This is a genomic window from Peribacillus sp. B65 (genome assembly GCF_058513295.1).
Genome location: NZ_CP195840.1, coordinates 4,694,011 through 4,747,916, shown reverse-complemented (window position 1 = coordinate 4,747,916; position 53,906 = coordinate 4,694,011). Strand labels below are relative to the sequence as shown.

At 39.8% G+C, this 53,906-nt stretch carries 57 protein-coding genes and 1 pseudogene (1 of these 58 running past the window's edge); 52 read left to right on the top strand and 6 right to left on the bottom strand.

Translation table 11 applies throughout. The features are described 5' to 3' along the window. Nucleotides 1-220 precede the first annotated feature (220 nt). The 3 genes from ACSR9O_RS23220 to ACSR9O_RS23210 all read left to right on the top strand — a co-directional run bounded on the left by ACSR9O_RS23220 (nucleotide 221) and on the right by ACSR9O_RS23210 (nucleotide 2,263). The gene (locus ACSR9O_RS23220) at nucleotides 221-589 is read left to right on the top strand and encodes a DUF2750 domain-containing protein (protein ID WP_170974058.1); all 369 of its coding nucleotides are present in this window, start codon (nucleotides 221-223) and stop codon (nucleotides 587-589) included. Between the two features lie 279 nt (nucleotides 590-868). After that, on the top strand, nucleotides 869-1,231 hold the full coding sequence (locus ACSR9O_RS23215) for a hypothetical protein (RefSeq protein WP_260358068.1): 363 nt from the start codon (nucleotides 869-871) through the stop codon (nucleotides 1,229-1,231). 630 nt (nucleotides 1,232-1,861) lie between these two features. Next, complete coding sequence (locus ACSR9O_RS23210) at nucleotides 1,862-2,263, top strand: NUDIX hydrolase (protein WP_491725504.1); 402 nt, start codon at nucleotides 1,862-1,864, stop codon at nucleotides 2,261-2,263. Between the two features lie 550 nt (nucleotides 2,264-2,813). Here the strand turns inward: ACSR9O_RS23210 and ACSR9O_RS23205 are convergent. Then, on the bottom strand, nucleotides 2,814-3,329 hold the full coding sequence (locus tag ACSR9O_RS23205; protein ID WP_491725177.1) for a ParB N-terminal domain-containing protein: 516 nt from the start codon (nucleotides 3,327-3,329) through the stop codon (nucleotides 2,814-2,816). A 253-nt stretch (nucleotides 3,330-3,582) separates the two neighbouring features. Between ACSR9O_RS23205 and ACSR9O_RS23200 the strand changes: the two genes are divergently transcribed. From ACSR9O_RS23200 to ACSR9O_RS23185, 4 genes are all read left to right on the top strand, one after another. Beyond that, entirely contained in the window at nucleotides 3,583-5,754 is a 2,172-nt protein-coding gene (locus ACSR9O_RS23200; RefSeq protein ID WP_101225305.1) for a DNA topoisomerase III, read from the top strand. A 102-nt stretch (nucleotides 5,755-5,856) separates the two neighbouring features. Further along, the gene (gene mntR, locus ACSR9O_RS23195) at nucleotides 5,857-6,285 is read left to right on the top strand and encodes a transcriptional regulator MntR (protein WP_048687667.1); all 429 of its coding nucleotides are present in this window, start codon (nucleotides 5,857-5,859) and stop codon (nucleotides 6,283-6,285) included. Nucleotides 6,286-6,426: 141 nt separating this feature from the next. Beyond that, on the top strand, nucleotides 6,427-7,122 hold the full coding sequence (locus ACSR9O_RS23190; RefSeq protein ID WP_101225304.1) for a class I SAM-dependent methyltransferase: 696 nt from the start codon (nucleotides 6,427-6,429) through the stop codon (nucleotides 7,120-7,122). Next, nucleotides 7,122-7,817, top strand: coding sequence for an AIM24 family protein (locus tag ACSR9O_RS23185; protein ID WP_101225303.1), 696 nt, complete (start codon nucleotides 7,122-7,124; stop codon nucleotides 7,815-7,817). The genes ACSR9O_RS23190 and ACSR9O_RS23185 overlap by 1 nt, the downstream gene beginning before the upstream one ends. Nucleotides 7,818-7,917: 100 nt before the next feature. Here the strand turns inward: ACSR9O_RS23185 and metA are convergent, their stop codons facing one another. Then, the gene (gene metA / locus ACSR9O_RS23180; protein ID WP_101225302.1) at nucleotides 7,918-8,826 is read right to left on the bottom strand and encodes a homoserine O-acetyltransferase MetA; all 909 of its coding nucleotides are present in this window, start codon (nucleotides 8,824-8,826) and stop codon (nucleotides 7,918-7,920) included. A 168-nt stretch (nucleotides 8,827-8,994) separates the two neighbouring features. Here metA and ACSR9O_RS23175 point away from each other — a divergent pair, with 168 nt between their 5' ends. The 9 genes from ACSR9O_RS23175 (at nucleotide 8,995) to ACSR9O_RS23135 (ending at nucleotide 18,317) form a co-directional block, all read left to right on the top strand. Next, nucleotides 8,995-9,528, top strand: coding sequence for a hypothetical protein (locus ACSR9O_RS23175; protein WP_101225301.1), 534 nt, complete (start codon nucleotides 8,995-8,997; stop codon nucleotides 9,526-9,528). A 78-nt stretch (nucleotides 9,529-9,606) separates the two neighbouring features. Next, nucleotides 9,607-10,083 (top strand): glutathione peroxidase, encoded by a 477-nt coding sequence (locus ACSR9O_RS23170; RefSeq protein WP_101225300.1) that lies wholly within the window; start codon nucleotides 9,607-9,609, stop codon nucleotides 10,081-10,083. 139 nt (nucleotides 10,084-10,222) lie between these two features. Further along, entirely contained in the window at nucleotides 10,223-11,068 is an 846-nt protein-coding gene (locus ACSR9O_RS23165) for a DegV family protein (protein ID WP_491725176.1), read from the top strand. 53 nt (nucleotides 11,069-11,121) lie between these two features. Then, a complete protein-coding gene (locus ACSR9O_RS23160) occupies nucleotides 11,122-11,766 on the top strand; it encodes an HD domain-containing protein (protein ID WP_491725175.1) in 645 nt (214 codons plus the stop codon). Continuing rightward, nucleotides 11,763-13,640, top strand: coding sequence for an ABC-F family ATP-binding cassette domain-containing protein (locus ACSR9O_RS23155; protein WP_491725174.1), 1,878 nt, complete (start codon nucleotides 11,763-11,765; stop codon nucleotides 13,638-13,640). The genes ACSR9O_RS23160 and ACSR9O_RS23155 overlap by 4 nt, the downstream gene beginning before the upstream one ends. A gap of 130 nt (nucleotides 13,641-13,770) precedes the next feature. Then, nucleotides 13,771-14,907: a conserved virulence factor C family protein gene (locus ACSR9O_RS23150; RefSeq protein ID WP_491725173.1), complete on the top strand. Its 1,137-nt coding sequence runs from the start codon at nucleotides 13,771-13,773 to the stop codon at nucleotides 14,905-14,907. 282 nt (nucleotides 14,908-15,189) lie between these two features. Next, nucleotides 15,190-16,860: a dihydroxy-acid dehydratase gene (gene ilvD / locus ACSR9O_RS23145; protein ID WP_034311212.1), complete on the top strand. Its 1,671-nt coding sequence runs from the start codon at nucleotides 15,190-15,192 to the stop codon at nucleotides 16,858-16,860. A gap of 170 nt (nucleotides 16,861-17,030) precedes the next feature. Next, nucleotides 17,031-17,465 carry a BrxA/BrxB family bacilliredoxin gene (locus ACSR9O_RS23140; RefSeq protein WP_452445263.1) on the top strand — a complete coding sequence of 145 codons (435 nt, stop codon included), beginning with the start codon at nucleotides 17,031-17,033 and terminating at the stop codon, nucleotides 17,463-17,465. A 72-nt stretch (nucleotides 17,466-17,537) separates the two neighbouring features. Beyond that, a complete protein-coding gene (locus tag ACSR9O_RS23135) occupies nucleotides 17,538-18,317 on the top strand; it encodes a class I SAM-dependent methyltransferase (protein WP_491725172.1) in 780 nt (259 codons plus the stop codon). Here ACSR9O_RS23135 and ggt read toward each other — a convergent pair whose 3' ends face one another. Continuing rightward, nucleotides 18,318-20,006, bottom strand: a complete 1,689-nt coding sequence (ggt, locus tag ACSR9O_RS23130; protein WP_491725171.1) for a gamma-glutamyltransferase — start codon at nucleotides 20,004-20,006, stop codon at nucleotides 18,318-18,320. Nucleotides 20,007-20,442: 436 nt separating this feature from the next. Between ggt and ACSR9O_RS23125 the strand changes: the two genes are divergently transcribed. The 5 genes and pseudogenes from ACSR9O_RS23125 (at nucleotide 20,443) to ACSR9O_RS23105 (ending at nucleotide 23,963) form a co-directional block, all read left to right on the top strand. Continuing rightward, the gene (locus ACSR9O_RS23125; RefSeq protein WP_101225293.1) at nucleotides 20,443-21,060 is read left to right on the top strand and encodes a YpjP family protein; all 618 of its coding nucleotides are present in this window, start codon (nucleotides 20,443-20,445) and stop codon (nucleotides 21,058-21,060) included. Between the two features lie 210 nt (nucleotides 21,061-21,270). Further along, a complete protein-coding gene (locus ACSR9O_RS23120; RefSeq protein WP_101225292.1) occupies nucleotides 21,271-22,035 on the top strand; it encodes a TerC family protein in 765 nt (254 codons plus the stop codon). A gap of 346 nt (nucleotides 22,036-22,381) precedes the next feature. Continuing rightward, on the top strand, nucleotides 22,382-22,909 hold the full coding sequence (locus tag ACSR9O_RS23115) for a dihydrofolate reductase family protein (protein ID WP_491725503.1): 528 nt from the start codon (nucleotides 22,382-22,384) through the stop codon (nucleotides 22,907-22,909). Next, nucleotides 22,902-23,330 (top strand): annotated as a pseudogene (locus tag ACSR9O_RS23110) (IS1595 family transposase); the annotation flags it as partial. The gene ACSR9O_RS23115 and the pseudogene ACSR9O_RS23110, both read left to right, overlap by 8 nt. A 27-nt stretch (nucleotides 23,331-23,357) precedes the next feature. Continuing rightward, nucleotides 23,358-23,963 carry a hypothetical protein gene (locus ACSR9O_RS23105; RefSeq protein WP_491725170.1) on the top strand — a complete coding sequence of 202 codons (606 nt, stop codon included), beginning with the start codon at nucleotides 23,358-23,360 and terminating at the stop codon, nucleotides 23,961-23,963. A gap of 324 nt (nucleotides 23,964-24,287) precedes the next feature. Here the strand turns inward: ACSR9O_RS23105 and ACSR9O_RS23100 are convergent, their stop codons facing one another. Next, complete coding sequence (locus tag ACSR9O_RS23100) at nucleotides 24,288-24,530, bottom strand: hypothetical protein (protein WP_101225290.1); 243 nt, start codon at nucleotides 24,528-24,530, stop codon at nucleotides 24,288-24,290. A 223-nt stretch (nucleotides 24,531-24,753) separates the two neighbouring features. Here ACSR9O_RS23100 and ACSR9O_RS23095 point away from each other — a divergent pair, with 223 nt between their 5' ends. The 11 genes from ACSR9O_RS23095 to ACSR9O_RS23045 all read left to right on the top strand — a co-directional run bounded on the left by ACSR9O_RS23095 (nucleotide 24,754) and on the right by ACSR9O_RS23045 (nucleotide 33,361). Further along, nucleotides 24,754-25,464: an anthrax toxin lethal factor-related metalloendopeptidase gene (locus ACSR9O_RS23095; protein WP_491725169.1), complete on the top strand. Its 711-nt coding sequence runs from the start codon at nucleotides 24,754-24,756 to the stop codon at nucleotides 25,462-25,464. A 57-nt stretch (nucleotides 25,465-25,521) separates the two neighbouring features. Further along, nucleotides 25,522-26,316 (top strand): thymidylate synthase, encoded by a 795-nt coding sequence (locus ACSR9O_RS23090; protein WP_048686772.1) that lies wholly within the window; start codon nucleotides 25,522-25,524, stop codon nucleotides 26,314-26,316. Then, nucleotides 26,313-26,798 carry a dihydrofolate reductase gene (locus ACSR9O_RS23085; RefSeq protein ID WP_101225288.1) on the top strand — a complete coding sequence of 162 codons (486 nt, stop codon included), beginning with the start codon at nucleotides 26,313-26,315 and terminating at the stop codon, nucleotides 26,796-26,798. Before ACSR9O_RS23090 ends, ACSR9O_RS23085 begins: the two co-directional genes overlap by 4 nt. 151 nt (nucleotides 26,799-26,949) lie before the next feature. Further along, nucleotides 26,950-28,218 (top strand): threonine ammonia-lyase IlvA, encoded by a 1,269-nt coding sequence (gene ilvA, locus ACSR9O_RS23080; protein WP_101225287.1) that lies wholly within the window; start codon nucleotides 26,950-26,952, stop codon nucleotides 28,216-28,218. Nucleotides 28,219-28,412: 194 nt separating this feature from the next. After that, complete coding sequence (tatA, locus tag ACSR9O_RS23075; RefSeq protein WP_034307557.1) at nucleotides 28,413-28,604, top strand: twin-arginine translocase TatA/TatE family subunit; 192 nt, start codon at nucleotides 28,413-28,415, stop codon at nucleotides 28,602-28,604. Nucleotides 28,605-28,689: 85 nt separating this feature from the next. Next, nucleotides 28,690-29,436 carry a twin-arginine translocase subunit TatC gene (gene tatC / locus ACSR9O_RS23070; protein ID WP_101225286.1) on the top strand — a complete coding sequence of 249 codons (747 nt, stop codon included), beginning with the start codon at nucleotides 28,690-28,692 and terminating at the stop codon, nucleotides 29,434-29,436. Nucleotides 29,437-29,573: 137 nt separating this feature from the next. Beyond that, on the top strand, nucleotides 29,574-29,837 hold the full coding sequence (locus tag ACSR9O_RS23065) for a DUF2535 family protein (protein ID WP_306804680.1): 264 nt from the start codon (nucleotides 29,574-29,576) through the stop codon (nucleotides 29,835-29,837). Nucleotides 29,838-30,065: 228 nt separating this feature from the next. After that, nucleotides 30,066-30,908: a DegV family protein gene (locus tag ACSR9O_RS23060; protein ID WP_101225285.1), complete on the top strand. Its 843-nt coding sequence runs from the start codon at nucleotides 30,066-30,068 to the stop codon at nucleotides 30,906-30,908. 153 nt (nucleotides 30,909-31,061) lie between these two features. After that, nucleotides 31,062-31,652, top strand: a complete 591-nt coding sequence (locus ACSR9O_RS23055) for an SCO family protein (RefSeq protein WP_491725168.1) — start codon at nucleotides 31,062-31,064, stop codon at nucleotides 31,650-31,652. A 285-nt stretch (nucleotides 31,653-31,937) separates the two neighbouring features. Further along, entirely contained in the window at nucleotides 31,938-32,780 is an 843-nt protein-coding gene (locus ACSR9O_RS23050; RefSeq protein ID WP_101225283.1) for an SGNH/GDSL hydrolase family protein, read from the top strand. Further along, a complete protein-coding gene (locus tag ACSR9O_RS23045; RefSeq protein WP_101225282.1) occupies nucleotides 32,777-33,361 on the top strand; it encodes a YpmS family protein in 585 nt (194 codons plus the stop codon). The genes ACSR9O_RS23050 and ACSR9O_RS23045 overlap by 4 nt, the downstream gene beginning before the upstream one ends. Before the next feature lie 54 nt (nucleotides 33,362-33,415). Here ACSR9O_RS23045 and ACSR9O_RS23040 read toward each other — a convergent pair whose 3' ends face one another. Then, nucleotides 33,416-34,165 (bottom strand): DUF4397 domain-containing protein, encoded by a 750-nt coding sequence (locus ACSR9O_RS23040; protein ID WP_491725167.1) that lies wholly within the window; start codon nucleotides 34,163-34,165, stop codon nucleotides 33,416-33,418. A 239-nt stretch (nucleotides 34,166-34,404) separates the two neighbouring features. Between ACSR9O_RS23040 and msrA the strand changes: the two genes are divergently transcribed. Together msrA and msrB are read left to right on the top strand one after the other, a co-directional pair. Continuing rightward, nucleotides 34,405-34,896: a peptide-methionine (S)-S-oxide reductase MsrA gene (gene msrA / locus ACSR9O_RS23035; RefSeq protein ID WP_491725502.1), complete on the top strand. Its 492-nt coding sequence runs from the start codon at nucleotides 34,405-34,407 to the stop codon at nucleotides 34,894-34,896. Next, the gene (gene msrB / locus ACSR9O_RS23030; protein WP_101225279.1) at nucleotides 34,886-35,314 is read left to right on the top strand and encodes a peptide-methionine (R)-S-oxide reductase MsrB; all 429 of its coding nucleotides are present in this window, start codon (nucleotides 34,886-34,888) and stop codon (nucleotides 35,312-35,314) included. Before msrA ends, msrB begins: the two co-directional genes overlap by 11 nt. 51 nt (nucleotides 35,315-35,365) lie before the next feature. On the opposite strand, the gene ACSR9O_RS23025 is transcribed toward msrB, so the two are convergent. Next, nucleotides 35,366-36,454 (bottom strand): SGNH/GDSL hydrolase family protein, encoded by a 1,089-nt coding sequence (locus tag ACSR9O_RS23025; protein ID WP_491725166.1) that lies wholly within the window; start codon nucleotides 36,452-36,454, stop codon nucleotides 35,366-35,368. Nucleotides 36,455-36,759: 305 nt separating this feature from the next. Here ACSR9O_RS23025 and ACSR9O_RS23020 point away from each other — a divergent pair, with 305 nt between their 5' ends. The 18 genes from ACSR9O_RS23020 to ACSR9O_RS22935 all read left to right on the top strand — a co-directional run. Beyond that, complete coding sequence (locus tag ACSR9O_RS23020; protein WP_101225277.1) at nucleotides 36,760-36,918, top strand: YjcZ family sporulation protein; 159 nt, start codon at nucleotides 36,760-36,762, stop codon at nucleotides 36,916-36,918. Nucleotides 36,919-37,199: 281 nt separating this feature from the next. Further along, nucleotides 37,200-38,174 (top strand): S66 peptidase family protein, encoded by a 975-nt coding sequence (locus ACSR9O_RS23015; RefSeq protein ID WP_101225276.1) that lies wholly within the window; start codon nucleotides 37,200-37,202, stop codon nucleotides 38,172-38,174. A 222-nt stretch (nucleotides 38,175-38,396) separates the two neighbouring features. After that, nucleotides 38,397-38,726: a hypothetical protein gene (locus tag ACSR9O_RS23010; protein WP_101225275.1), complete on the top strand. Its 330-nt coding sequence runs from the start codon at nucleotides 38,397-38,399 to the stop codon at nucleotides 38,724-38,726. 180 nt (nucleotides 38,727-38,906) lie between these two features. After that, complete coding sequence (locus tag ACSR9O_RS23005) at nucleotides 38,907-40,271, top strand: aspartate aminotransferase family protein (RefSeq protein WP_101225274.1); 1,365 nt, start codon at nucleotides 38,907-38,909, stop codon at nucleotides 40,269-40,271. A 74-nt stretch (nucleotides 40,272-40,345) separates the two neighbouring features. Then, nucleotides 40,346-40,984 (top strand): CoA transferase subunit A, encoded by a 639-nt coding sequence (locus ACSR9O_RS23000; RefSeq protein WP_232783021.1) that lies wholly within the window; start codon nucleotides 40,346-40,348, stop codon nucleotides 40,982-40,984. After that, nucleotides 40,951-41,616, top strand: a complete 666-nt coding sequence (locus ACSR9O_RS22995; RefSeq protein WP_491725165.1) for a 3-oxoacid CoA-transferase subunit B — start codon at nucleotides 40,951-40,953, stop codon at nucleotides 41,614-41,616. Before ACSR9O_RS23000 ends, ACSR9O_RS22995 begins: the two co-directional genes overlap by 34 nt. A gap of 9 nt (nucleotides 41,617-41,625) precedes the next feature. After that, nucleotides 41,626-42,897 carry a peptidase gene (locus ACSR9O_RS22990; RefSeq protein WP_491725164.1) on the top strand — a complete coding sequence of 424 codons (1,272 nt, stop codon included), beginning with the start codon at nucleotides 41,626-41,628 and terminating at the stop codon, nucleotides 42,895-42,897. A 78-nt stretch (nucleotides 42,898-42,975) separates the two neighbouring features. Then, nucleotides 42,976-43,824, top strand: coding sequence for a putative beta-lysine N-acetyltransferase (ablB, locus tag ACSR9O_RS22985; protein ID WP_491725163.1), 849 nt, complete (start codon nucleotides 42,976-42,978; stop codon nucleotides 43,822-43,824). Nucleotides 43,825-43,906: 82 nt separating this feature from the next. Continuing rightward, the gene (locus ACSR9O_RS22980; protein ID WP_491725162.1) at nucleotides 43,907-45,286 is read left to right on the top strand and encodes a sigma-54 interaction domain-containing protein; all 1,380 of its coding nucleotides are present in this window, start codon (nucleotides 43,907-43,909) and stop codon (nucleotides 45,284-45,286) included. A gap of 119 nt (nucleotides 45,287-45,405) precedes the next feature. Next, nucleotides 45,406-46,809: a lysine 2,3-aminomutase gene (gene kamA / locus ACSR9O_RS22975; protein WP_101225269.1), complete on the top strand. Its 1,404-nt coding sequence runs from the start codon at nucleotides 45,406-45,408 to the stop codon at nucleotides 46,807-46,809. Between the two features lies 1 nt (nucleotide 46,810). Continuing rightward, the gene (locus ACSR9O_RS22970; protein ID WP_101225268.1) at nucleotides 46,811-47,086 is read left to right on the top strand and encodes a YokU family protein; all 276 of its coding nucleotides are present in this window, start codon (nucleotides 46,811-46,813) and stop codon (nucleotides 47,084-47,086) included. 428 nt (nucleotides 47,087-47,514) lie between these two features. Then, complete coding sequence (locus ACSR9O_RS22965; RefSeq protein ID WP_491725161.1) at nucleotides 47,515-47,757, top strand: YozE family protein; 243 nt, start codon at nucleotides 47,515-47,517, stop codon at nucleotides 47,755-47,757. 15 nt (nucleotides 47,758-47,772) lie between these two features. Continuing rightward, entirely contained in the window at nucleotides 47,773-49,539 is a 1,767-nt protein-coding gene (locus ACSR9O_RS22960) for an ATP-binding protein (protein WP_491725160.1), read from the top strand. 150 nt (nucleotides 49,540-49,689) lie between these two features. Beyond that, nucleotides 49,690-50,397 (top strand): germination protein YodN, encoded by a 708-nt coding sequence (gene yodN / locus ACSR9O_RS22955; protein ID WP_214750321.1) that lies wholly within the window; start codon nucleotides 49,690-49,692, stop codon nucleotides 50,395-50,397. Between the two features lie 179 nt (nucleotides 50,398-50,576). After that, nucleotides 50,577-50,747, top strand: a complete 171-nt coding sequence (locus ACSR9O_RS22950) for a YozD family protein (protein WP_064505166.1) — start codon at nucleotides 50,577-50,579, stop codon at nucleotides 50,745-50,747. A gap of 240 nt (nucleotides 50,748-50,987) precedes the next feature. After that, nucleotides 50,988-51,692 (top strand): purine-nucleoside phosphorylase, encoded by a 705-nt coding sequence (gene deoD, locus ACSR9O_RS22945; protein WP_230175687.1) that lies wholly within the window; start codon nucleotides 50,988-50,990, stop codon nucleotides 51,690-51,692. 263 nt (nucleotides 51,693-51,955) lie between these two features. Beyond that, nucleotides 51,956-53,443, top strand: coding sequence for a lmo1851 family serine protease (locus ACSR9O_RS22940; protein ID WP_491725159.1), 1,488 nt, complete (start codon nucleotides 51,956-51,958; stop codon nucleotides 53,441-53,443). A 114-nt stretch (nucleotides 53,444-53,557) separates the two neighbouring features. After that, nucleotides 53,558-53,906: the start of an LCP family protein gene (locus ACSR9O_RS22935; RefSeq protein ID WP_101225245.1), read on the top strand. 542 nt of this gene lie beyond the right edge of the window; the window shows 349 of its 891 coding nt (coding positions 1-349); the start codon lies at nucleotides 53,558-53,560; the stop codon falls past the right edge of the window.

Below are 53,906 nucleotides of genomic sequence, written 5' to 3'. Positions count from 1 at the left end.
CTAATCCAAAGGAAATTATGAACAGTTTAAATAAGCCCTGGAGTTGTTCAACTAAACGGTGCGTTAGCTGAAGATCGGAGCTGTCTTTAAGACAGCTTTTTCTTATGGGACTAAAGGGGCAGTTTATTTGAAGAAGTAATGGTATAATTATCCTTAAAAATATAATAACTTTCTATTTTACTTGGTATTTTTTAATAATTATCGTAAAGGAATGACATATATGAAATTAATTAAACGATTTATTTTAAACCGTCCTGCTGAAAAGCGACTTGCATATTTTTATGGAATGGTTGCAACAGATGAACAGGTGTGGTTACTACGCGACGAAAATGGCGACTTATTACTTTTGGATGATGATGATGGAGACTATCCATTTTTACTACCTGTTTGGCCAAGTCGAAGTTTTGCTGAAATGGAGTCTGCCAATATAGATAAGTCATACGAAGCGTTCAATATACCACTTTTGAATTTTTTCGATTTACTAGTTGATATTGAAAATGACGGTGGTGCCACAGCGATTTTCCCAAATAAAAACGATACAACGATTCAAAAACGTGATGAAATAAAGGAAATGATTCGCAATTTATAGCAAGTAAGATACTCCCTCACATTAATTTGGAAAATTGTAATATTTATAAAATAAATAAAACCGCAATTAGACTAATAAAAGAGAATCCTATCATTAGTATGTCCAATTCTTTAGTAGAAATTGATTTTGTTATTTTACTAACGGGTGCTTTACTTCATTATAAGGAGCTGATTAGCAGCTCCTTTTCTTAGGGGCAGTTTAGTTCAAGAAGGATTATCTTAAGATTATAGTGAATTACTTATTATAAAAACTTTGTATAACTCAATAGGAGAGAGAATATTGGATATTCCAGAAGAATTAGACCTAATTTCTGTATTTGGAACTATTCCTAAGAGGAAAGATGAGACAGATGCTTTTTATTACGACACATCAACTTTTGTTTTAGAAAATGAAAAAGAAAAATATGAGATTATCCTTTCTCCTTTTTATCACGAATTTAGTTTAAGTGTTAGGGAAAAGAAAACAAATAATGTATTGTCATATATTGAATTACTTTCTGTTAATAAAATTGAGATTGTGGAAGACAAAAAGGAGCATTCAAAAATTCGTTTGTTTCACGGTGATTCGGAAAGATATGTAAATATTATCGAAATAACTTTAAAGCCTAGATTCCATATGATTTTCAGAGAACAATATTGTTAATTTTTTTCACTAACGGGTGCTTTACTTCAATAAGGGAGGTTGCTGATGGCAGCCTTTTTTGTTTCCCAAAGTTATTTTCTTACAGCTACAATAATGGTGAAACACAATGAGAAATTGAGAAGGAGCTTATGCAGTTTGAATATTATTAAATATTTTGGAATCCAATTTATTCTTTTTACTGTAATAATCCTAACAGGGTTTTACTCAGATAGTTACATAAGCAAGCCATTTACTTACACTGATTTAATAGCAATAATTATTCATTTTGCTATAATAATCGTTGTGTTAAATGGATACTTTAAGCTTAAGAACGTCTAATGCCTATTCATTTATTTAATAGAGTTTTACTTTCTTTGTTAGCTTTTGTTTTTACCTTTATTTTTATAGAGATTTTAACAGGAGAATGAGATTTTATCCCCAATGAACGGTGCGTTAGCTGAAGATTGGAGCTGTCTTGCAGCTTTTTCTTTAATGCAACTATAGGGGCAGGTTAGTGGTAGAAGAAGGTAATCAGGTGTTAAGTAGAGAAAAAGGTAGCAATAAATATAAAATTAAATAACTGAGGCGAAAAGGATGGCTCATAATGGGATAGTTTTAGTAGTTAGTGTATCAATATTCTGAGATGATGAAATCTTAATAATTAGAGAAAATAAACCAACTGCTATTGATAAGTGGAACTTTCCGAGTGGACGCATTGAATATGGTGAAGACATTCTCTATTCAGCTCGTAGGGAGGTAAAAGAGGAAACTGGCTTTGATGTAAAACTTAATGGTACAACGGGTGTATATAATTTTATCAGTAGTACAAACAATCAAGTTATTCTATTTCATTTTACTGGTGAGGTTAATGGTGGTTCATTAAATCTTGAAGAAGATGAAATTTTAGACAGTAGATGGATTAAGGTAAATGACCTTGTGAAATTTGATAATGAAGAACTACGTGAACCAAGGGTACTAAAGCAAATAATAGATAACTTATTAAAAGAGAGGGTACATTCAATTAGTATTTATAATGAACAACTAGATAAATAATTTTTATTAAGCTAACAGGTTCTTTACTTCTTTATCAGGAGCTGATCAGCAGCTCCTTTTCTTATGGCACTAAAGGGGCAGCATTCCTGTAATAACTGGAATACTAAAAAGTTTGTGAAGAAATCTACTTAAACTAACGGGTCCGTTAGTTCTATAATGATCACTAAAAAATAATCAAACTATTTTATAAAAATTTTATACTAAATCACTAGAAATGAACCCTTATTGATCAATCTCTTTTCAAAATGGATTGTATTTATTTACGAATATGAGGGTTCAGGAGGACCTTTTGAACAATCTTTATTTCAAAGCTACAGTTGATGCTTTTTTTAACAGATGCTTTAACACAATACATACATGAACTGAGCTGGAAAGTTCCCCCCTAAGAATAAGAAATAAGAATGGCCGAAAATCAATTTGATTTTTCGGCCATTTTAATATTTGAAAATGGGGAATTCAAGTATTATTTTTCTACAGATGCAAGAATGTCTTCAGCTAAGAGTTTAGATCCACTAGCACCTTTTAGATATTTCAATGTTCCTTCACTAGACTAATCAAATATCTTTATACTGCTCATTCTTTTATTTACTTCTTTAATGTTTAACTGGTTGGAAACAAAATTATAATTTGAAGGAATAATTATATTGCCGGCTATAGCAAAAGCATTTAAACAGACTATATGAGTTAGTCTATATTGCTTATAATCACTCCATTCAACAGGTAACAACTCTTTTATACAATTAAAATAAGTAAGAGTTATATTAAGTATTTTTTCCTTAGGTAATTCGGCTATCTTTGTATTTATAATTAATAACAAAAGAAAGTTATATACATTTTGTAAAGTAATATGCTTTTCTTTAGTTCTTTTGCCAATTAACGTTCCTTTATTATACAAGGGGCTGTTAGGGTCAATAATTAGCTGTGTTGCAATCCAACTAAGATTATCACTTTCTCTTTTTAAAAATCTACTTAACGAAGTACCTATACCTTGAGCTTTTGTATTAATAATATCAAAAAATTTAATTTCTTCATCTTCATCTAAACAGTGAAAAGCTTGGAAGGGCACATTTAAAATCGCACTAGTTTCTTTTGTATATACTCCGATTCACCCAAATTCGAAGTTTTTACCTATTAACCTTCCAATATTCAGGCGGGCTTTTTCATCTCCCTGAAATCCTCACTCTTCACCGAAGATAAGCAATCATTTCATGCTTTCTACTATCAGTTCAGTAAAAACGAAGTCATATCTAGCCGATTGTGATAATTAAGGTATAATGATAGGGGAAAGATATTTTGTAACGGATTAGGTGAAGATGATCATGAAGCTAATCATTGCGGAGAAACCAGATCAAGGTTCAACGCTAGCAGCTCAATTTAAAACGAAGAAACAGCAAGGCTATATAGAAATCATGCCGAATGAACTTTTTCCCGATGGAGCTTATGTAACTTGGGCTGTCGGGCATTTATGTCAACTTGTTTCACCGGAAACCTATCATTCAAAATGGAAAAAATGGTCGATGGAAACGTTGCCGATGATTCCTGAGAAATTTCAATATGAAGTGACCCGACAAAAGGCAAAGCAATTCAATGTTGTGAAGACCTTGCTTAGGAAACCGGAAGTCGATGAAATCATTCATGCAGGTGATGCCGGGCGTGAAGGAGAATTGATTGTACGCAATATCGTTAATCTATGCAATGTCAATAAACCGATGAAACGTTTATGGATTTCCTCTTTGACCCCAAAAGCGATTTATGAGGGATTCCAAAATTTGAAGAGCGAGGAAAAAACCAGGCCGCTCTATTATGAAGCGTATACGAGAGCTTGTGCGGACTGGGTTGTGGGAATGAATGCGTCGAGAGCGTATAGTATTTTATTGAAACAAAGGGGCGTTTCGGATGTGTTTTCAGCTGGAAGGGTTCAGACACCGACTCTTGCTTTGATAGTGAAGCGGGAAATGGAAATTGAGCAATTCAAGTCTGAGCCGTTCTGGGAAGTGTTCGCTGACTTCAAGATGGATGGAAAGAAATATCAGGGAAAATGGCAGCAGAACAATGATCCGAGAATAAAGACAAAAGAAATGGCTGATAAAATTGCCGCCTTTTGCAAGGGTAAGGAAGCTGAAATAGCTGAAATGGATACTGAAAGGAAAGAATTTCAGCCGCCTTTGTTATTTAATCTATCGTCATTGCAAGCTACAGTGAACAAGATTTATAAATATTCACCGAAACAGACGCTTGATATAGTACAAAGTTTATATCAAAAAGGGATCGTTTCTTATCCACGTTCAGATTCCAATTATGTAACGGAAGGGGAAGCCGAAACATTTCCCGATATCTTGCAAAAACTAAGCGGATTTTCAGAATATGAATCCCTGTTTCCTTTGCCACAACCGAACATCATGAATAATAAAAGGTTTGTAAATGAAAAAAAAGTGACTGATCACTATGCAATTATCCCGACGGAGCAGGTAACCGACCCGAAGCGGCTTTCCGCCGAAGAACGGAATATTTATGACTTGGTGGTACGCCGGTTGATTGCGGCTCATTATGAAAAAGCGATTTTCGATTACACCACCATTAAAACGCTTGTCGATAAGCGTGCGGAATTCATTTCTAAAGGCAAACAGCAGATTCAAGAGGGATGGCGCAAAGTGATTTTCCAAGATGACAAGGATGATGATATCATTTTGCCGTCCGTTTCCAAAGGGGATACTGGAAAGGTCGCCAATATAAAGGTGAAAGAAGGAAAAACCCAACCTCCTAAGCGCTATACAGAAGGTCAGCTGATCACTTTGATGAAAACAGCCGGAAAGCATCTGGATAATGAAGAGTTAGAAAAAGTTCTGATGAAAACCGAGGGTCTCGGAACCGAAGCAACTCGGGCTGGCATCATTACCATGCTCAAAGACCGTAAATACATCAATGTCAAAAAAAATCAGGTTTTTGCGACAGATAAAGGGAAAGTGCTGATTACTGCCATCGGGGAGAAAATCCTGGCTTCACCTGAAATGACAGCCAAATGGGAACAGCGTTTGAGGGAAATCGGTGAGGGAAAGGCTTCAGCCGGCGGATTTATGGAAGCTGTTAAAAAGATGTCAGCAAAAATCATCAGTGATGCCGTGGAATCATCGGAAAACTGGGATTTTCAAGGGCTGGATACCGAGTCGATTCAACGGAGCGGCTCTAAAAAAAGAAGCTCGGCATCTGTGGGCAGCTGTAAACTATGCGGTTCTAAGATTGTCGATAAAGGGGAATTCTATGGATGTGTAAGTTATCAAAAAACAAAGTGTAACTTCACCATCTCCAAAAAAATCCTTAATAAGAAAATCAGTCAAGCAAATATAAAAAAGCTGTTGGCGAGCGGTGAAACGGATCTGATAAGCGGTTTTAAAAAAGGGGAAAAAACCTTTGATGCCATTCTATCGTGGTCCGATGCTGAAAAGAAGATCAGTTTTACATTCCCAACAGAACAAAACATCAAGCAAACTTGAGAAGAAGCATCATTAAAGGCGCCCTGAGACTTATATCTTCTTGTTTCGGGGCCGTTTATATAGTAAAATTTTTAGATATGCGTTTGAATGGGAGGATTCCGAATGCCTACACCGAGCATGGAGGATTACATAGAACAAATTTATTTACTTATTGAAGAAAAAGGATATGCAAGAGTTTCCGATATTGCCGAAAATCTTTCCGTCCACCCATCTTCTGTTACAAAAATGGTACAAAAACTGGATCAGGAAAAATATTTGATATATGAAAAGTACCGGGGTCTCGTTTTAACCGCAAATGGGAAAAAAGTTGGTAAAAGGCTCGTATACCGTCATGAACTTTTAGAACAGATGCTAAGGTTGATTGGGGTCAAGGAAGAAAATATTTATCAAGATGTAGAGGGGATTGAACACCACCTTAGTTGGAATGCCATCGATAGGATTGGAGACCTGGTTGAATTCTTTGAAGAATCTCCTGACCGTGTCGAGGATTTACGTAAGATACAAAAAAGAAATGAAGAAAATTCAAAATAAGCTGCCGCTGGCAGTTTTTTTTTATGTATTTGAAAATCACTAGGGGTGACGTTTTAAAGGAGGATTTTTGAATTAAGAGCAGAATAGCTATAGGGAAGCCCCGGTCGGGAATTAGGGGGTATATGGGAGGATGAATTTCAGATGAATTTACATACATGGCATGAAGAGTCGAAAAAGGAATGGGATGTTTTTGCACCTATGTGGGTGAAGAATTCGCAAGAAATGTGGGAAACGGGGAGCCGGAAAAACATTATTCCTTTCTTTTCTGAATATGTACCTTCGGGAGTGAAGGTAGCTGACATAGGCTGTGGAGATGGAGTTGGTTCCTTGAAATTGGCCGAAGCGGGATTTAAAGTAACCGGAGTTGATCTATCCAATGTGATGATTGAATTTGCAAAGGGAAAAACCGCTCAACAACCAGGACTTTCTTTCCTGCAAGGAGATTTTTATAATCTACCATTCAAAGATGAAGAAATGGATGCAGCAATGGTCATTAATTCTTTGGAATATACGGGTGAACCATTAACGGTGATGAAGGAAATCCAACGGGTAATAAAGCCTGGCGGCTATGTATGTTTTGGGATACTTGGTCCAACAGCTGAACCACGAAAAAACTTCAGTTTTCAACGGTTATTAGGAGATAAAGTCATCATGAATACAATGCAGCCATGGGAATTTGAAAAAATGGCTTTAGAAACAGGATGGAAGGCAGTGGCTGATACCGGCGTTGCAAAGAGAGGGGTGGACTATGCAAAACTGGGACATTTTTCAAAGGAATTAAAGCAAGCTGTATCGTTCATGTGGCTGTTTCTCCTGCAAAAAGAGGTGGGGCAGTGATGGAGAAGTATCAAATCGATCAATTCGTTGAAAAGACGAAGCAGCAGGATAAAGGGCAAGGCTTATTCGAACTTGAAACGGAACGAATCCTGGAGATTAATTTGGAAAAGCAGATCTGGGCAAAAATGGGGACGATGGTTTCTTATCGCGGCCATATTAAATTCGAGCGGGAAGGCATCTTGGAGCATGGTCTTGGTAAACTCTTTAAAAAAGCTTTGACTGGTGAGGGTGCATCCTTGATGAAAGCGACCGGAAGCGGCAAGCTATACGTCGCCGATCAAGGGAAGAAGATTTCTATTTTACAGTTAAATGGTGAATCGATCTGTGTTAACGGAAATGATTTACTTGCATTTGAACCGGGGATTTCATGGGATATAAAAATGATGCGGCGCATTGCCGGGTTATTGGCGGGGGGATTGTTCAACGTAAGGCTCGAGGGGAGAGGCATGGTCGCATTCACTTCCCATTATGAGCCGCTTACTTTAATGGTGGAATCTGGGAATCCGGTCTATACGGACCCGAATGCCACAGTAGCTTGGTCAGGGGAATTGCAGCCTGAATTCGTAACGGATGTTTCATTGAAGTCGTTTTTTGGGAGGGGAAGCGGCGAATCCGTTCAAATGAAATTCGAAGGTCAAGGATTTGTGGTCGTCCAACCTTTTGAAGAGGTATACTTCGGTAATAAGGAATCATGAAACAAACAACCTGAGTCAGAAACTCAGGTTGTTTCCCCATGAAGTGGCTGCCCAAAAAAACGATTCACTTAAAAGTGAAAGCTTCTTTTTTCTTACCCTTTCAATCCCACTCATAAGGGGTAGATTGATAGACATAATAGTTCAGCCAATTAGAGAACATCAAGCTGCAATGGCTCTTCCAGCGGTGGAGAGGTACCTTGGTCGGATCGTTATCAGGAAAGTAATTTTCAGGGAGTTGCGTATTGATCCCACGCTCTCTATCGCGCCTGTATTCTTCACCTAGGGTATCGGCATCATACTCGAAATGGCCGGTAACCATAATTCTTTTTCCGTCAATCGAAGCAGCGATCAATACACCAGCTTGATCGGACTGTGCGAGAACCTTCAATTCAGGATGGTTAACTAATTTTTGATAGTCAATATCCGTATGGCGTGAATGAGGGGCCATAAAATAATCATCGAATCCGCGGACTAGATTTTCATTCGGTTCAAGGACCTCATGGGTGTATACGCCGAAGCATTTCTCTGGAAGTTCGTATTTGCCTATTCCATAATGATGGTACAGGGCAGCTTGTGCCCCCCAACAGATATGTAGGGTGGATGTGACATTTTCGCTTGACCAGTTCATGATATTCTGCAGTTCTTCCCAATAATTGACGTCTGAAAATTCCAGCTTTTCTACTGGAGCACCTGTAATGATCAAGCCGTCATATTTCTTCGTGCGAATTTCATTAAATGATTTGTAAAATTGATCTAAATGAAATTTACTTGTGTTTTTTGATTCATGTGTGCTCAAGCGCAGGAATGATATATTTACTTGAATGGGAGTATTGCCAAGAAAGCGCAGTAACTGGGCCTCCGTTTTTTCTTTCTCTGGCATTAGGTTTAATATTAATATATTCAATGGACGGATTTCCTGATTGGTAGCTCTTTCCTCATCCATAACGAAGATATTTTCCTGTTCTAAAATTTCTCTTGCTGGCAGTTGTTCTGGAATTCTGATTGGCATGATTAGCCTCCTTCTTCAAAAATCATAATATTTTAATTATATAGAAAATTATTGAATAGAAAAGCTATTTTAATAATTTCTTGTAAATCCCGAAGGAAATGGCCCGGAAATGGTAAAATGGGAAGATCATGAATACATAAACTTATAAGTTGGAGAGGTGTTTGGAGATTGTTTGATCCTACAGCATTTGAGAACATGAAAGTGGTATTGGAAGGAGCGGTTTACGATCGTGACTTCATTGGGGATATATTGGTCATAAACCGTGATGATATAGTGAATCTCTCGACCATGTCCAGATCATATAAGATTGAGATGGGATTGAAAAAAACAATGGCGCCCATTTCGATTAGCGGTGCCATCGAGTTACACGCTTCTCTCAAGAACCTAAGTTCGGAGTTACTCGATGCCGATATTGATGATACGCATACGGGCTGCACGGTCAATATTTTCATTTCTTTTCCCAAAAAGCTTGATGAGGTTAATGCTGAACAATTGTTGAACGACCTGGAAAAAATTTGGGGAGATCAAAGAATCATTACAGTGACGACCAGCGATACGGTCAGTAAAAAAATGCAACCCGTTACTTCATCTATATATAAAGTATCATTTGGAAGACTGGTAAAAGAAGAGCAAATGGATGATTTGGAAGACATGGTAGAGTATTTGATTCAATCCATCCAAGCAGTGAAGATTCCAGGATGATAGGCAAAGGATAAAAGTTGGTAAACGTACCTTTAAATACGGTAAAATGAATCATCATACTAAAGGGAGAGATCATATATGTCCATTTACGAATTTGAAGTCAATAAAATTAATGGCGAAACCATCTCGCTTGAGGAATATAGAGGGAAAGTGATGATCATAGTAAATACCGCAAGCAAATGCGGTTTTTCGCCACAGTATGATGATTTGCAAAGCCTGTATGTACAATATAAAGAGGATGGGATTGTCGTACTTGGTTTTCCGTGTAATCAGTTTTTGAATCAGGAGCCTGGTGATGATCTGGAAATCGATTCATACTGCAAATTGAATCATGGTGTAACTTTCCCGATGTTTGCCAAAGTGAATGTTAATGGAAAGGAAGCCCATCCCTTATTCAGCTATCTGACTGAAAATGCTCCCGGAGTGATGGGATCCAAATCGATAAAATGGAATTTTACAAAGTTCTTGATTGACCGAGATGGAAATATCGTCAGCCGGTATGCGCCTAAAACAAAACCTCTGGAAATGGAAGAGGATATAAAAAAATTATTATGAGAAATGATTCGAGTCCAACGGAAGCTTCTGTTGGGCTCTTTTTTTTAGGTTAGAAATTTAATGCATGCATCCGTTTTTAAAAGGGGACAGATGGTTGGGATGTTGAATATAATAGAAGACACAAATGAGGGGGGAAAACATGGAACGAATTGCATGGGTAACAGACAGTACGGGAACTTTAGACGAAGAATTATCATTGAATGAACATGTATACGTCGTTCCGATGGTCGTCATCATCGATGGGAAGGAATATGAAGATGGCGTCGACCTATTACCTGAGGAATTATACCGTCGGATGAGTGAGGATAAAATCACCGCCACTACGTCACAGCCGTCGGTCGGCAGATTCCATGAGTTATATAAGGAGCTTGAAAAACGCTATGATCGAATCATAGCCGTACACCTTTCAAGTGAATTGAGCGGCACCGTTTCCGCGAGCAGGCAAGCTGCACAAATGGTTACAATCCCCGTTGACGTTTTTGATACTTTACTTATTTCCTTTCCGATGCTATTAATCTTGAAACGGCTCATGCATCATATTAATAATGGCGATTCCATCAATGGGGCCTTCGTCAAAACGAGAATGTATGCGGATAACCATGAAACTTATGTATTAATAGGTTCTTTAGATCAGCTGCACCGCAGCGGCAGACTAACAAACGCACAGTATATTCTAGGAAGCCTGTTAAGCTTTAAACCCATCATTTCAATCGAAAACGGTGTGCTTCATACTAAATCTAAGCCCCGGAACCTTAAAAAAGCGGAAAAACAGATCTTCACTGATTTTCGTAGATCAGTCGAAGCGGGAAATGTAAAAGAATGCACCATATTATATGGAGCAATGTCGGAGCAGGCACAGAGATGGAGAAAGATGATTTCCGAAGAATTTCCTCATGTGTTGACCCATGTATCCCCACTTGGCAGTGCCATCGGGGTGCATACCGGTGAACAGACGATTGGAATCAGTTGGTTCAATGAAGATTAAAGCACACCATTATTGAGAACCATGGTAAAATAGATAGGACATGGAGTGGTGAAATGAAACAAACGATGATTGAATTAACGGAGAAGTATGTATATGACCAATTGAATTCTGATGCCAGCGGCCATGATTGGTTCCATATCGATCGTGTACGTAAGCTGGCTTTACATATTGCAAAAGAAGAACGAAAAGGAAATGAGTTCATCATTGAATTGGCGGCCCTGCTTCATGATATCCCGGATGATAAATTAAACCAGGAAGCCGATGGAGGCTGGAAAAAGCTTGATTCTTGGTTCGATGAAATAAAGTTGGATAATGATAGTGTGGATGCCATCAAACAGATCATCAATTCAATTTCATATAGTGCAGGGCAGATGAAGCTTCCCTCGATCGAGGCTGAAATTGTTCAGGATGCGGACCGCTTGGATGCAATTGGTGCCATTGGCATAGCCAGGACATTTGCATTTGGCGGAAAAAAGGGACAACTTATGTATGATCCTTCATTGCCCATAAGGGAAAACATGACCAAGAAGGAATACAGGAATGGCAAAAGCTCTTCCATTCATCACTTTCATGAAAAGTTATTGCGTTTGCAAGATATGCTCAATACTTGTACAGCCAAGAAGATTGCAAGTGAAAGGCATGAATATATGATTGGATTTTTGGATGAATTTAATAAGGAATGGGATGTACGATTATGAAAGTTTTTAGCATGGAAAATGTAATGAAAACCCAAGGGGAAAAGCTGCTTTTTAAAGATGTCTCTTTTTCCATAACCGAAGGGGAGAAAATCGGGATCGTTGGAATAAACGGCACCGGTAAATCGACATTATTGAATATTATCGCAGGATTGGAAGACAGTGATTTAGGAACGAAAGATCACCCGAATGATTACACGATTTCCTATCTATCCCAAGACCCTCATTTCGATGAGGAATTGACGATCATGGAATATATGTATGAAAGTTCAACTCCTGTATTTTCGTTGATTAAAGAATATGAAAAGACACTCGTTCAACTCCAGGTAGATCCGCAGAATGGCGCAGTACAGGACCGTTTGTTAAAGCAACAGCAGGATATGGACACGCTTGGCGCCTGGGATACAAGTGCCAATGCCAGAACGATACTGACCAAGCTTGGACTTCCTGATCACTCAAGGAAATTGGGGGAACTGTCAGGTGGCCAAAAAAAACGTGCGGCCCTGGCAAAAACCTTGATTGAGACCCCTGATTTACTGATTTTGGATGAGCCTACCAACCATCTCGATTTCGAAAGCATCACTTGGCTTGAAGAATATTTGGGGAAATATCAAAAGTCCGTTTTATTTGTAACCCATGATCGATATTTCCTTGATCGTGTGTCCAATAAGATTTGGGAAATTGCCCAAACGCAGCTTTTCGAATACAAAGGAAACTATGCGGATTATTTAGAATCAAAGGCCATTCGTGAAGAGAACGAGTCAGCTGAAAGAACGAAAAAGGAAAGCCTATTCAAAAAGGAACTGGCCTGGATCCGTAAAGGAGCCAAGGCCCGTACAACGAAACAAAAGGCCAGGATCCAACGCTTCGAAACATTGGAATCAGGTGTAAAGGATAAGCAGAAAACAGAGAACCTGGAAATGGAATTAAGCGGTGCCCGTCTTGGGAAAAAGGTGCTTGAGATGCAGGATGTTTCTAAATCCTTCGGTGATCGAACCATCATCAACCATTTTTCCTTCCTCTTCAAACCAGGTGATCGAATTGGGATCGTCGGTAATAATGGCAGCGGAAAGTCAACCTTGTTGAATATCCTGGCAGGAAGGGAATCCATAGATGAAGGAAACCTGGAAAAAGGGCAAACCGTGAAAATAGGATACTATACTCAAGAAAGCGTCGATATGGATGAGAATTTGCGCATGATAGAGTATATTCGGGAAACGGCAGATTCAATCGCCCTTAAAGATGGTAGTTTCATATCGGCTGCGCAGATGCTTGAAAGGTTCTTATTTCCAATGGGATCGCATGGGACGCCAATTCGTAAGCTGTCCGGTGGGGAGAAAAGGAGATTATATCTCCTTAACATATTGATGTCGGCACCTAATGTCCTGCTTTTGGATGAACCGACGAATGATTTGGACACGCAAACCTTGACCGTTCTTGAGGATTATTTAGAAACGTTTTCAGGTGTAGTCATTACTGTATCACATGATAGGTATTTCTTGGATAAAACGTGCCATCAGCTTCTTGTTTTCAAGAATAAAGGTGACATTGACTTCTATTACGGCTCTTATTCAGAGTTCTTGGAAGAAAAGACGGAAGAGGCTGTGCCAGTAAAAGCACCAGAGCCACAGATGAACCGGACCGAAAAGAAAAAGAAAAAACTAACCTATGCGGAAAGTAAGGAATGGGAAGAGATAGAAGGGAACATGGAGCGGGCCGAGCTGCGCTTGAAAGACATAACATCAGAAATGTCAGCGGCGGGAAGCGATTTTGAAAAAGTACGCCTACTTCTTGAAGAAGAAAAGGAACTAACGGATAAATTAGACCATTTGATGGAAAGATGGGCGTATTTAGCGGAAAAATTGGAAGAAGAATGAGCGTGGTGACTGGTCCAAGGAAATAAACTTGGATCAGTCTTTTTTTTGCCAATCTCAATTGCATGAGAATCTGTTGCCGATGTGATAATATCTAGTACATGGAAACGTCTTGTAAAAGGAGAGAAATGCATTGAAAATTAAGTCGATAGAACCTACACCAAGTCCGAATACAATGAAAATCAATTTAACAGAAGAGCTATTAGCTGGTAAAAGCAATAATTATAAGAAAGACCAAGCTGACCAAGCGCCCAAGCTGATAAGGGATTTATTTACGATCGAGGGAGTGAAAGGGGTATATCATGTTGCGGACTTCTTAGCCGTTGAGCGAAATGCGAAATATGATTGGAAAGATATCTTGGTCCAAATCCGTCAGGTCTTTGGTGAAAAAACCGAAGAACAAAATCAACAAGCGGCATTAAATGAACATTACGGTGAAGTAACTGTTGCCATTCAACAATTCAAGGGCATTCCGATGCAGATTAAAGCAAGTGATAGTCAACACGAAAAACGTTTTGCCTTACCGGATTATTTCATAAAGGGCATTGCCGCTGCCCAAAAAGAAGATGATAATGTAGTCCTGCTTCGAAAATGGAAGGATTATGGCGTAAGATATGGTGATATGGAAGATATCGTGAAGGAAGTATCGGATGAACTGATCGCAGCTTATCCGGAAGATCGAATTAATCGGCTAGTTGCAACTGCAAAAGAAATGGTCGATACGAAGGAAGCAATTTTGAAACGTCCAAAAATTAAACTGACTGCAGAAATGCTGAATGATGAAAGCTGGGAAAAGCGTTATCAGGCTTTAGAACAAATGGAAGATCCAACGGTTGATGATGTTCCAGTATTGGATATGGCACTCTCCGACAGTAAGGTCTCCATTCGAAGGCTCGCGGTAGTATACTTAGGTATGATCGAAGATAGAAAAGTGCTTCCGAGCTTGTATAAAGCCTTGAAAGATAAAAGCGCGGCCGTAAGACGTACGGCAGGTGATTGTTTATCAGATCTTGGCTTTGAAGAAGCGATGGGAGAAATGTCTCAATCACTTTCGGATAAAAATAAATTGGTTAGATGGCGGGCCGCGATGTTTTTATATGAAGTGGGAAATGAAACGACCCTCCCTTATCTTAAACAAGCGGAACAGGATCCTGAATTCGAAGTGGCCCTTCAGGTCAAGATGGCCATAGACCGTATAGAAAATGGCGAAGAAGCAAAAGGTTCGGTTTGGAAGCAAATGACAGAATCAAGACAAGCGAATGACAAGTGATTTGAAATGACCCAGGAAAAAGGCATGCGGATAATATAATCCGCATGCCTTTTTATTTTTTAAGGATCATTTCCAATCATTTGAAAGGGGCTCCCCTGAGGTCGAATCTATAAATTGGAACTCTATTATTTTAGTAAAATGATTTTTGTAGATATTTAGTGAAGAATGGTTGCATTTGTCTATAAATATGTTAGAATTTTTAGAGTATACTAAAAATTATATTATTCTGAATCATTAAACATTTAGCGGAAATTGGGGGTACAACAAATGTCTACATCAAATATGAGAAGTGACATGATTACAAAAGGGGTCGATCGAGCTCCACATAGAAGCCTGTTGCGGGCAGCAGGAGTTAAAGAAGAGGATTTCGGTAAACCGTTCATCGCGGTTTGTAATTCATACATCGATATCGTTCCAGGTCATGTACACCTTCAGGAATTCGGAAAAATAGTAAAGGAAGCGATTCGCGAAGCGGGCGGTGTTCCTTTCGAATTTAATACGATCGGGGTAGACGATGGAATTGCAATGGGTCATATTGGTATGCGCTATTCTTTGCCAAGCCGTGAAATCATCGCAGATTCCGTGGAAACTGTTGTATCGGCACATTGGTTTGACGGTATGGTGTGCATTCCAAACTGTGACAAGATAACGCCGGGAATGATGATGGGAGCACTTCGTGTCAATATTCCTACAATATTCGTAAGCGGCGGACCCATGAAAGCAGGTAAAGATAAAAATGGTAAATCACTTTCATTAACATCCGTTTTTGAAGGGGTGGGTGCTTATCAAGCAGGTAATATCAATGAAGAGGATTTGCAGGAGATCGAGCAAGTTGCATGCCCTACTTGCGGTTCTTGTTCAGGAATGTTCACAGCAAACTCCATGAACTGCCTGGCTGAAGGATTAGGACTTGCGCTACCGGGAAATGGAACGATTTTGGCGGTAGCCGAAGAACGTAAGGAATTCGTTAAGAAATCCGCTAAACAGTTGATGGAGATAATCAAACAGGATATCAAGCCTCGTGATATCGTGACGATTGATGCAATTGATAACGCATTTGCCTTGGATATGGCGATGGGCGGTTCGACCAACACCGTGCTTCATACGCTTGCATTGGCACATGAAGCAGGTTTTGAATATCCGATGGAACGCATAAATGAAATAGCTAACCGCGTACCGCATCTAGCGAAAATTGCACCGGCATCCGATTATCATATTGAAGATGTACATAATGCCGGTGGTGTTAGTGCCGTCATTAATGAGTTACTCAAAAAACCAGGTGCCTTTAATGGAGATTGCCTTTCTGTCTCAGGTAAAACGCTCCGCGAAAATGTTGCCGGTTGTGAAATATTGGACAAGGATGTAATCCATCCATTGGATAATCCGCATTCTGAGCGTGGCGGGCTTGCGGTATTGTTCGGTAACCTTGCTCCTCAAGGCTCCATCGTAAAAGTGGGCGCCGTTGACGCATCAGTTGGTGGCTATCACAGGGGTCCTGCCATTTGTTTCGATTCCCAGGAAGATGCACTTTCCGGAATCATTACCGGAAAGGTTAAAGAAGGGGATGTAGTGGTCATTCGTTACGAAGGGCCTAAAGGTGGGCCGGGAATGCCGGAAATGTTGGCACCCACTTCCCAAATCGTCGGGAGGGGACTTGGAGCGAAAGTTGGTTTGATCACTGATGGCCGCTTTTCAGGAGCATCCCGAGGCATCAGCATTGGTCATATATCCCCCGAAGCAGCTGAGGGAGGCCCGATCGCCTTTGTTGAAGATGGAGATATCATCGAATTGGATTTGAATAATCGTAAAATCCAATTGGAAATTTCCGATGAAGAATTCGAAAAGCGCAAAGCCAATTGGAAAGGCTTCGAGTCAAAGGTCAGGACAGGCTATTTAGCACGTTATTCCAAACTTGTGACGAATGCCAGCTCAGGCGGAGTGATGAAAGTTTAAGTTAAAAGGAAGACTAAAACATGGTGGCAGAATGAAAGTGGATTCTGTCACCATGTTTCTTTGTGGGAAACAATGAATTTTACAAAGCTATAAGCATCATTTTTGCATATTCACTTAACAATATAGTATGATTATTCTAATTGAAGAAATGTAACCAAGGGGGTTTTTTTATGTCGATGGCATATGATGAATATATGAAGCAAATGGTGAAACCAATGCGTGCGGAACTGGTGCAAGCAGGTTTTGATGAGTTGGAATCCGCTGAAGCGGTTGAAAACTTTATGGAATCGGTAGAAGGTACGACACTTGTGGTCGTGAATTCCGTTTGTGGATGTGCTGCCGGGTTAGCCCGTCCAGCTGCTACTCAAGCCGTACTGCAAGCAGACAATAAGCCAGATCATTTGGTAACTGTATTTGCCGGCCAAGATAAGGAAGCGACTGCTAAAATGCGGGAATACTTTGATGGAATAGAACCTTCTTCACCATCAATGGCTCTTTTAAAGGGCAAAGAGGTCGTACATTTCATTCCACGCCATGATATAGAAGGACAGCCAATGGAAGCTATCATGGAAAATTTATTGGCAGCGTTCAGTCAAGTAAAATAAGTGATAAAGCGGAATGTCCTGGAAACAGGGCATTCTTTTCAAATTTAAGAGAGTATGAAGGGGTAGGGATCCATGTTTGTCACAACAGTAGGAAGAGCCGATAAAGAAACGATGATATTAGCAAAAAGGTTAGCTGAAGAATTACATATCCCCTTTATAGCCCGAAGAAAACGATCGGTGAGAGATATCCAAGCGGAACAAAATGAAGATGATTGCCTTGTTTTTGGTAAAAAACGGATGGAGTTGTATCGATACCAGGAAAAAGAACCATTCTTTTTCCACCCGAACCTAGCGATGATCCGTATAAAAAGAATAATGCGTGGAGAGAGTGATCCATTTCTCATTGCCGGAGATATAAATGAAGGGAATTCTGTGCTTGATTGTACCTTGGGTTTGGGCTCTGATGCGATTGTCGCAAGTTTCAAAGTGGGTGAACATGGACAGGTTGTCGCATTGGAAGGAAATCAATATTTGGCCTTGCTCGTGGACCATGGGATGAAGACATGGGAGGATGCAGAAGAAACGATGATTTCTGCGATGAGAAGAATAGAGGTCATGCAAGGTGATCATTACGAAATTTTGAAAACATTGCCGGATAATCATTTTGATGTCGTATATTTCGATCCCATGTTTGAAGAAACGATTCAGGAATCGAATGGGATCAGGGGACTGACTCATTTTGCTAAAGGTAAGGATTTATCTGTGGAAATAATGAAAGAAGCCAAGCGGGTTGCGCGAAAGAGAGTCGTGTTGAAAGACCATTTTCGCAGCTCCCGCTTTGAGGAATTTGGATTTGAAGTACTAAAAAGAAAAACATCCAAATTTCATTTTGGCTTCATTTCCATTCAGTGATCAAGATTTATAATCTGTTTCGTCCAGGCCCATGGCACAGCCTTCTCGGCTTGAATCGGCAGCACCATAGTTAGAGCCATCAGGGTTGATTTGAATCGCTTGGACATTCCCTATTGAGTGGGGAACTTCATTAAAGGCGAAGCCCATTGCTTCCAAGTGGCCTTTGCTAGTCATATCCATTCCTGCTTCCCATTCAATATGAGGGCCCATCGGAGTGAAAATTCTAGGTTCTTCGATGGCTGCTTTCAAATCCATTTTTAAATCGAGTACATTAATGATCGTTTGTACGACTGAACTGATGATGGTTGGTCCACCTGGTGACCCTAACGTCAAGATCGGCTCGCCGTCTTTAAAGATGATGGTCGGGCTTTTACAGCTGACTGGGCGTTTATTGGGCTGCACTTCATTCATGCCGCCTGGAATGGAATCAAAATCAGTCAGTTCGTTATTCAGCATGAAACCATAGTCGGAAACCATGATGCCTGATCCGAATGGATGTTCCACTGTAGACGTGCATGCTGCGATATTCCCCCATCTGTCACGGACGGTGAAGTGTGTGGTTTCACTGATATCCTCTTCATTAGGCTGAGGTATGACTTCCCTTTGCTTCACGGAATCATAAATCCAAGGGTTTCCGAAGTCAATGGCATTATTTCTTGTTTTGAAATTAATGAATGAACGGCGTTTAGCTATATAATCATCATGCATGAGACCCGCCAACGGCAATTCGGCAAATTCGGGATCAGCGAGAAATGCCTTTTTGTCTGTAAATGCCAGACGCATCGCTTCTGCTATTAAATAATATTTTTCCCAAGAACGGACGTCATATTGTTCTATTTGGAAGCTCTCCAATATTTTCAGGATTTGGATGACCGTGAATCCGCCAGCACTTGGGGCATTTGATGACGCAATTAGATAATCCTTATAAGTCCCATACATTGGTACATCGATTGTAGCTTTATAGTCCTTTAAATCAGAAAGCTCCATGAACCCTCCAAGCTCCTGTATACAGGAAATGATGCCTTCTCCGATTTCACCTTCATAAAAAGCGGAAATTCCTTCACGTTGTAAGATCCGATAGGTATTCGCCAGCTTTTCTTTTATAAGCAAATCGCCATCCTGATAGGGTTTTCCGTTTGGCATGAAGAATTTACGCGCTTCATCGCCCAATCGATATTCAAAATTTTTAAGAGCGTCGCAAAGAACCCAATTGACGGGAACTCCCTTTTCTGCAAATTCAATGGATGGCTCGATGAGGTTCGCTAATGGCTTACTGCCATTTTCAGCGAGTGCTTCATCCATAGCTTTCAGTATTCCGGGTATGCCTACCGCTGTGGCTTTGATTGATCTTTCTTTAAATGGGATGACTTTCCCTTTTTCATCAAGAAACATGTCTCGATGTGCTGCTTTAGGTGCTCTTACATGCCCATCGTATATTTTCGTTTCCTTATTTTTAGCGTTATATACCATTAGGAAACCACTTCCGCCGATACCGGTCATCATGGGTTCCACAATATTCAGGGCAAATTGGATGGCGACCGCCGCATCGACAGCATTTCCACCTTCACGTAATATTTTTTCCCCTATGGAAGTGGCTACCGGATGAGCTGTAACGACCATTCCGGCGCCCCCTGTAGCTGTTTCCCTTTTATAATCCTTATCTTTAATGATTTCATTGTTGTTTTCCAAAATAATTCCTCCATTATTCAGTCCTTTTATCTGCCAAAAGGTAAGGCTTATGTTTGAATGAAAAGAAAACCTTGTCATTGTAGAAGAATGACAAGGAGATTTTTCGTAGGTATTCATTTATTCTTAATCAGCAAATGATAAATATACGAAAAATGCTAATGTTACAAGACATAAAGCCACCATGGCAGTCGAAGCCATATAAGACCCCTCCTTAAAAAGACTTGAATCTAATTAAGTTCTCCAAAAATCGTCAAAATCCTTCATTTAAATGTAAATTTATTGATATTTAATAAAAAAGTTCGAGTTCATAAACTTTATATAGGTATTTATCCTTTTTTTTGATTTTTAAAACATGGGTAACTATATATTCGTAATTACCAAAAAATAAAAGTATACTAAATATAAAGACAATACAAAAAAGGAGGGGGAGTGTGATTTGAAAGCGGCGGTTTGGTTCAGGAAAAGTCTCGTCATTTTAGTATCCGTTTTGACGTTTGGTCTTGTCACTCCTTCAGATCTGGCGTGGCTTGCGGAAGCCGATTCGTTAAAGGATACTAAAAAAGGGTTAGTGGAAGAAGAGGGATTATCCTATCTTCCTTCGCAAAATTCTACTGAACTAGAAGAGGAATTCAACCGGGAAGAATTTTTATCGGGCATAATGAATAAGGCAGAGGAAAACGCATTTGTGAAATTTGGCGAGAAGATCAATCCTAAAATTGGTGATGAGTTCAAAATGGCCATATTACCCAAAATGGAAGAAGCCATTACCGAAATGGCTGCCCAATTTCCAGACGAGAAATTACAGCAATTAACCATCACTGAGCAGCCGAGTGCGGGCAGGGCCGAAAAAATATTTCATATTTATGATACAAACAGCGGCAAGGATATCATCAGATTCCATGTCAGGCAGGAAAATCCTCCACTGGAAGGGTATTGGTTCGATTTTCATTATCATACCCATCATGATTCATTTGCCACCCATTATAATATAGGGAAAATATATTGGGATAAAAATACGCCGCCAGAGTGGACGAGTAAACAAAGGATCTCATAGCGGTTGGTTTCGTTGATTTTATGTAAGTGTAAGAGTATGATGAAAATGAAGTGAATTTCTAATAGCATCGAAATGATACGTTGTCATGCAACGTATTTATTTTGTGTTGAAATAAAAGCAGAGTTTTTATCATAACGGGGAACAATGTGAACAATGTTATTTTAAAAGGTTTTCTAATTTTGCGGTTATAGTAGCAGAGGAGTCTTTATCATGTCAGAGTTGTTAAATAACATCATGCAAACGTATGCACAGTTTTTTGACTGGCATATGTGGGTCGAGGTTTTATCCGACCCGGTGAGCTGGGGATTGATTGGAACGCTCGTATTAATGGAAGGGTTGCTATCAGCGGACAACGCTTTGGTATTAGCAGTAATGGTCAGGCACCTTCCGGAAAAACAACGGAAAAAAGCACTTTTTTACGGTTTATTAGGTGCTTACGCTTTTAGATTTATAGCGATTGGAATAGGTGTTTTCCTCATTAAGCTTTGGTGGGTGAAGGTAATTGGAGCAGCCTATCTTGGTTGGCTCTCATTTAAATACTTTAGGGATAAAAGAAAAAAACAAGCTGATGAAGATATTCAGGGAATGAATAAAAACAGCATACTGATCCGTATGTTTGGTACCTTATGGGGAACGGTTGCCGCAGTGGAATTGATGGATATAGCATTTTCCGTCGATAGTGTCTTGGCCGCATTCGGGGTGAGTGAAAAAGTCTGGGTGCTTTTGACAGGGGGAATGATTGGTGTCTTGATGATGCGGGGAGTGGCGGGATTATTTCTAAAATTGATAGATAAGGTTCCTGAATTGGAAACTGCCGCATATGTCCTTATCGGATTCATTGCTATAAAAATGTTATTGGCCGTTGCAAGGATAGAAATCCCGCCTGCAATCTTTTTTGCCTTTATTTTGCTGATTTTTGGCACCACGATCGTATTCCATTTGAAGAAAGGGAAAAAGCTTAAGGAACATGGTTGAGCACTATTTAAAAAAGCTGCCATCGAAAATAATGGCAGCTTTTTGTCGCAAAAGTTTCAGAATGGTATCATCTCGAAGCGCTTTTACGATTTTTTTGTTCCTAATTCGACTTCCCCAATTATGAATATTACCATTTCTCGGTCTTTCCATAAAAAGCTCTTTGTTTTATCGATTGACTTCCTCTATCTTCTTTAACTAACGACTCAGGAAAGAAGGAGAATCAAATGTAGTGAAGAATTAATCTCGTTAAGAATGGTATTTTACCTGGAGGAAGTATCTATGGAATTATGAGGTGGTTTATATGACAGAAATATCTAGTTTATGTTCCGAGGGGGATCTGTTGTTGATGAAAAAACAGCGTAACATTATTTTATACATTGGTACTTCAATTGATGGCTATATTGCAAATGATGATGGTACATTAGAGTGGTTAGAATCAACAGAAGTAGAAGGAGACTCTGGCTACAAATCACTACTGGAAAGAATCGACACAGTTGTAATGGGAAAAGGAACTTATGATGTCATTCGTGGATTTGAGATGGATTATCCTTATAGTGAATTTAAAAATTATGTATTTTCCAAATCTGTTAGTGGCTCAGATGAATATGCTACATTTATTGATGAAGATGTCAAAACTTTCATTAAAAATATTCTACATAAGCCTGGTAAAGATATATGGTTAATTGGTGGAGGGAACTTAGCCCGTGAATTTTTTAAAGAAAATTTAATTGATGAATTCCAGCTAGCCATTGCACCCATTATTTTAGGGAAAGGAATCTCCCTTTATATCGGAGATGATATTACTGTAAATTTCAAATTAACCAAAGTACAAAAATTAGGTCAACTTGCTATGCTTCATTATATTAAAAAATAAAATATTAACTGCATTAAACCAAATGGATTTTGAAACATTTACAGGTATTGTAGAAATGGACGAAACGTATTTTTTATACTCTGAAAAAGGTAAAAGAAGTATTGAAGGGCGTAAACCACGCAAACGTGGTGGTTCTTCAAAGTTTCGTGGAATTAGTCACAAGCAGGTATGTGTTCTTATTGCAAGAGAACGTCAAAAATCTACCTATTCAAGTGTTCTTGGTAGAGGAAGAATCGTCAAAACTCAATTAGAAAATGCTATCGGCAATAAATTGTCGTCGGACAATACATTTTGCACCGATGCTTGGAGGGCATTTTCTCAAAGTGATAATATATCAATAAGTAGTATGATAGTAGAAAATTGTCTTTTCAAGACAGATGTTACTTATAAAGAGTTAAGATTATCAACCTTTAATAAATGAATACATTGGAACTACGGGGGCGGAAAATTGAATATAGAAGTTGGCTATTTCCCGAAGAGATATTATGACTCAAATCCTGATGCTGGAGGTTTTTTCCCGTTTGCAATAGAAGGCACTACGCCATATGTTTTCTCAATGGATGGCTTTTATCTACCAGAATGTGATGAAAATTTCCTGCCATTGTGGATGAGAAACATTCAAGCATTTCCACTTTATTTTTGTGCTGAGGTTTCTTCTTATTGCAAAGATGAGTTTGAACATAATTGCAAGGAATTCAATATCAGTTATAGATACTTAACTAACCGATACGTTGTTACTGAAATCCAGAATGAAAAGCAGTTTCAGGAGATTTTCCCTTTCTATATTACTCTTGGTAGTGGGAATGATTTAGTTTTATGGTCCACAAACAAAGATGTATTTAGTGTAGAACAAAGAGAATGGAAAGGAAATTGGGAAGGGAAAATTGCGGGAACAGTAGTGGTTAAAGTAGAAGTCGATACAAGTATTTTTTGGATTGGCTATGATGGAGATAACATTGCGGTTATCTCAAGTCAATCGAATTTCGCAACATATAAAAAAATAATCAAGACTTTTCCCGATTTTGTAGTTCCAAAGCTATGTAAGTACGAGTAATTTTAAAAATTAAAATGATTATGAGACCCCTGATAAGAGAAGGTCTCATTTATTTGACTAAAAAACAACAATATTATTTAACATAACCAAAATGTTAAAACAAAGTTGATTGAAGCGGAAGGTGCGAGACTCCTGCGGGAAAAGCGAGTCGAGGGTAGACCCCACAGGCGCAAAAGCGCCGAGGAGGCTACCGGACCGCCCGCGGAAAGCGAGTGCCTGGAGCGGAAATCAACGTCTAAATTGTGCACATATAAAAAAACTGTAGGCAAACTTGATTTTTCATCGAGGTTGCCTACCCGTCTGAAGCTGACATCAAATATGATGTCAGCTTTTATTTTGGAAAATATCAATTATTTGAAGAAGGGCTGTAAATGTTGTGAAGAAAAGCAATGGCAATAAAAAGTTAAGCCAAAGTGAAGACAGTAGCGGATGCAGCAGTATGCCAAATAAGATGGAGAAGAGAAAAAGGTCGAGAATGATGAACACTCTTAAACTGTAAATATCAAGCACTTCTTCAGCAAGTTCTCGGTGCTCCTTCAAGATTGCTTTTTTATTATTGGTTTCCATGCGATCACCTTAAACCTTTTACGATTATATACTGTTGATATATGAAAAGTGCGGATCAATGGTTCTTCTCATGATGAATGGCAACCGAAATTACCAAAAAAACATAGAGTTTTTACATTAGGGCAATATGTTATACTAATATAATAGTATCGAAGGTTTAGAGTTTTTAAATAACATATATTTTCTTAACATAAATGAGGAATGAAGAAGGGGGGAGAAGCGTGTGAAAAGGAAGAAATGGTTATCCATACTTGCATTATTTGTCTTTTTATTCTCAATGCTCTCCTATTCATTAGCGAAGGATGAAGGGGTGAAATGGCGGAATTTACCCAAAGATAATCTTTTAAGACAAGCTGGACTTTTTAAAGGCAATAAAGAATTGCAACGAATATTTTTATTTCCAGAAGAGGAGTACGATGAAAGGGAAGCACTTAAAATTGCTGGTACCATTAATAAACTGCCTCATTCCCTATTGAAGAAAACTGCTGAAAGTGGTGTGAGGATCAAACTATTCGATGGTGATTTAACAGAAAATCAATCCGCAGCAAAATTAAAGGGGAAAACTCCGCGTGGTTATTTGAATAAAGAAACAACTTGGGATGATGTGCCTGGTATGGGCGGATCACATACGGTATTGGTTAAAATCGGGGCAAGTGACAAGGGCAACGGGCATGGCTCCGTTAATTTGGAACTGCATGAGCTGGGGCATTCTATCGATAATATAGTGTTTGATGGAATCCGTGAAGACATGGATTATTTGAAGATTTGGGGTAAGGAAGTGGATGGGCTGTTTCCCGGGATTACGTATTTTTCCAATTACCCTGAGGAATACTTTGCAGAAACGTTTGCCATGTTTTATGTGAACGATGAACAAAATCAATTGCTTAGACAAAAAGCACCCAAGACTTATAATTTTATTAAGCAATTAGATTAAACATTGGGCAATAATACGTTAAAATAAGGAGAATGAAAGTAGAAAAGGTGGTTTATCATGAAGCAATATTTAGATTTATGTAAGCATGTACTCGAAAATGGAACGCAAAAGGGTGATCGTACGGGAACAGGAACGATCAGTACCTTTGGATATCAAATGAGATTCAATTTAAAAGATGGATTCCCTGTACTTACAACGAAAAAGGTTAGTTTAAAAGCGATTATCCATGAACTATTGTGGTTTTTGAAGGGTGATACGAACGTTGGCTACCTTCAGGAAAATAGCGTGCGCATCTGGAATGAATGGGCTGATGAAAAGGGAGAATTAGGTCCGATTTATGGTCATCAATGGCGTTCTTGGGGAACGGCTGATGGAAGGCAAATCGACCAAATCAGTGAATTGATCGAACAAATCAAAACGAATCCAAATTCAAGAAGGCTGATAGTCAGTGCTTGGAATGTTGGGGAACTGGACGAAATGGCCTTGCCGCCTTGCCATGCTTTCTTTCAATTCTATGTCGCTGATGGTAAGCTTTCATGCCAGCTATACCAACGTTCAGCGGACGTCTTTTTAGGTGTTCCTTTTAACATAGCTTCATATGCGCTCTTAACGATGATGATCGCCCAAGTGTGTGATTTGGAAGTTGGCGAATTTGTACATACTTTCGGGGATGTCCACATCTACTCTAACCACCTTGAACAAGTGGAACTGCAGTTGACTCGTGATCCCAAACCATTGCCAATCATGAAAATCAATCCGGATGTGAAAAATATCTTTGATTTCAGCTTCGAGGATTTCGTTTTGGAAAATTACGAAGCTCATCCCCATATAAAAGGTGAGGTAAGCATATGATTTCATTGATAGTTGCTATGGATCAAAATCGTGTGATAGGTAATAACAATAAACTGCCGTGGCATTTACCGGCCGATTTGCAGTATTTTAAAAAAGTTACCATGGGCCATCCGATCGTCATGGGCCGAAAAACATTTGAATCGATCGGCAGGGTCCTGCCTGGCCGGGAAAATGTCATCGTTACCCGCAATCAGGATTTTAAAGCGGAAGGCTGCGTAGTTTTACATGATATAGCACAAATCAAAACGTTTGCAGATAGCCGTGATGAGGAAGTTTTTGTGATTGGCGGAGCCGAAATCTTCAAGGAAATCCTTCCTGTTACCGATCGCCTGTATATAACGGAAATCCATGAAACCTTTGAAGGTGATACTTTCTTTCCAGTGATTGATGAAAATCAATGGGATAAAGTCTCCTCAAAACCAGGCAGCATCGATGAAAAAAATCATTATGCACATGATTTTATTATTCTACAAAAAAAATAAAGTGCTAATCCGATTATGGGGAAATGACTATAATCGGATTTTTTTGGTATGAAACGAACAAAAGCAAGAATTTTTAGAAAAATCAATTACATTAATAACAGTAAAGTGCTATAATGATTGAATTCATTAAGGAAGGAAATGAGGGATTGTTATGAATCAGACTGCATCTAAGAATAGGGGGATTCAATTGGAAGATATTCTAATTGCCTATAGAGAACTGAAAGAAATCGTTTTGCATACTCCTTTACAAAAAAATCAGAGGCTCTCTGAAAAATATGATTGTAATGTTTATTTAAAACGCGAGGACCTACAACACGTACGTTCCTTTAAATTAAGAGGGGCTTACTATAAAATGAAAAGCCTGACCGCTGAAGAGACGAAGAATGGAGTCGTTTGTGCCAGTGCAGGAAACCATGCACAGGGAGTAGCTTTTTCCTGTAGCCAATTAGGTATCCATGGGAAAATTTATATGCCTGCTACAACTCCAAGGCAAAAAGTCGATCAAGTGCAGTTATTCGGAAGGGATAATGTGGAAATCATCCTTGTCGGGGATACTTTCGATGATGCATTTGCCATGGCGATGGAATGCTGTGAAAAAGAAGAGCGTTCCTTTATCCATCCATTTGACGATGAAAAGGTAATCGCCGGGCAGGGTACAACGGCTGTAGAAATCCTGAATGATTGTGAAGATGGAATCGACTATGTATTTGCCGCTATGGGCGGTGGCGGTTTAATGGCCGGAGTATCGAGTTATTTCAAATCGGTTTCCCCAAATACGAAATGCATTGGAGTTGAGCCGCAAGGTGCTGCTTCGATGGAATACTCCTTCAAGGAAGGAAAAGTTTCTGAGCTTGAAAACATAGATACATTCGTTGACGGGGCAGCTGTCAAGTGTGTGGGACAGTTGACATATCAGCTTTGTAAGGAAAACCTGGAAGATATCGTTGTCGTCCCTCCAGGCCAAATCTGTACGACGATTCTCGATTTATATAATCAGCATGCGATCGTAGCTGAACCGGCAGGGGCTATATCTGTAGCCGCGTTGGATTTATACAAAGAACAAATCAAGGGCAAAACGGTTGTATGCATGGTCAGCGGAGGGAATAACGACATTGGGCGTATGCAGGAGATTAAGGAGAAATCCTTATTATATGAAGGGCTGCTTTATTACTTCATCGTGAATTTTCCGCAACGTGCCGGAGCTTTAAGGGAATTCCTTGATGAGGTGTTAGGACCGAATGACGATATAAGCCGTTTTGAATATACGAAGAAAAATAATAAAGAAAGCGGGCCGGCCCTGGTTGGTGTAGAACTAAAAGATAAAAATGATTATGAAGGGCTCATTCAGAGGATGAACAAGAAAGGATTCTCTTTCGTAGAGGTCAATAAAGACAGTAATTTATTTCACTTATTGATTTAATCATGGATTAAATGTTAAATTAGGATAGAATAATACCTATGTTTTTACATTTTATTCTGCCGGCCCAGTCGTATATGGGCATACTGTCGATAATTGTTACCATTCTATGACGAATTGCCAGTTTCCTTTCAATTGGTTGGAAATGGTATTATAATCGGGGTAGGTCTAATTACAACACCAAAGGGGATGTATCCATGTCGAACATTGGAGTACCTGGTCTAATTCTCATCTTAATATTGGCTTTAATTATCTTTGGTCCGAAGAAACTTCCAGAAATTGGACGCGCATTTGGACAAACACTTCGTGAGTTTAAAAAGTCCACGAGTGATTTAACAAAAGGTGATTATGAAGAAGATAAGAAGCTACAACAAAAAAATCATGAATGATTGAATGCTGGGCGTAAGATGCAACCGTCTTGCGCCTTTATGCTGGAACAAAGATACGGATTTTCAGATGAAGGCGTGATCAACTTTGGAAGATAAAGAATTAAATATCATCGATCATCTCGATGAATTGAGAAAACGGCTCATCATTACAGCTGTTGCTTTTGTCATCTTTTTTATCGCCAGTTTTATTTATGTTGAGGAGATTTATAATTGGTTCGTGAAAGATCTCGATTTTGAACTGATGGTATTGGGACCGAGCGATATTATCTGGATTTACTTTATGCTTGCAGGTGTCGTAGCCATTGCGGCAACGATACCGGTAATTGCCCTGCAAATCTGGTTATTCGTTAAACCCGCTTTGATGCCAAATGAAGTAAGGGCGACCCTTGCATACATTCCGGCACTTTTCCTGCTTTTTATCGGAGGGCTTGCTTTCGGTTATTTTGTCATCTTCCCGACCATTCTTCAATTTTTGATTGAATTGGGCGATGGGATGTTCATAACCAGTTTTACAGCGGATAAGTACTTTTCATTCGTATTTAATATGACGATACCTTTTGCTGTTTTATTCGAGCTTCCCGTCGTTACCATGTTTTTGACCTCCCTTGGCATAATTAATCCTTATGTGCTTCAAAAGTTAAGGAAGTATGCATACTTTGTACTGGTTGTCATAGCCATATCGATTACGCCGCCCGACTTTATGTCAGACTTTATGGTGATGGTTCCGCTGCTGTTATTATATGAAATCAGTATTTCTTTATCTAAAGTCGTCTATAAACGAAGGGTGAAACGTGAAAGCTTGCGGGAAGGCACCTACGAGGAAGGTTTATAAAAAGAGGTCCATAAAGGCATTTTGTCCTTTATGGGTCTTTTTTTTTGTGAAAGTCAATCTGATTTGTCTGTTTTTTTACACATTTGAATATTTATACTTTTGGATTTATTGTGTATAATGTAAGCAATCGGTGAAAAATGAGGATTGATATTTTGATGTTCAAATGCTTGGAATTCAAAGATTGTTTTGGACATAAGGTCACAATTTCAGAAATACCTGTCTTACTGCCTAGTGATCCGAATTTTTTTATGTTGACCGTGCGTTTGGAAGTATTTGTAAAGAAGGTTTTTGCCAATAAAGATCATAAAGAAAATTACTCATTTAAGCATTATTTAGCATCCGTACTCAAATGGCCCGTTTATAACAAGCTTTTTTTTGGAAGTTTACTAAATAATGCTTAATGCGGACTGTTCCATAGCTAACATCTCCGTTAAAAGAGATGACACGAATGCCATGCAATATCTAATAAATCGGCATGTGTTCAGGTTAGCTCATGGGACGGTCTTTTTTTTGTGTGAACATTTCAAAAGACTAGTATCACTTCACTTGATAAAAAAAGACCTTTGGTTTGAATGCGTACCTTGAATAGGTATAATACAATAGATATGTTAATTTAGGGATGTGTAATGATGAATAAAGTAAAGATAGTAACAGACTCGACAGTAGATATGACACCAGAGGAACTGGAATTTTATGATATAACAATGGTCCCTTTATCGATTTTTATAGATGGGGAGACTTTTTTGGATAAGGTTGAAATCGAACAAGAAGAATTCCTGAAAAGAATGAACCAGTCAAAAGAACTGCCAAAAAGCTCACAACCAGCCGTAGGTACCTTTGTGGAGGTATATGATGAACTAGGAAAAGACGGCAGCGAGATTATTTCCATACATATGACAGGTGGCATGAGCGGTACAGTTCGCTCAGCGGAAAGCGCAGCAAGCATGTCTGAAGCGAAGGTTACCGTTCTTGATTCGAAATTCATTTCAAAAGCGATGTCATTCCAGGTGATCGAGGCAGCGAAGATGGCGAAGGAAGGGAAATCCGTAGCTGAAATAATTGATCGACTGGAACATATTAAAAAGCAGTCAAGTTTAATCATTGTCATAGAAACACTTGATAACCTAGTTAAGGGTGGAAGAATTGGCAAAGTTTCTGCTTTTATTGGTTCATTGCTGCACATAAAGCCGATTGCACTTCTTGATGATGGTGTACTGAATCCTGTATCCAAAGCTAGGAGCCAGTCACAGGTCGTGAAGTTCATCATCAAGAAATTCAAAGAAGATACTCAAGGCAAAAAAATTAGAGGCATTGGTTTTGTCCATGCGAATGGTCTTGAAATAGCCGATAAAGTCCGCCACGCCATTTCAGACTTAACAGGATATCAAGACATAAAGATAGAAGCAACGACTGCCGTCGTAAGTACCCATACGGGTGAAGGCGCAATGGCAATCATGTATTATTGGGACTGATATGGATAAACCATGTGAAACTGCGTTTGGCGACGGTTTTGTCACTTTTACAATTGTCTTTAATTCGTAGAAATAGTTGCTGTTCTCATTCCGATTGGTCTGTTAGAATAAATGAAGTAACAGAATATTTTATACATAAAGGACGGGGTAGGGATGAGAAAGCTGCAAGTGCTTATGGCAGCTATGGGAGCATCAATTTTTTTGCTGTTGACAGCATGTGGTTCCAATGGTGTACCTGATGCCAAAAATTGGGATCTTGAAGATTTCAGTTACATCGATCAGGAGGGTAAACCTTTCTCAAAAAGCGATCTCAAAGGAAAGGTTTGGGTAGCGGATTTTATATTCACTAGCTGTGAGACGGTCTGTCTCCCCATGACTTCGAATATGACGAAGCTGCAGCAGCAATTGAAGGATGAAGGTATTACTGATGTAGAGTTCGTTTCATTTTCCGTGGACCCGGAAATTGACAAACCTGATGTTTTAAAAAAGTTTGGTGACCAATTTAATGTGGATTACGGCAACTGGCACTTTCTGACCGGTTATGGACAGGAAGAAATCGAGCAGTTTGCATTGGATAACTTTAAAACGATCGTCAAAAAGCCAGAAGCAGAAGATCAGGTGATTCATGGTACCAGCTTTTTTCTGATTGATCAAGAAGGAAAGATCATCATGGATTATACAGGCCTGCAGGATATTCCCTTTGATGAAATCATTAAGCATATTAAAATTTTACAGAATTATTGAACAGGTTAAATGACCTGTTCTTTCTGTTTTCATCCATCTTTATTATGATTTCAATGTAGTTTTAAAGATGCTGAAAATGAGCAATAATTTTATGAAGAAACAGCAGTGGTGAAGAATGATTTTACATGCTCAGTACATGCTAATTTTTATAGGACTAGCTTTAATTCACTGCATTTTTCATATTGTATAGTAAGGAATGCTCAATTCTGGAAGTACAATGAAGTATATTGTTTGCAATCTTTCGTTTTCTGCATGATATAATATATGGGTAGGAAGGTGAGGGTCATGAGATACAAAATCACCTGTCTTTTCATATGCCTAGTTTGGATTTCAGGCTGCAGTCAAAGTGAAACAGCCTCAAATCAGCCATCTGTTCAGCAGAAAAGCATAGTTGAGCTGAGTAAAAAGGAAACCATTCCTGCCAGCTTTTTTCCGGACCCTGTGAAAATCGTATCGATTGGCGACTCCTTGACTCAAGGTGTCGGTGATAGTAAAGATAATGGCGGGTATCTGCCTTATTTACAAAATAAGCTGGAAAAAGAACCATCGATTACTTCAGTTGAGATGATTAATCATGGCATACGTGGAAATAGGACCGACCAACTATTGAAAAGACTGGATAAGACTAGGATTAAAGAAGACATAAAGCAAGCTGACTCGATTGTCGTCACAATCGGTGGAAATGATATCATGAAGGTCTTTAAACAGAATTTCTCCAACTTGGAACTGAATCAGTTTGATTCGGCAAAAATAGGGTATGAAAAAAGATTAAGGCAGATACTTGATAAGGTTCGTTCCGAAAATGAATCTGCGCAAATTTACCTTGTAGGCGTCTATAATCCATTTTCCAAATGGTTCGGAGATTTTTATGAACTTGATATGATCATGAATGATTGGAATGAAAGCGGAAAAGAGATCATTGAAGAATATGATTCAGCCTATTTTATTGAAATAGCAGACATTTTCGAGAATTCCGAAGAAGATTTGCTGTATGCCGAGGATTATTTTCACCCAAATGACCGCGGGTATGAATTAATCGCAACAAGAATCTATAATGATATGGATATTACCACTATCGGAAAGGACACATTGGAAGCGAGTGCCAAAGGAGATGATGACCAAGAATGACAAATGTCAAATGGAAGACTTTGTTTATTTCCCTATTAGCCCTAAACATCCTGGTCATCCTGTTTGTAACGATTTTAGTTAATCTGCCGACTAAAGATAAAGATCTGATACCCAAAGTAAGCCATGAAGAAGATATCCAATTTCAAATTCATACGAATCGGGAAGATTTGACAAGATTAATCAACCAGTATCTGGATAAAGAGGGATTGACGGGATCCATTCACTACGAAGTGTATTTAACGGATGAAGTCGAATTATATGGAACAATGCCATTTTTCAACCGTGAAGTGGAAATGAAATTGACTTTTGAACCAATTGCCCAAAAGAATGGGGATTTGATCCTGAAGCAAAAATCAATTGCAGTCGGTAAAATGAACCTTCCTGTTTCATATGTAATGAATTTAATAAATGAGCGTTATAATATGCCGGATTGGGTTAGCATCAGTCCCAATGATGAAAGTATTTATGTGTCATTACAGGATATGGAACTGAAAAGCGATATTAGGGTTAAGGCGAATGAATTCGACCTGAAAAATGATGATATTTCATTTTTATTGACCATCCCATCATCATTACAGTGATAGTGAATAGATGGATAAAAAACCAGGATCGATGCATCCTGGTTTTTTATCCATTTATGGAGATAGTGTTAAGGTTTCTAGTGAGGATGTCTGCCGATTCGAACCAATTAAATAAATGGTTGTAGGAGTATTGACTTGGAAGGCTTTGTTTGGCAAAGGGAGTGCGATCTCTTTTGTCCCAGCTATCCTCACTTCGAAGTCTACTATCATGGGATGTATATTAAGATATTCGCTTGCTTTCCTGAAATGAAGTTGATCAAAAACGACATCTCCATCTTTGACGGCAATATCCACCGAGAGTAAATCATGTGAAAGCTGGATGAATCGTACCTTTGCTTCATTTGGAGGAACAAATGGATTATCTTCGAAAGATAACATGCTCAATGATTCATTAGCCAGGGCAGATGCAACAGCAATGGTATAGAAAGTCCCGCTTTCAAGTGTCACTTTACAGCTTAAAAGAGGTAAGGCGCTTTGTCCCCTGCGGTATATTTCCAATGGGTACTTGCCAGCGGGGAGTGGTAAATAACCATTGTTCTCTTTATATGAGAAATTTTTAAGGATAGGCATTTCATTTACATAAACATCAAATGATGGAGCTGTTGGGGCAGCATGTAAAAAGCGTACTTGTGCAGGCGGTAGGACACTCATTTGTTCATATCTCAATTGTTGTGTTGATTTTTCGAGACTTTTCAAATGCTTATGGAAATAATAATCATGTAATTGCGGATCGCTGTTTTTGTAATAAGACGATAGTAAATCATATGTTTCCGATTTTTGTGAATATGATTGTTTATCGCTCATTTCCAACACCTCTCATTTTTCCAGTATGTTCATATCATATGTTGTCATGCTTGGGCGTGTGTCTCCCGTTTAAAAAGAGTAGGGACGATTTTTCGTGAAGAGGGTCGATCGGCATATTATTTTACAGGGTCATATAAAAGCGTTAAAATGCATTCAATGGATTGTTTGTAAAAAAGGAGGATTTTCATTTGACAAAGCAATTAGAGAAGGCAACATTCGCAGGCGGATGTTTCTGGTGCATGGTGAAACCATTCGATGAACAGCCTGGCATCGAATCCGTTATCTCTGGCTATACGGGCGGGACTACGGAAAACCCAACGTACAAAGAAGTTTGCTCCGAAACGACTGGCCATTATGAAGCAGTTCAAATCACCTTTGATCCAAGCGTATATCCATATGAGGAGATAATCGAGTTATTCTGGCAGCAAATTGATCCGACAGATGCTGGCGGGCAATTTTATGACCGGGGAAGTTCTTATCAAACGGCCATTTTTTATCATGACGAAAAACAACGTGCAATAGCAGAAGCATCCAAGGCTAAGCTGCAGGCAAGCGGGAAATTTTCAGGACCGATCGTAACGCCGATTATACCAGCCAAAACGTTTTATCCAGCCGAGATTTACCACCAGCATTATTATAAAAAGCAACCTGAGCATTATGAAAGATATTCGATTGGTTCAGGACGGAAAGCATTTATACAACATCACTGGGGGGAAAAAAATGAAAAGTAAAGAAGAATTAAAACAGAAACTCACTCCGATTCAATATGAAGTCACACAAAATAATGGAACGGAACCAGCCTTTAACAATGAATATTGGAACTTGAAGGAGGAAGGATTATATGTGGATATCGTTTCAGGAAATCCTCTTTTCACTTCAAAGGAAAAGTTCGATTCAGGCTGTGGTTGGCCAAGCTTCACTAAACCGCTTAAAGAAGAGGAAGTAGTGGAAAACCTCGATACGAGTTATGGTATGAGAAGGATAGAAGTCCGCTCAAAAACTGCCGATTCTCATCTGGGTCATGTTTTCAATGATGGGCCGGGACCGTCGGGATTACGCTATTGCATCAATTCTGCATCATTAAGGTTCATCCCGCTCCAAGATCTTGAAAAAGAAGGATATGGAGAATACAAAAAGCTGTTTGATTGAATGCAAAACCCCCTATCAGCTAATGATAGGGGGTTATTTATTGGGTAATATTCAATCTGTGATGATTGATGCGATCCGGACATATGGAATGGTGGTAAGTTCCATTGCTTTAGTCCTGCCAGTCACCTCAAAACGGACAGTATGTGAACCGGGACGGAGCCCATTTGTGATAAATAAATATCTTTCACGGACAAATGGCCACCACGTATTCAAAGTCGTGGTTTCATTTCCGTCGATCCATACATTCACTTCCCCGCCATCAGGACTTCTAAGCAGTTTAACACCAAGCATACTTCCATTGAAGGTATATTCAATCACACTGCCCTTTTCACTGCTAGTGTAATAGCCACCCCTTGGACGGAAACCGCTCATTTTTCCATAGTGGTTAATTTCCGATAATTCAAATTCAGAACGGGCATGCAGCTTAGATGGAAGGCCTGCTACAGCCTTTTCCCGTTTGAAGTTATCCAGGAACCGTTCATAAATTGCATCAGCATATAATTTATAACCCAGCCCATTTGGATGAATCAAATCTCTTGTCAGCTGTTTTTCCGTATATCCTGAATCTTTGAATATAGGTCGCATATCCACATTGGTTGCACCGTAATGTTTGGATAAAAGTCCGATGGCTGACGCAAATTCCTCATATTTCAAGGAACTCTCTGTTATTGTGAATAATTCAGCATTAGGGTGGAGACGTTTCGCCTTTCTCATTAACGCTTCATATGTCATGGTAAAATCATCGACATTCATATATTTGCGATCATTCTCACCAAAAACGAAGAAAATCAGATCTTTGTGATCATGCTCCCTTTTTTTTGAAAGCTTGAATAGGCCTTCAAAAGCTGTGGCTCCGCTTTGGACCACGTAGTCACCGTGTAAAGAAATATCATTGGTTTCATTCATCTTATTTTCTAACTGTTTGAACCATGTTAGATTAGGCTTTTCAGCTCCCGACCCTCTTCCGATACTGTCACCAATGACGAGATATTGAATGGGCTGGCCTGATTGGAATTTTTGATAAACATTTATCGAATCATCTGATCCATATGTTTTAGGGACTTTTTGAAGGATATAGCTGATTAGAAGGATCGTGGCGATTGCAGCGAAAGGGATGAAGGATTTTGCGTTCGTTTTCAATTATGTTCCCCCGTATTGCCTTTTATGTATCCATGTAGGTATGAGATAGCTTAAAGAGGCTAAGAATTCTTTTTTCCTTATTATATCCCAATTTTAACGTAACACAATAAGTATGAAATGTTTTTTTGACATTTTTCATGGTTAGTCGCGGTAATTCAGCCAATGAATGATTACAGGTGAAGATGGTGTTGCTTGAAGTTTTTTCTTAAATCCAGAAAAATAGGCAAATGCACAGACCAAGGCGGGCGTATTGACATATGGTAAGGTGTAAAGAGAAATAAGAATTCTAAAAGGAGTGAAACTTAATGTACGGATATGGTGGAAATGTTGCAGGACCAGGATTTGGTTATGGTGGCGGTGGATACGGCGGCGGCGGTGGTTGCTGCGGATTTGGATCAGGCTTCGCATTAATCGTTGTCTTGTTCATTCTATTGATTATCATCGGCGCTTCATTCTGCTGCTAATACGATAACCTAAAGACCAGCTGATAAAGCTGGTTTTTTCTTTATATTAGGAATGTGGGTGGACCTTTTTAGGTTCCATGGTTGTTGACTGAAAAGGCAGGTTAAATCCAAGGTGGACAGGCGATACATAACCAATCCTAATTCCATTCCAGATACCGGCATGGCCAATCTGCATCAAAATAGCTTGTGTGAAAGAATACCATGAAGGTTCTGGGTTTTTCTTTGTTCACCATTTCTGCTAAAATAACGACAGAATGTAATTAATTTAGGGGGATAAAGATATGAAACCTTCCCGTTTACAAGCAGGGGATGAAATTCGCGTAATTGCTCCTTCAAGAAGTTTGGCGATTGTCAAAGGGGAACAACGCAGATTGGCAGAAGAAAGGTTAACTGAACTTGGTTTTAAAGTGACATATGGTGAAACGGCTTTGTTCCATGATGACTTTTTCTCGAATTCGATCGAAGACCGGATCGAGGATTTGCATGAGGCGTTCAGGGATCCAAATGTGAAGGGGATTTTTACAAGCATCGGGGGGTATAACGCTAACCAATTGTTACGATATATCGACTATGATTTGATTAAGGAAAATCCAAAAGTGTTGATGGGTTATAGTGATATAACCGCAATTTTATTGGCCATTTATAATAAAACAGGTTTAACTACATATTCAGGTCCTCATTTCTCGACGTTCGGGATGAAGGCTGGTCTGGAATATACGATGGAATATTTTAAAAAGGCTGTAATTGAAAGTGAAGGCTTTTATCTTGAGCCAAGTGAAACGTGGAGTGATGATTCCTGGCATTTAGAACAGGATGACCGAACTTTCCACCCGAATGGTGGATATATGGTCATTCAGGAGGGTGAAGCGGCTGGAACAATCATTGGAGGTAATCTTTGTACACTTAATCTATTGCAAGGGACAGAGTTCATGCCATCTTTAAAGGACAGCATCCTTTTCATAGAAGATGACGAAGAAAGCCATCCATTCAGTTTTGACCGGGATTTACAATCCTTGCTCCATCAGCCGGGTGCAAGTGGGATTAAAGGAATCGTCATCGGCCGTTTCCAAAAGGATTCCGGAATGACTGAATATGCCTTGCAGGAAATCATCACTTCCAAAAAGGAGATAAATGGCATACCTGTAATCGCAAATGCCAACTTCGGTCATGTCCATCCATTTGTAACGGTGCCGGTTGGTTCAAAAGCTGTAATGAAGGTGAAGAATGGAAAAGCGACGATCCAGATCCTTTCCTGACACATTATGAAGACGCCGTTCAAAAAGTGGACGGTGTCTTAATCTGTTCGGGATATGTATGAATATATTTTGCAATCTGGTGTATTTTAGGAGTCTTTCCTCTTGTAAGCCCTGGAAATTGTCCTATTTTACAAGCATTATTAGGGAATATGAGTCTAATAGTTCAAATTCTTTATTTTTCTGATATAATACTAAGAGATTTAAAATAGAAAAGGTGATTATGTGTTATTAACAATTCCAGCATCCATTCGTTTAGAAGGGGCTTTGGCCGAGTATAATAAAAAAGGCCGTGTGAGCCATACATGTTTCGTATGTAACGAAGACACTTCTAATGGGGATGCAAGTAACTTAAACTACTATAAGTTAGGAACTAAAAAGGTTTGTCATTCCTGCATGAAAAATGTTTTGCGTCATCCGTCTTTAAAAGAGTATGAATATGTACATACTTCAGTTATCGATAAAGCTGCTTTTTATAAAAATGTGCTGGCTGTTTTAAAGGATGAAAGCTTTTTGGAGTCAATTCGTGAAGAAAAACTAAATAGCGTATTGTAAGAAAAAAGTGTATCTTTTGCGGATACACTTTTTTTGTCGCCTTTTTTTACGATCTCCCATGAAACCAAGAAACTTATCCGATTACATGCCTAGGCCAATTTCTTTAGCAAGATTGCCTTCACCTGGACATACACTTTATTATATTGCATTTGTTTTTAAAGAGAAGGAGTGTGCAGGCTTATGGAGCAGTCTTCATTGATAAAACCGGTCCTGGGAGGAGCCTACCCGACTATCAGTCATGGTCAGGGAGTTTTTTTGTACGATAAAGATGGAAAGGATTACCTAGATGCTTCTTCCGGTGCTGTTACAGCCAATATTGGCCATGGAGTCCAGGAAGTCATTGAGGCGATGGTCAAACAGGCTAAGCAGGTTTCATTCGTGTATCGTTCCCAATTTACCAGCGATGCTGCAGAGAAACTTGCCGGAAAAATTGCAGAATTGACCAAAGGGGAACTGACATACAGCTTTTTTGTAAACAGCGGCTCCGAAGCGACTGAAACGGCATTGAAAATTGCCATTCAGCATTGGCAGGAAAAAGGGAAGCCTAAGAAACAAAAAATCATATCGAGATGGATGAGCTACCATGGCATCACGATGGGGGCTCTTTCAATGTCCGGACATCCGATTCGCCGGGAACGATTTACTCCTTTGCTTGAATCATATCCTTCTGTATCTCCTCCATATTGTTACCGATGTCCACTTCAACTTGATTCGCATTCGTGCGGAATGGCCTGTGCTTCGGAATTGGAAGCATCAATCCGGCGTATTGGCAGTGAAAATATAGCTGCATTCATTGCTGAACCTGTTATCGGCGCTGCAGGAGGGGCCATCGTTCCTCCTGATGGTTATTATCGAAAACTCAAGAAAATATGCGAAGAGAATGATATTTTATTCATTGCGGATGAAGTAATGACCGGCTTTGGACGTACCGGTAAGATGCTTGCTTCCGAATATTGGGATGTGGAACCTGATATCGTAACATTTGGTAAAGGTATGAGTGGAGGGTATACCCCGATAGCAGCCGCAGTAATGACCAAAAACGTGATGGAGCCCATAATGAAAGGCTCGAAATCAATTATAGGAGGCCATACGCTTAGTGCTAATCCATTATCGTGTGCGGTATCTTTGGCCGTTTTGGAATATGTCGAAAGGAATGATCTTGTCGAAAAATCGGCCGACAGAGGGAATTACCTGATTAGGGGCCTAAAAAATTTGGCAGGGAAGTATTCCTTTATCGGTGATATACGCGGGAAAGGTTTATTGATTGGCATCGAATTTGTCCAGGATAAAGCAACATCGGCCCCATTTCCGAAGGAGGCAGACGTGACAAATGAAATCATTGAATTGGGGATGAGAAATGGAATACTTCTTTATCCCGCCGCAGCAGGTCTTGATGGTGTAACCGGGGCAGCCATCATCATCTCCCCTCCGTTAACGATATCGGAAGAGGAGTGTGCTGAATTGTTAATGAGGGTCGATATAACTTTTAGACAATTCAATGAATCGATAGGTAAACGTTCATCACAACAAGGAAGTGAGTCATAGTGGTGGAAAATACATTCAGGAAGATTTGTAGTTTGGAGGATGTGCGCCATCACTTTAAAGATAATCAGTCCATCATGTATGGGGGATTCGGTGGCATAGGGACGCCTCCTGGATTGATCAATCTGATTTTGGAATCAGGCATTAAGGATTTAACCTTGATTGGTAACGATACAGGTTTCCCCGATATCGGAATCGGAAAACTGGTCACGCAACGCCGAGCGAAAAAGATCATCGTTTCCCATATCGGTTCCAATCCTAATGCAGGACTATTAATGAACAATGGAGAACTCGAAGTGGAGTTCTCTCCGCAAGGGACACTTGTCGAACGTATACGGGCCGGAGGAATGGGGCTAGGCGGTATATTGACCGATATTGGAATTGAGGCCGATATCGTCCGGGACGGCAAGCAAACCGTAAAGCTAGGTAAGAAAAATTATCTGGTGGAACCGGCATTAACTGCAGATATCGCCATTGTTTACGCAGAAATGGCAGATCCTTATGGAAATCTTATATTTGATAAAAGCGCCCGGAACACGAATCCACTCGTTGCTGCAGCTGGACAAATCACTATAGTCGAAGCCATGCAAATCGTTCCGCTTGGCTCTTTGGATCCAGAGGACATCATTGTTCCGGGTGCCTTTGTGGATTATATCATTCCATCAAAAGGAGTCGATTGGAAATGGGTTTGGGAACAGAAGATAGAAATAGAATAGCGAAACGGGCAGCAGCAGAAATAAGCGATGGGATGCTGGTCAATTTGGGAATTGGCATTCCATCACTTGTACCGAATCATCTTTTGAATGACCATAAAGTTATGTTTCATGCGGAAAATGGCCTTGTGGGAATTGGCAGTACTCCTGAAACGGGGAAGGAAGATGCGCATCTTTGCAATGCAGGCGGACTGCCGATTACCATTAGAGACGGGGCTTCCTACTGCGACAGTACTGTTGCATTTGGGATGATACGGCGTGGCAGGGTGGATATCACGATTCTAGGAGCCCTTCAAGTAAGTCAAGCGGGGGATCTCGCTAATTGGATTGTCCCGGGAAAGCGGGTGCCAGGCATGGGCGGTGCCATGGAGCTGGCGGCAAAGGCCAAAAAGGTCATTGTCTTGATGGAACATAACGATAAAGCGGGCATGTCTAAATTAGTCAAAAAATGTACGTTACCGTTAACTGTCAAGAAATGCGTACATATGATCATCACCGAATTAGGCGTGTTTTCCATAACTTCGGGGGGCCTCCTTTTAACTGATGTATTTGATACGTCCAGCATTCAGGAAATCAGGAATCGGACCGAAGCCTCGTTTACCGTCTCTGAAAACATCCATATTTTAAAAGAATGAGAGAGGAGAATGGATATGTATGAGGAAAAAATAAAAACATGGTTGAATGAACATCGGATGAATGGGGTTCAGCTTTTGCAAAAACTGGTTCAGGAACCGAGCAAAAGGGGGCAAGAAGGAAGTGCACAAGCCATAGTGGTCGAGAAGTGCAGACAACTTGGTCTAGAAATAGATCTTTGGGAAATCGGGGATGAACAATTAAGAAAACATCCCCATTTTTATTGCGACCGCCGGGACTTTAAAGGAAATCCGAATCTTGTGGCTATTAAAAGAGGAACGGGCCAGGGGAAATCCCTTATTTTAAACGGACATATTGATGTAGTTCCTGAAGGAGATCTTGCAGCATGGCACGATGAACCCTATAGCGGCAAGTTAATGGACGGGAAAGTCTTCGGGCGGGGAACGACGGATATGAAAGGCGGAAATGTATCTTTATTGCTGGCCATTGAAGCGATCGTCGAATCTGGAATCCAATTGAAGGGAGATTTAATATTTCAGAGTGTGATTGAAGAGGAAAGCGGTGGTGCCGGCACACTTGCGGCAGTCTTACGCGGGTATAAAGCTGATGGTGCAATCATTCCGGAGCCTACAAATATGAAGCTATTCCCATTACAGCAAGGTTCGATGTGGTTTCGACTGAAAATAAAAGGCAAGTCTGCACATGGGGGCACTAGGTATGAAGGAGTCAGTGCAATAGATAAAGCGGTTAGTGTAATGAAAGAAATCAAGATGCTCGAAAAAGAACGGAATGAGTCACTTCGTCATTCACTCTATAAAAATGTCCCTATCCCCATTCCAATCAACATAGGTAGCATTCAAAGCGGGAATTGGCCTTCCTCCGTGCCGGATACAGCCGTTCTGGAAGGTAGATTCGGCATCGCCCCGACAGAAACCATGGAAGAAGCACAAAAATCGCTGATGGAGCGAATAGATGTTTTAAATGAGAGTGATGCATGGTTTAAAGAAAAACCGATTGAATTAGAATGGTTTGGGGCCAGATGGCTGCCTGGCAATCTCGAAATAGAACATCCGCTCATGAAGACAATTGGCACTTATTATGAAAAAGTGGTAGGGGAGGAACCGCTTGTCGAAGCGTCCCCTTGGGCGACGGACGGAGGGTATCTTTCATCGGTTGGCTCTACCCCCGTAGTTGTGTTTGGACCAGGGGAAACGAAGATGGCCCATGATTCGAACGAATATATAGTGGTGGATAAAATGATGGAGGTTGCGGAAATCATTGCATTGACCATGATTGAATGGTGTGGGGTGGACCAGGAATAATCATTTTTCCGGAGGTCTGATTCCAGGAAGGGTCAGGCCTTTCGCAACAATTTCGAAGTTTTGAAGGGAGCGGGACAAATGGAGGCTGGAATCACTGAAAAAAGGATTCAAAAGCCAAGGTGCACCATACATATTACGATTGACCATTTTAATAAGCGAATCAGGATTGATGATTATTTAGGTCATTTTCAAGAATGCGTGGAGGAATCTTTAAGGGTGGCTAAAGACATTTCAGCAGAAAAAATCATCTTCAAGTCACGCAAGGAAAACGTTTTGGCATTGCTTGCTCAGGGCTTCCTATATGAAGGAAGCATCGACAAATTCTTTTTGGGAAGCGATTGTTTCTTCCTTGTTAAATATAACCGGAATGCAAGGCGCAACAGTGCAGAATGGGTAAAGGAAGATCAAATCCTTACCGATGTTCAGAGGCTGCCGATAAAATCCGGTTTAGATAATCCGCCATCAGCCTATCAACGCCGTAAAGCGGAAGTTACCGATGTACCTCAGCTGGCCCAATTGTATGGGGAGGTTTTTGAAGTGTATCCCACACCGATGAATGATCCGGTATATGTGAAAAAGTGCATGGAAAAGGGAACGGTTTTTTATATTTATATCCATGAAGACAGGATTGTCAGTGCTGCTTCAGCAGAAATTGATTCCTTTTACCATAACGCAGAAATCACCGATTGTGCGACATTGCCGGAACACCGGCAGTACGGCTTGATGAAACACTTGATTTCCGCGCTTGAAGAATATCTTATCTCTCATGAAATTTATTGTATTTATTCGATTGCCAGGTCGCTCTCATTCGGCATGAATGCTGCATTGCATCAGCATGGATACTCGTACCGCGGACGTTTGGCCAATAACTGTTACATCTTCGATAAACTGGAAGACATGAACCTTTGGGTGAAAAATTTCACTTGAATGCTCAATTTTAGGCGGTACATGACAAGTTTTTGGCATTTCCTCATATACATCTAGCAAGAAGGTCTTGAGGAGGGATATCTTGCCAAGTGAATTTTTTAATACAAGTGAAGTATTGGAAGCAATATTAGAAACCATTGATGAAGGCATTCATGTGATAGATCCAAAAGGACAGACCATCTTTTATAACGAAGTGGCGGCCAATCATGATGGGATGAAAAGAAGTGAGGTGCTTGGGAAACCTTTGCTAGAAGCCTTCCCTTCTTTGAATCACAAATCATCGACATTGCTGAGAGTCATTAAATCTGAAAAACCAATCTACAACTATAGCCAATCGTATGTAAATGCACATGGGCGAATCATTGAGACGTTAAACACGACGCTCCCCATATATGTAGATGGGTTTATGATAGGTGCTATCGAGATTGCCAAGGATTATTCAAGCTTGAAGCAATTATCTGAAAGGCTAGCAGACCTGGAAAGCTCGCTCAAGACGATCAAAAGTCCTGTAAGGAAAACTCCCGGGACCGATGGATTATATTCTTTCACTGAAATCCTGACTATTGATGCTGGATTTAAAGGTCTGATCTCACAAGGGAAAAAGGCTGCCCGCTCCTCCTCATCGGTGTTGGTTTATGGGGAAAGCGGTGTAGGAAAAGAGCTTTTTATTCAAAGCATACACCAGGGTTCGAGCCGCAGTAAAGAACCATTCATCGCGCAAAATTGTGCGGCCTTACCAGAAAATTTATTGGAATCGCTTCTATTCGGTACGGCTAAAGGAAGCTACACTGGTGCTGTGGAACGCCAGGGACTGTTTGAATTGGCCAATGGCGGAACCTTGTTTTTGGATGAATTGCAATCGATGCCGATTGACTTGCAGGCAAAGCTTCTGCGTGTGCTCGAAGATGGGTTCATAAGAAGGATAGGAGGTACAAAGAGTGTACAGGTGGATGTGAGGATCATGGCAGCGATGAATATAGATCCGAAAAAGGCGGTATCGGATAACAGGTTAAGGCCCGATTTATTTTACCGATTGAACGTATTGAGCTACGAGCTGCCTCCGCTAAGGGAGCGGATTGATGATATAGAGCTTCTTACTGAACATTTCATATCAATATTTAACAGTAAATTAGAATTAACCATAAAAGGCATGGATGAGCAGACAAAGGTTTTTTTTCGGGAATATCATTGGCCTGGAAATGTAAGGGAGCTTAAACATACCGTAGAATTCATGATGAACCATACGGAGAATGATGTTTTGAACCTTGCAGATTTGCCCCAGTCTTTAAAAAAGCGCACCCCGTCTGAAAAAATACTTCCGCTTCGTGAGGCGATGCTTGAAATGGAAACAAAGTTGATTACCGAGGCCCTTCTTCAAACGAACGGTAACGTTTTTCAGGCATCGAAGCTATTGCAAATTCCAAGGCAGACCTTGCAATATAAAATTAAAAAGCATATTTGAATGGAAAAAATCCGGATGCAGCCTGCAATCCGGTTTTTTTTATGGGCCTTCGAATTATTGGGTCATTTTGGCACCCTTCTTGCATTTAATACTACTATCATAACTCAGGAGGTATAACCATGTTATTTGACTTATATAAGCCAGATCGCAATTGGAAAGATATAGAGCTATGGAAAGATGTAACCGAAGAACAATGGAACAACTGGCTGTGGCAGCTTACGAATACGATCCGGACTGTTGATGATTTGAAGAAAGTGATAAACCTGACTCCGGATGAAGAGGAAGGTGTGAGGATTTCCACAAAAACCATTCCATTGAATATCACCCCATACTATGCTTCGTTAATGAATAAAGATGACCCAAGGTGTCCAATCAGAATGCAATCGGTCCCAATCTCGGAAGAAATGCATAAAACCAAATATGACATGGAAGACCCCCTTCATGAGGATGAGGACTCCCCAGTGCCGGGACTGACCCATAGATATCCGGACCGCGTTCTTTTTTTGGTGACGAATCAATGCTCCATGTACTGCCGTTATTGTACGAGGAGACGCTTTTCAGGACAAATTGGCATGGGCGTGCCCAAAAAACAATTGGACGCTGCAATCGGTTATATACGTGACACACCGGCAGTTCGGGATGTCCTTATTTCAGGCGGGGACGGATTATTGATCAATGATACGATCCTTGAATATATCCTCAAAAACTTAAGGGAAATTCCTCATGTTGAGATAATCAGGATAGGTACGCGCGCTCCTGTTGTTTTTCCTCAAAGAATCACTGAAAATTTATGTGCCATTTTAAAAAAATATCATCCGGTTTGGCTGAATACTCATTTCAATACCTCGATAGAAATTACCGAGGAGTCTAAGAAGGCATGTGAGATGCTTGCAGATGCAGGTGTACCTGTGGGCAACCAGGCAGTTATTTTAGCGGGGATCAATGACAGTGTCGCAATCATGAAAAAGCTGATGCATGACCTTGTTAAGATTCGTGTCCGCCCTTACTATATTTATCAGTGCGATCTGTCGGAAGGCATCGGTCACTTCAGGGCTCCCATTTCAAAAGGCATTGAAATCATCGAGGGGCTCCGAGGCCATACATCCGGGTATGCTGTTCCTACCTTCGTCGTCGATGCTCCTGGAGGGGGAGGGAAAATCACGCTTCAGCCGAACTATATCCTTTCACAATCTCCAACCAAAACGGTGCTGCGCAATTTTGAAGGTGTGATAACCACATATCCCGAACCTGAGCAATATACACCAGGACTTGCAGATGAGTACTTCAAAGGGGTATATCCTGATATGGAAGAAAAACAATCAGATATAGGTGTATCTGGTTTAATGACCGACAAGCAATTCAATTTAGTGCCTGAGGGACTGAAGCGAATGAATCGACGGGAAAATTACGTGACTAACCCAGAGCATGCTTCATTGAAAAACCAACGTGAAAAGCGGGATTTGTTAAAAGAAAAGAAATTCCAGGCACAGCAAAAAAAGAGCACGCCTAAGGGAGATGAATAGCATGGAGACGTGTCCATGGTGTGAGAAAGGGAAGCTTGCATCAGTGAATGGGACTGTGTATTGGGAACTGCCGGATGGTACGAGGGCAGTTGAAATTACGGAGACCCCTTCATCTCATTGTGAGAGTTGCGATGCATTTTTTCAAAGTGATGAAATAGTGAAGGAAATTGAAAATCAATTATTTTTAATTGATACTAAACAGCTTGAAAAACAAACGACGTACAGTGAGCTAATGAACATGAAAAGGCTATTGAAACGTAATTACTTTGACTTTTAGCGGCTGGATGCATTTACGTTTCCATATATGAATGTATAAATCCCCTCATTTGGACAGAATTAGTGCAAACCACTATTTCCATCTTAGATGAAGGGGATTTTCCTTTTCAGATAATGAAATAATAAGGTTTTTGAAGTGCATTTGATTGAAAGATTGGGTTAAGCAAGAATTAAGCACTTCGTTCCTTTCTTCATGAAAAAAGTATAAAAAAAGATTTTCCATCATAAAAGGATGGGGATTAATATGGAAGGGAGTGCGATATTTAAGTGTAATTCCGTAAGAAAATGAATGCATTTTTTGTTGAAAAATCGTGGATTTCTATAAAGTGGGGAAGAATAGACCAAATTCTATTTAAAAAAGTGGACGGAAACGGAAGTTTCCGATATATTAAAGCAGAAATCATAGTTATTTTAGGGGGGCTCAACATCATGAGACCATTTTATTTATATTTAATGAAATTTCGACAACCAAAGGAAATTGATGCAATCACTAAATTTGCCAATCATGCCTATGAGGATCATGGCTTCCCAAAACAATCGACTGATTATAATGAACTGAGCAGTTATTTAGAATTGAATGCAGACTATCTCGATAGTATGTCACTATTCGATCAAGCTTGGGAACAGTATATCCAAATAGAAGAAGGGCTCTTATTAGGAGATCAGGAATAGGGGAGGATCGGAAGGATGCTTAAAAGCCTTCAAACCCGAATTTTGCTTTATTCATTACTTATTGCAAGTGTTCCTCTTCTGATATTGGGGATCATATCCTATGGATCACAACGGTCCCTGCTTGAGAAGGAAGCAAAAAATGCCCTGAATGCGGGTTCACTGAATATTGTAAATGAAACATATAGCTATTTGAACGAACGGATCAGTGATGTGAAGTTAATGAGCGCAAATTCGGTAATCAACAATCCTGGCCATTCAAAAGAAGAGAAGTCAGAGGAACTAAAAAAGTTTATCAATGCAAAAGGAAATTATTACGGTGTCTTGCATTTGGATTTGGAAGGCAATGTCATTGCAGATACATCCAATAAAATGATCGGGGACAACCTCGCGCAAAGGATATGGTTCAAAGAGGCCATAGAAGGTCATGAATTCCTTTCTGACATTTATAAAACCCGGGCATACCCAGAACCGATAATAGCTCTGAGTGCTCCGGTATATGATAATGCAGGGAAAATGATCGGTGTCGTATCTCCAGCTTTCCGATTGGAAGGACTTTGGGAGCTGATGGAGAAAAAGGCTAACGAAATTAGCGATAAATACCCAGTGAACTTTTTCATGATCAATCAAGAAGGCATCATGATTTCGAAAAAAGACCCACATGGAGTCATGCAGGCTTCTGCCTTGAAAGAAATGGGATTAACGAAAGGTAAGCTGATGGAAGCTTCGTTATCGGATGAATTGTACAGCGCAGAGAACGGGGAAAAAATATATTCCATCCAGCCTGTCCATACGATTGCAAAAACGGAGAATAAATGGTTTGTTGTTGTGGGTGCAGATAAGAAACAAGTGTTTCAGCCTTTGAATGACCTTTTAACACGGTATCTGACAATCTACAGCATCGTTTTTGTTTCTATCATTCTGGCTGTCTATTTACTAACAAAGACCCTTGTACGGCCAGTTCAAGAACTTGTCGAAGCGACAGAGGATTTCATTGGAGGAAAGGAATTCATCATTTCCGATAAAAGAAGCTTCGAGGAAATGGAAAAATTGAAACTTGCCTTTCTAAGAATGATGGAAACGATAGAAGATCGTGAGAAGGAAATCGTCCGAACTGAAAAATTGAAATATGTCGGCCAGCTTGCTGCCGGTGTCGCACATGAAATCAGGAACCCACTAACGACGATAAAGGGCTTTTTCCAATTATTGAAGAGCCAGGATCATGATAAAACATTAATAGAAAAATATAGTGATGTCATGCTTCATGAAGTGGACCGGGTTAATGTATTCGTGACACAACTTCTTGATTTGGCAAAACCGCATCAGCTGGAATGGGAGAAAATCGATTTAAAGGATTTCCTTGAAGAAATAATAGATACCTATATCCCTTCAATTCCGAGTTCTCATGTAAGACTAATTAATGGAGTGACACACTCTGTCGTTGTTTATTCAGACAGGAACCGGTTAAGGCAGGTTCTCTTGAATGTCTTGAATAATTCTTGTGAAGCCATCGAAGCTAGGGGGCAGATTGAATTGCATCATACTTCCGAGTCCCATTATGTAAGATTAGTGATCAGCGATGATGGGAAAGGCATCAGTCCCGAAAATTTAAAAAATATCGGCATGCCCTTTTATACCACCAAACCGGATGGAAACGGATTAGGTGTGGCGACGTGCATTCAGATAATGGAGGAATTAAAAGGGAAATTCCAAATTGAAAGCGTCCGCGACGAAGGAACGAAAGTGACGCTCATCATTCCCACTGCGAACCGTCTCATTAAATGAGGCGGTTTTTGGCTTTAGTGCCATTTAATAAATGGGCCGGTTCCTTAGCTAAATGAGCAAAATGCCCTCTCTTTTCCATTAACCTCCATGTTTGTTTGTGCATATAATTTACTAATCAAACGATAAGGACCATATTGGGGGATGTCTCTTATGGGCAAAAAAAAACAGCCGAAATTTAAATTAGGCGATACAGTCGTAATAACAATGTATGGGACAGTCGGGAATATAACCGATGTGAAATTTCTCGATGGTGCTTATGTGTATGAAGTGAACTATAGTGAAGGTCTTTATATCGAAAAAACATTGCAATCGATAAATGAATATGAAGGTGAAATCCTTTATCAAAAAGAACAAATAGATATTGAATATAAATATTTATTAGGTGACTTGGTCCAGGTGGATGGGTATGAACAGGATTATTTCAAGATTATCGGCTATCGAACGGAAATTTGGCGCTATAAGGAAAATGCCTGGGAGGATGTAATCTATGAGTTATCCAGAATCTCTGATGGTGAATGGCTTGAAGCGCATGAGGAAGAACTGACTTTGATAGCCGATGCTAAACGTGCAGATGGAATCATTAAAAAGTTGGGTCTGCTACTTCCTAAAAAGAAAAATGAGCTTGCTATCATTGCTAAACAAAACAACCCTGGTAAAGGTGAGCGAGAAATGACAATGACAAAAAATGAAAAAAAGGAAATGATTGATGGACTGTTGGATTTATATAATGATTATTGTAAGCTCTACGAACATTTTGGCGATGACGAATATCGCCACATCATGAAGATCGCCCTTGCTAAAATTGAAAAGGCGGCAGAGGAAATTTATCCAGATCATAAAAAGAAGCAAACGAAGTGAAAGGTATCCTGAATTTTTAAAGGGGCAATTTCCAAATTCCCTATAGAAGCTTCCATTCAAATTGAACACGGATGGATCATGATAAATATAGGCCCTTCAAATGATTTTCCATAATGGGATGCCTTACTGGTATATTTGTCTCTACACATTCATAGACCTTTAAATAAGGGGGCGATGATTTGCGAGAAATTGAGGTTTTTATTGATACAGAAGAGATAGCGGAATTCTTTTTTCAAGAATTGATAAGACGGGGCTATCTTCCAACAGAAGCTGAAGTTGAAGATCTTGCTGACATCACATTCGAATATCTTCTTGAAAAGTGCATAATTGATGAAGAAGTCGATGAGTAACCTGTCATAAGACGGTTAACAGCTTCCTATCCCTTAATTTCATTAACCTTAAAAAAAGACGGCGGACCTCCGCCGTTTTGTTGCGGTTCAAAGGAAGGGTGCCAAAGTCTTTTCATGACTTCCAGTTTCCTTATCTTTTTCAAGTTCTAGGATAAGGTTGGATTTTCCTAACTTGTGGTTGATATGGTATAGTAGTTTTTGAATATCATTTCAACCACAAGTTAAGGAGGACATAGTCGTATGAGCGTACATATTGGTGCAAAAGAAAATGAAATTGCGGAAACGGTCTTACTTCCTGGGGACCCATTGCGTGCAAAATATATTGCTGAAACATTTTTAGAGGATGCTAAACTTTATAATGAAGTCCGTAACATGTTTGGATATACAGGGACATATAAAGGGAAACGAATTTCTGTACAAGGTACAGGCATGGGTGTCCCATCCATTTCGATTTACGTGAATGAATTGATGAATAGCTATAATGTCCAGAAGCTGATTCGTGTGGGAACTGCAGGAGCGATTCAGAAGGATGTAAAAGTCAGGGATGTTATCCTTGCAATGAGTGCTTCCACCGATTCCCAAATGAACCGCATGACTTTCGGCGGGGTGGACTTTGCCCCAACGGCGGATTTCGAATTACTAAGAAAAGCTTATGACGCCGGCACAGCTAAGGGCTTGCAATTGAAGGTCGGTAATGTTTTTACGGCCGATCAGTTTTATAATGATAATAGTGATTTGGAAAAATGGGCAAAATACCAAATCCTTGCGATAGAAATGGAATCAGCAGCGCTTTACACGCTTGCTGCTAAATTTGGCCGCCAAGCATTATCTGTATTAACCATTTCCGATCACATTTTAACCGGTGAGGAAACGTCGGCGGATGAGCGCCAGTCAACCTTTAACGAAATGGTTGAAGTGGCTTTGGAAGCAGCTATCCAGGACTGATAATTGGATGTAAATGACAGGCGGGTGACCAGGAATAAGTGAAGCTGTATAATGACAGTTGGATACAGGCTCAGTTATTCCTTGGTAGCCCCATTTTTGTAATGTCAATAGATGATACCTGTAGTCCATGGAGCTTTCTCTATGTTTTAACGTTTGCGAAGGCGTAAAAAAGTACATATGGGCATAAGTTGTTATTTTTGATAACAATTATTTTTCGATTGTCATGAAAGCTGTTAAAATAGATAGAAATCGTTTATATCGTCATGAAGAATGAAAGTGGTGAGGCTTCAGTGGAAGAAGAAAATCAAGGACAGCCAAAAGAGGCAGGGAAATTCATTAAAATAAAAAAGTTTACGTTCATTATGGGGATTTTCTTAGTCATATTTCTAACTGCAGGGATTACTACAATAGCCTTGACCTTTGGAGATGAAAAAGTAGAGTCATTAGCACCGGATAAGCATGCGGAATTTGAAAAGCTGTATACTACATACGATAAGATAAAAGATAACTATTATGAAGAGGTTGATGAAGAAAAGCTGGTTGACGGCGCAATTAATGGAATGATCAAATCATTGGATGATCCCTACTCTGCTTATATGGATAAAAAGGAAGCATCGAGTTTCCATGAAAGCATCTCTTCATCTTTTGAAGGAATCGGTGCCGAGATTCAGGAGCAGGATGGAAAAATCATGGTCGTCTCACCGATAAAAGGGTCCCCAGCAGAAAAAGCGGGGGTAAAGCCGAATGATATCATTTTAAGTGTGGACGGTAAAAGCGTTGAAGGGCTAAGCTCTTCTGAAGCTGTCCTGAAAATCAGGGGCGAGAAGGGCACGAAAGTGGATCTATCCATCTCAAGAGCTGGTGAGTCGGCACCGATTGAGCTCACCATTAAACGGGACACAATTCCGATTGAGACGGTTTATGCGGAAATGCTTGATGATGGAGTTGCCAAGATTCAGGTGACCAGTTTTTCCGAACATACAGTCCAAGAGCTGAAAACGGCACTTGAAGAAATGTCCAAGAAGGATATGAAGGGTCTCGTATTGGATTTGCGGGGAAACCCGGGGGGACTGCTTGATCAAGCAATAGAAATGGCAAGCCTGTTCATACCTAATGGGGAAGTGGTCCTTCAAGTTGAGGATCGCAGCGGGGAAAAACTAGTCGAAAAATCGAAGAATGATGGAGAACTGAAAATCCCGGTAGTCGTGTTGATTGATGACGGAAGTGCCAGTGCTTCTGAAATCGTTGCAGCGGCTGTCAGTGAATCTGCTGACATTCCATTGATTGGGGTCAAGTCATTTGGGAAAGGGACAGTGCAGACTGCCGAAGACTTTAAAGATGGATCTAATTTCAAATATACGGCAGCTAAATGGTTGACTCCTGAAGGTAATTGGATTCATAAAAAAGGGATCAAGCCGGATATTACCGTGAAGCTTCCTGATTATGCCAGCCTTCCGTATATTTCGCCTGACAAGGAATTGAAAGCATCCGATTCTTCGAGTGAAGTGAAAGCTGCTGAAGAGATGCTGAAGGAAGCAGGCCATGATCCGGGTAAGATAGATGGATTCTTTGATGAAGCAACAACGAATGCTGTCACAGCATTTCAAAGGGAACAAAAAATTAAAGAAACTGGCACCATTAAAGATGATACTACCGTGAAATTGATGCAGGTCATCCAGGAGAAAATCCTTAAGAATGACACACAAGTGAAAAAGGCGGTAGAAGTATTAAAGAAAGAAATCAATAAGTGATTTAGCCCGAAAAGCCTGTCAGCGATTATCGTTGGCAGGCTTTTTTGTCGTTTAATGCATAAGATTCCAATATTAGGAAGAGAATAAGGGGTAATTTTCCGATGAGGTGAGGTAATGAAAGAAAAGGTATTGTTCATATATCTATTGATCCTGATTCTGGCAGGCTGCACTTATGCCCCTTTACCCAAACAAAATGGAAATGCAGGTACGGAAAAAAAACTAACCAAAGAAGAGAACCAGGAAAGTGTGAAAACATTTCTGTTAATTGGTGTCGATACAAGGGGAGAGGAAAAATCTCGATCAGATGCGATTATTCTGGCAAAATACTTTCCTGAGCAGGAAAAATTGAAACTGGCTTCGATTATGCGTGATAGTTATGTGAAAATCCCTGGGAATAAAACAGGATATAACAAAATAAATGCAGCTTATTATTATGGTGGAAGGGAACTTCTCAAAAAAACCA

What these genes read in the sequence shown, in the direction of transcription:
- ACSR9O_RS23015 (WP_101225276.1), top strand. Translation starts at nt 37,200, where the DNA reads ATGAAACCTTCCCGTTTACAAGCAGGGGATGAAATTCGCGTAATTGCT.
- ACSR9O_RS23220 (WP_170974058.1), top strand. Translation starts at nt 221, where the DNA reads ATGAAATTAATTAAACGATTTATTTTAAACCGTCCTGCTGAAAAGCGA.
- ACSR9O_RS23045 (WP_101225282.1), top strand. Translation starts at nt 32,777, where the DNA reads ATGACAAATGTCAAATGGAAGACTTTGTTTATTTCCCTATTAGCCCTA.
- ACSR9O_RS23190 (WP_101225304.1), top strand. Translation starts at nt 6,427, where the DNA reads ATGAATTTACATACATGGCATGAAGAGTCGAAAAAGGAATGGGATGTT.
- ACSR9O_RS22965 (WP_491725161.1), top strand. Translation starts at nt 47,515, where the DNA reads ATGAGACCATTTTATTTATATTTAATGAAATTTCGACAACCAAAGGAA.
- ACSR9O_RS23050 (WP_101225283.1), top strand. Translation starts at nt 31,938, where the DNA reads ATGAGATACAAAATCACCTGTCTTTTCATATGCCTAGTTTGGATTTCA.
- ACSR9O_RS23020 (WP_101225277.1), top strand. Translation starts at nt 36,760, where the DNA reads ATGTACGGATATGGTGGAAATGTTGCAGGACCAGGATTTGGTTATGGT.
- tatA (WP_034307557.1), top strand. Translation starts at nt 28,413, where the DNA reads ATGTCGAACATTGGAGTACCTGGTCTAATTCTCATCTTAATATTGGCT.
- msrA (WP_491725502.1), top strand. Translation starts at nt 34,405, where the DNA reads ATGGTGAAACCATTCGATGAACAGCCTGGCATCGAATCCGTTATCTCT.
- ACSR9O_RS22940 (WP_491725159.1), top strand. Translation starts at nt 51,956, where the DNA reads ATGAAGAATGAAAGTGGTGAGGCTTCAGTGGAAGAAGAAAATCAAGGA.
- ablB (WP_491725163.1), top strand. Translation starts at nt 42,976, where the DNA reads ATGGAGGCTGGAATCACTGAAAAAAGGATTCAAAAGCCAAGGTGCACC.
- ACSR9O_RS23000 (WP_232783021.1), top strand. Translation starts at nt 40,346, where the DNA reads ATGTATGGGGGATTCGGTGGCATAGGGACGCCTCCTGGATTGATCAAT.
- ACSR9O_RS23185 (WP_101225303.1), top strand. Translation starts at nt 7,122, where the DNA reads ATGGAGAAGTATCAAATCGATCAATTCGTTGAAAAGACGAAGCAGCAG.
- ACSR9O_RS23100 (WP_101225290.1), bottom strand. Translation starts at nt 24,530, where the DNA reads ATGGAAACCAATAATAAAAAAGCAATCTTGAAGGAGCACCGAGAACTT.
- yodN (WP_214750321.1), top strand. Translation starts at nt 49,690, where the DNA reads ATGGGCAAAAAAAAACAGCCGAAATTTAAATTAGGCGATACAGTCGTA.
- mntR (WP_048687667.1), top strand. Translation starts at nt 5,857, where the DNA reads ATGCCTACACCGAGCATGGAGGATTACATAGAACAAATTTATTTACTT.
- ACSR9O_RS22970 (WP_101225268.1), top strand. Translation starts at nt 46,811, where the DNA reads ATGGAGACGTGTCCATGGTGTGAGAAAGGGAAGCTTGCATCAGTGAAT.
- ACSR9O_RS23160 (WP_491725175.1), top strand. Translation starts at nt 11,122, where the DNA reads ATGAAACAAACGATGATTGAATTAACGGAGAAGTATGTATATGACCAA.
- ACSR9O_RS23155 (WP_491725174.1), top strand. Translation starts at nt 11,763, where the DNA reads ATGAAAGTTTTTAGCATGGAAAATGTAATGAAAACCCAAGGGGAAAAG.
- ACSR9O_RS23200 (WP_101225305.1), top strand. Translation starts at nt 3,583, where the DNA reads ATGAAGCTAATCATTGCGGAGAAACCAGATCAAGGTTCAACGCTAGCA.
- deoD (WP_230175687.1), top strand. Translation starts at nt 50,988, where the DNA reads ATGAGCGTACATATTGGTGCAAAAGAAAATGAAATTGCGGAAACGGTC.
- kamA (WP_101225269.1), top strand. Translation starts at nt 45,406, where the DNA reads ATGTTATTTGACTTATATAAGCCAGATCGCAATTGGAAAGATATAGAG.
- ilvA (WP_101225287.1), top strand. Translation starts at nt 26,950, where the DNA reads ATGAATCAGACTGCATCTAAGAATAGGGGGATTCAATTGGAAGATATT.
- ACSR9O_RS23055 (WP_491725168.1), top strand. Translation starts at nt 31,062, where the DNA reads ATGAGAAAGCTGCAAGTGCTTATGGCAGCTATGGGAGCATCAATTTTT.
- ACSR9O_RS23135 (WP_491725172.1), top strand. Translation starts at nt 17,538, where the DNA reads ATGTTTGTCACAACAGTAGGAAGAGCCGATAAAGAAACGATGATATTA.
- ACSR9O_RS23085 (WP_101225288.1), top strand. Translation starts at nt 26,313, where the DNA reads ATGATTTCATTGATAGTTGCTATGGATCAAAATCGTGTGATAGGTAAT.
- ACSR9O_RS23065 (WP_306804680.1), top strand. Translation starts at nt 29,574, where the DNA reads ATGAGGATTGATATTTTGATGTTCAAATGCTTGGAATTCAAAGATTGT.
- metA (WP_101225302.1), bottom strand. Translation starts at nt 8,826, where the DNA reads ATGCCAATCAGAATTCCAGAACAACTGCCAGCAAGAGAAATTTTAGAA.
- ACSR9O_RS23120 (WP_101225292.1), top strand. Translation starts at nt 21,271, where the DNA reads ATGTCAGAGTTGTTAAATAACATCATGCAAACGTATGCACAGTTTTTT.
- ACSR9O_RS22995 (WP_491725165.1), top strand. Translation starts at nt 40,951, where the DNA reads ATGGGTTTGGGAACAGAAGATAGAAATAGAATAGCGAAACGGGCAGCA.
- ACSR9O_RS23060 (WP_101225285.1), top strand. Translation starts at nt 30,066, where the DNA reads ATGAATAAAGTAAAGATAGTAACAGACTCGACAGTAGATATGACACCA.
- ilvD (WP_034311212.1), top strand. Translation starts at nt 15,190, where the DNA reads ATGAGAAGTGACATGATTACAAAAGGGGTCGATCGAGCTCCACATAGA.
- ACSR9O_RS23140 (WP_452445263.1), top strand. Translation starts at nt 17,031, where the DNA reads ATGTCGATGGCATATGATGAATATATGAAGCAAATGGTGAAACCAATG.
- msrB (WP_101225279.1), top strand. Translation starts at nt 34,886, where the DNA reads ATGAAAAGTAAAGAAGAATTAAAACAGAAACTCACTCCGATTCAATAT.
- ACSR9O_RS22990 (WP_491725164.1), top strand. Translation starts at nt 41,626, where the DNA reads ATGGATATGTATGAGGAAAAAATAAAAACATGGTTGAATGAACATCGG.
- ACSR9O_RS23090 (WP_048686772.1), top strand. Translation starts at nt 25,522, where the DNA reads ATGAAGCAATATTTAGATTTATGTAAGCATGTACTCGAAAATGGAACG.
- ACSR9O_RS22960 (WP_491725160.1), top strand. Translation starts at nt 47,773, where the DNA reads ATGCTTAAAAGCCTTCAAACCCGAATTTTGCTTTATTCATTACTTATT.
- ACSR9O_RS23165 (WP_491725176.1), top strand. Translation starts at nt 10,223, where the DNA reads ATGGAACGAATTGCATGGGTAACAGACAGTACGGGAACTTTAGACGAA.
- ACSR9O_RS23040 (WP_491725167.1), bottom strand. Translation starts at nt 34,165, where the DNA reads ATGAGCGATAAACAATCATATTCACAAAAATCGGAAACATATGATTTA.
- ACSR9O_RS23170 (WP_101225300.1), top strand. Translation starts at nt 9,607, where the DNA reads ATGTCCATTTACGAATTTGAAGTCAATAAAATTAATGGCGAAACCATC.
- ACSR9O_RS23005 (WP_101225274.1), top strand. Translation starts at nt 38,907, where the DNA reads ATGGAGCAGTCTTCATTGATAAAACCGGTCCTGGGAGGAGCCTACCCG.
- ACSR9O_RS23115 (WP_491725503.1), top strand. Translation starts at nt 22,382, where the DNA reads ATGAAAAAACAGCGTAACATTATTTTATACATTGGTACTTCAATTGAT.